The organism is Corynebacterium phocae, assembly GCF_008693075.1.
GTDB classification, from domain to species: domain Bacteria; phylum Actinomycetota; class Actinomycetes; order Mycobacteriales; family Mycobacteriaceae; genus Corynebacterium; species Corynebacterium phocae.
Map to the genome: position 1 here is coordinate 1 of NZ_VXKJ01000030.1, position 56,875 is coordinate 56,875.

Annotated in this window: 50 protein-coding genes, 2 tRNA genes, 1 rRNA gene and 2 pseudogenes (1 of these 55 cut by a window edge); 38 read left to right on the forward strand and 17 right to left on the reverse strand. The window is 58.9% G+C overall.

Features of this window, described 5'->3' with window-relative positions:
- The 3 genes from rrf to F4V58_RS02240 form a co-directional block, all read left to right on the forward strand.
- Window positions 1-74: ribosomal RNA gene (gene rrf / locus F4V58_RS13030) — 5S ribosomal RNA — on the forward strand; the annotation flags it as partial.
- 258 nt (window positions 75-332) lie between these two features.
- Window positions 333-1,061, forward strand: coding sequence for an ABC transporter ATP-binding protein (locus F4V58_RS02235; protein ID WP_075732988.1), 729 nt, complete (start codon window positions 333-335; stop codon window positions 1,059-1,061).
- A 2-nt stretch (window positions 1,062-1,063) separates the two neighbouring features.
- The gene (locus F4V58_RS02240; protein ID WP_075732990.1) at window positions 1,064-3,568 is read left to right on the forward strand and encodes an ABC transporter permease; all 2,505 of its coding nucleotides are present in this window, start codon (window positions 1,064-1,066) and stop codon (window positions 3,566-3,568) included.
- On the opposite strand, the gene F4V58_RS02245 is transcribed toward F4V58_RS02240, so the two are convergent.
- Entirely contained in the window at window positions 3,548-3,925 is a 378-nt protein-coding gene (locus tag F4V58_RS02245; RefSeq protein ID WP_245803016.1) for a fluoride efflux transporter FluC, read from the reverse strand. The genes F4V58_RS02240 and F4V58_RS02245 overlap by 21 nt on opposite strands.
- Window positions 3,922-4,245: a fluoride efflux transporter family protein gene (locus F4V58_RS02250; protein ID WP_075732992.1), complete on the reverse strand. Its 324-nt coding sequence runs from the start codon at window positions 4,243-4,245 to the stop codon at window positions 3,922-3,924. Before F4V58_RS02250 ends, F4V58_RS02245 begins: the two co-directional genes overlap by 4 nt.
- Before the next feature lie 119 nt (window positions 4,246-4,364).
- Between F4V58_RS02250 and pgm the strand changes: the two genes are divergently transcribed.
- From pgm to F4V58_RS02275, 5 genes are all read left to right on the forward strand, one after another.
- Window positions 4,365-5,984, forward strand: a complete 1,620-nt coding sequence (gene pgm, locus F4V58_RS02255) for a phosphoglucomutase (alpha-D-glucose-1,6-bisphosphate-dependent) (protein WP_075732994.1) — start codon at window positions 4,365-4,367, stop codon at window positions 5,982-5,984.
- A gap of 23 nt (window positions 5,985-6,007) precedes the next feature.
- Entirely contained in the window at window positions 6,008-6,475 is a 468-nt protein-coding gene (locus F4V58_RS02260) for a MauE/DoxX family redox-associated membrane protein (protein ID WP_075732996.1), read from the forward strand.
- A gap of 90 nt (window positions 6,476-6,565) precedes the next feature.
- On the forward strand, window positions 6,566-7,312 hold the full coding sequence (locus F4V58_RS02265; RefSeq protein ID WP_075732998.1) for a DsbA family protein: 747 nt from the start codon (window positions 6,566-6,568) through the stop codon (window positions 7,310-7,312).
- A 77-nt stretch (window positions 7,313-7,389) separates the two neighbouring features.
- Window positions 7,390-7,462: transfer RNA gene (locus F4V58_RS02270), tRNA-Ala, on the forward strand.
- A 498-nt stretch (window positions 7,463-7,960) separates the two neighbouring features.
- Complete coding sequence (locus F4V58_RS02275) at window positions 7,961-8,677, forward strand: fructosamine kinase family protein (protein WP_075733000.1); 717 nt, start codon at window positions 7,961-7,963, stop codon at window positions 8,675-8,677.
- Window positions 8,678-8,782: 105 nt separating this feature from the next.
- Here the strand turns inward: F4V58_RS02275 and nadE are convergent, their stop codons facing one another.
- Window positions 8,783-9,613, reverse strand: a complete 831-nt coding sequence (gene nadE / locus F4V58_RS02280) for an NAD(+) synthase (RefSeq protein ID WP_075733002.1) — start codon at window positions 9,611-9,613, stop codon at window positions 8,783-8,785.
- 152 nt (window positions 9,614-9,765) lie between these two features.
- On the opposite strand from nadE, the gene ykgO reads away from it, so the two are divergent.
- The 8 genes and pseudogenes from ykgO to F4V58_RS02320 all read left to right on the forward strand — a co-directional run bounded on the left by ykgO (window position 9,766) and on the right by F4V58_RS02320 (window position 17,996).
- Entirely contained in the window at window positions 9,766-9,888 is a 123-nt protein-coding gene (gene ykgO / locus F4V58_RS02285; protein ID WP_075733004.1) for a type B 50S ribosomal protein L36, read from the forward strand.
- 379 nt (window positions 9,889-10,267) lie between these two features.
- Window positions 10,268-10,498, forward strand: a complete 231-nt coding sequence (gene nrdH / locus F4V58_RS02290) for a glutaredoxin-like protein NrdH (RefSeq protein ID WP_075733006.1) — start codon at window positions 10,268-10,270, stop codon at window positions 10,496-10,498.
- 9 nt (window positions 10,499-10,507) lie between these two features.
- Window positions 10,508-10,933, forward strand: coding sequence for a class Ib ribonucleoside-diphosphate reductase assembly flavoprotein NrdI (gene nrdI / locus F4V58_RS02295; RefSeq protein WP_075733008.1), 426 nt, complete (start codon window positions 10,508-10,510; stop codon window positions 10,931-10,933).
- A 109-nt stretch (window positions 10,934-11,042) separates the two neighbouring features.
- Entirely contained in the window at window positions 11,043-13,205 is a 2,163-nt protein-coding gene (gene nrdE / locus F4V58_RS02300) for a class 1b ribonucleoside-diphosphate reductase subunit alpha (RefSeq protein WP_075733010.1), read from the forward strand.
- A gap of 112 nt (window positions 13,206-13,317) precedes the next feature.
- Window positions 13,318-14,307 (forward strand): class 1b ribonucleoside-diphosphate reductase subunit beta, encoded by a 990-nt coding sequence (gene nrdF, locus F4V58_RS02305; RefSeq protein WP_075733012.1) that lies wholly within the window; start codon window positions 13,318-13,320, stop codon window positions 14,305-14,307.
- Window positions 14,308-14,652: 345 nt separating this feature from the next.
- Window positions 14,653-16,344, forward strand: coding sequence for an aa3-type cytochrome oxidase subunit I (gene ctaD / locus F4V58_RS02310; protein ID WP_075733014.1), 1,692 nt, complete (start codon window positions 14,653-14,655; stop codon window positions 16,342-16,344).
- Window positions 16,345-16,521: 177 nt separating this feature from the next.
- Window positions 16,522-17,277, forward strand: a pseudogene (serB, locus tag F4V58_RS02315) (phosphoserine phosphatase SerB); the annotation flags it as partial.
- Window positions 17,274-17,996 (forward strand): aminoacyl-tRNA hydrolase, encoded by a 723-nt coding sequence (locus F4V58_RS02320; protein ID WP_075733018.1) that lies wholly within the window; start codon window positions 17,274-17,276, stop codon window positions 17,994-17,996. The pseudogene serB and the gene F4V58_RS02320, both read left to right, overlap by 4 nt.
- Window positions 17,997-18,009: 13 nt before the next feature.
- On the opposite strand, the gene F4V58_RS02325 is transcribed toward F4V58_RS02320, so the two are convergent.
- A complete protein-coding gene (locus F4V58_RS02325; protein ID WP_075733020.1) occupies window positions 18,010-19,950 on the reverse strand; it encodes an ATP-dependent DNA helicase in 1,941 nt (646 codons plus the stop codon).
- A 36-nt stretch (window positions 19,951-19,986) separates the two neighbouring features.
- Window positions 19,987-21,321 (reverse strand): nicotinate phosphoribosyltransferase, encoded by a 1,335-nt coding sequence (locus F4V58_RS02330; protein ID WP_281247309.1) that lies wholly within the window; start codon window positions 21,319-21,321, stop codon window positions 19,987-19,989.
- A 140-nt stretch (window positions 21,322-21,461) separates the two neighbouring features.
- Here F4V58_RS02330 and clpS point away from each other — a divergent pair, with 140 nt between their 5' ends.
- From clpS to rdgB, 8 genes are all read left to right on the forward strand, one after another.
- Complete coding sequence (gene clpS / locus F4V58_RS02335) at window positions 21,462-21,749, forward strand: ATP-dependent Clp protease adapter ClpS (protein WP_075736412.1); 288 nt, start codon at window positions 21,462-21,464, stop codon at window positions 21,747-21,749.
- A 6-nt stretch (window positions 21,750-21,755) separates the two neighbouring features.
- Complete coding sequence (locus tag F4V58_RS02340; RefSeq protein ID WP_075733022.1) at window positions 21,756-22,292, forward strand: DUF2017 domain-containing protein; 537 nt, start codon at window positions 21,756-21,758, stop codon at window positions 22,290-22,292.
- Window positions 22,292-23,200, forward strand: coding sequence for a P1 family peptidase (locus F4V58_RS02345; protein WP_075733024.1), 909 nt, complete (start codon window positions 22,292-22,294; stop codon window positions 23,198-23,200). Before F4V58_RS02340 ends, F4V58_RS02345 begins: the two co-directional genes overlap by 1 nt.
- A gap of 8 nt (window positions 23,201-23,208) precedes the next feature.
- A complete protein-coding gene (locus F4V58_RS02350; RefSeq protein ID WP_084559652.1) occupies window positions 23,209-24,012 on the forward strand; it encodes a rhomboid family intramembrane serine protease in 804 nt (267 codons plus the stop codon).
- Entirely contained in the window at window positions 24,005-24,808 is an 804-nt protein-coding gene (gene murI / locus F4V58_RS02355) for a glutamate racemase (RefSeq protein ID WP_075733028.1), read from the forward strand. Before F4V58_RS02350 ends, murI begins: the two co-directional genes overlap by 8 nt.
- Before the next feature lie 67 nt (window positions 24,809-24,875).
- Window positions 24,876-25,646 carry an MBL fold metallo-hydrolase gene (locus F4V58_RS02360; protein WP_075733030.1) on the forward strand — a complete coding sequence of 257 codons (771 nt, stop codon included), beginning with the start codon at window positions 24,876-24,878 and terminating at the stop codon, window positions 25,644-25,646.
- A 117-nt stretch (window positions 25,647-25,763) separates the two neighbouring features.
- A complete protein-coding gene (gene rph, locus F4V58_RS02365) occupies window positions 25,764-26,492 on the forward strand; it encodes a ribonuclease PH (RefSeq protein ID WP_075733032.1) in 729 nt (242 codons plus the stop codon).
- A gap of 2 nt (window positions 26,493-26,494) precedes the next feature.
- Window positions 26,495-27,109, forward strand: coding sequence for an RdgB/HAM1 family non-canonical purine NTP pyrophosphatase (rdgB, locus tag F4V58_RS02370; RefSeq protein ID WP_075733034.1), 615 nt, complete (start codon window positions 26,495-26,497; stop codon window positions 27,107-27,109).
- 112 nt (window positions 27,110-27,221) lie between these two features.
- On the opposite strand, the gene F4V58_RS02375 is transcribed toward rdgB, so the two are convergent.
- Both F4V58_RS02375 and F4V58_RS02380 read right to left on the reverse strand, forming a co-directional pair.
- Complete coding sequence (locus F4V58_RS02375; RefSeq protein WP_075733036.1) at window positions 27,222-27,617, reverse strand: DUF3817 domain-containing protein; 396 nt, start codon at window positions 27,615-27,617, stop codon at window positions 27,222-27,224.
- Window positions 27,610-28,023, reverse strand: coding sequence for a hypothetical protein (locus F4V58_RS02380; protein WP_075733038.1), 414 nt, complete (start codon window positions 28,021-28,023; stop codon window positions 27,610-27,612). Before F4V58_RS02380 ends, F4V58_RS02375 begins: the two co-directional genes overlap by 8 nt.
- A gap of 152 nt (window positions 28,024-28,175) precedes the next feature.
- On the opposite strand from F4V58_RS02380, the gene F4V58_RS02385 reads away from it, so the two are divergent.
- Window positions 28,176-28,258, forward strand: a tRNA-Leu gene (locus tag F4V58_RS02385).
- Between the two features lie 167 nt (window positions 28,259-28,425).
- On the opposite strand, the gene F4V58_RS02390 is transcribed toward F4V58_RS02385, so the two are convergent.
- Complete coding sequence (locus tag F4V58_RS02390) at window positions 28,426-29,232, reverse strand: Ltp family lipoprotein (protein WP_075733040.1); 807 nt, start codon at window positions 29,230-29,232, stop codon at window positions 28,426-28,428.
- A 544-nt stretch (window positions 29,233-29,776) separates the two neighbouring features.
- Between F4V58_RS02390 and F4V58_RS12950 the strand changes: the two are divergent.
- From F4V58_RS12950 to F4V58_RS12830, 4 genes and pseudogenes are all read left to right on the forward strand, one after another.
- Window positions 29,777-30,079: pseudogene (locus F4V58_RS12950) on the forward strand (glycine radical domain-containing protein); the annotation flags it as partial.
- A gap of 59 nt (window positions 30,080-30,138) precedes the next feature.
- Window positions 30,139-30,390 (forward strand): autonomous glycyl radical cofactor GrcA2, encoded by a 252-nt coding sequence (gene grcA2 / locus F4V58_RS12955; RefSeq protein ID WP_075733043.1) that lies wholly within the window; start codon window positions 30,139-30,141, stop codon window positions 30,388-30,390.
- Window positions 30,391-30,471: 81 nt separating this feature from the next.
- Entirely contained in the window at window positions 30,472-31,341 is an 870-nt protein-coding gene (pflA, locus tag F4V58_RS02405) for a pyruvate formate-lyase-activating protein (RefSeq protein WP_075733045.1), read from the forward strand.
- A gap of 414 nt (window positions 31,342-31,755) precedes the next feature.
- Window positions 31,756-35,412: an ExeM/NucH family extracellular endonuclease gene (locus F4V58_RS12830; RefSeq protein ID WP_150385678.1), complete on the forward strand. Its 3,657-nt coding sequence runs from the start codon at window positions 31,756-31,758 to the stop codon at window positions 35,410-35,412.
- Between the two features lie 100 nt (window positions 35,413-35,512).
- Here F4V58_RS12830 and F4V58_RS02415 read toward each other — a convergent pair whose 3' ends face one another.
- Both F4V58_RS02415 and F4V58_RS02420 read right to left on the reverse strand, forming a co-directional pair.
- Window positions 35,513-35,947, reverse strand: coding sequence for a hypothetical protein (locus F4V58_RS02415; RefSeq protein WP_075733049.1), 435 nt, complete (start codon window positions 35,945-35,947; stop codon window positions 35,513-35,515).
- 177 nt (window positions 35,948-36,124) lie between these two features.
- The gene (locus F4V58_RS02420; RefSeq protein WP_150385679.1) at window positions 36,125-37,027 is read right to left on the reverse strand and encodes a DNA adenine methylase; all 903 of its coding nucleotides are present in this window, start codon (window positions 37,025-37,027) and stop codon (window positions 36,125-36,127) included.
- Between the two features lie 212 nt (window positions 37,028-37,239).
- Here F4V58_RS02420 and F4V58_RS02425 point away from each other — a divergent pair, with 212 nt between their 5' ends.
- From F4V58_RS02425 to F4V58_RS02435, 3 genes are all read left to right on the forward strand, one after another.
- Window positions 37,240-38,505 (forward strand): alpha/beta fold hydrolase, encoded by a 1,266-nt coding sequence (locus F4V58_RS02425; protein ID WP_075733053.1) that lies wholly within the window; start codon window positions 37,240-37,242, stop codon window positions 38,503-38,505.
- Window positions 38,506-38,563: 58 nt separating this feature from the next.
- Window positions 38,564-39,649 (forward strand): SPFH domain-containing protein, encoded by a 1,086-nt coding sequence (locus F4V58_RS02430; RefSeq protein ID WP_084559654.1) that lies wholly within the window; start codon window positions 38,564-38,566, stop codon window positions 39,647-39,649.
- 203 nt (window positions 39,650-39,852) lie between these two features.
- Window positions 39,853-40,035 carry a hypothetical protein gene (locus tag F4V58_RS02435; protein WP_075733055.1) on the forward strand — a complete coding sequence of 61 codons (183 nt, stop codon included), beginning with the start codon at window positions 39,853-39,855 and terminating at the stop codon, window positions 40,033-40,035.
- Window positions 40,036-40,094: 59 nt separating this feature from the next.
- Here the strand turns inward: F4V58_RS02435 and F4V58_RS02440 are convergent, their stop codons facing one another.
- Complete coding sequence (locus F4V58_RS02440) at window positions 40,095-41,555, reverse strand: peptide MFS transporter (protein WP_075733057.1); 1,461 nt, start codon at window positions 41,553-41,555, stop codon at window positions 40,095-40,097.
- Between the two features lie 45 nt (window positions 41,556-41,600).
- Here F4V58_RS02440 and F4V58_RS02445 point away from each other — a divergent pair, with 45 nt between their 5' ends.
- Both F4V58_RS02445 and bioD read left to right on the forward strand, forming a co-directional pair.
- Window positions 41,601-42,848: an adenosylmethionine--8-amino-7-oxononanoate transaminase gene (locus F4V58_RS02445; RefSeq protein WP_075733059.1), complete on the forward strand. Its 1,248-nt coding sequence runs from the start codon at window positions 41,601-41,603 to the stop codon at window positions 42,846-42,848.
- A complete protein-coding gene (gene bioD / locus F4V58_RS02450; protein ID WP_075733061.1) occupies window positions 42,845-43,498 on the forward strand; it encodes a dethiobiotin synthase in 654 nt (217 codons plus the stop codon). Before F4V58_RS02445 ends, bioD begins: the two co-directional genes overlap by 4 nt.
- Before the next feature lie 251 nt (window positions 43,499-43,749).
- On the opposite strand, the gene F4V58_RS02455 is transcribed toward bioD, so the two are convergent.
- From F4V58_RS02455 to F4V58_RS02470, 4 genes are all read right to left on the reverse strand, one after another.
- The gene (locus F4V58_RS02455; protein WP_150385680.1) at window positions 43,750-44,028 is read right to left on the reverse strand and encodes a hypothetical protein; all 279 of its coding nucleotides are present in this window, start codon (window positions 44,026-44,028) and stop codon (window positions 43,750-43,752) included.
- Window positions 44,021-44,392 (reverse strand): hypothetical protein, encoded by a 372-nt coding sequence (locus F4V58_RS02460; protein ID WP_150385681.1) that lies wholly within the window; start codon window positions 44,390-44,392, stop codon window positions 44,021-44,023. The genes F4V58_RS02455 and F4V58_RS02460 overlap by 8 nt, the downstream gene beginning before the upstream one ends.
- Window positions 44,393-44,581: 189 nt before the next feature.
- Window positions 44,582-44,779: a hypothetical protein gene (locus tag F4V58_RS02465; protein ID WP_075733065.1), complete on the reverse strand. Its 198-nt coding sequence runs from the start codon at window positions 44,777-44,779 to the stop codon at window positions 44,582-44,584.
- A 100-nt stretch (window positions 44,780-44,879) separates the two neighbouring features.
- Window positions 44,880-45,668 (reverse strand): ATP-binding protein, encoded by a 789-nt coding sequence (locus tag F4V58_RS02470; protein ID WP_075733067.1) that lies wholly within the window; start codon window positions 45,666-45,668, stop codon window positions 44,880-44,882.
- A gap of 820 nt (window positions 45,669-46,488) precedes the next feature.
- Here F4V58_RS02470 and F4V58_RS02475 point away from each other — a divergent pair.
- The 3 genes from F4V58_RS02475 to F4V58_RS02485 are packed head-to-tail and all read left to right on the forward strand — an operon-like array spanning window position 46,489 to window position 49,269.
- A complete protein-coding gene (locus tag F4V58_RS02475; protein WP_075733069.1) occupies window positions 46,489-47,274 on the forward strand; it encodes an ATP-binding cassette domain-containing protein in 786 nt (261 codons plus the stop codon).
- Window positions 47,261-48,625, forward strand: coding sequence for a hypothetical protein (locus tag F4V58_RS02480; RefSeq protein WP_075733071.1), 1,365 nt, complete (start codon window positions 47,261-47,263; stop codon window positions 48,623-48,625). The genes F4V58_RS02475 and F4V58_RS02480 overlap by 14 nt, the downstream gene beginning before the upstream one ends.
- Window positions 48,622-49,269 carry a hypothetical protein gene (locus F4V58_RS02485; RefSeq protein WP_075733073.1) on the forward strand — a complete coding sequence of 216 codons (648 nt, stop codon included), beginning with the start codon at window positions 48,622-48,624 and terminating at the stop codon, window positions 49,267-49,269. The genes F4V58_RS02480 and F4V58_RS02485 overlap by 4 nt, the downstream gene beginning before the upstream one ends.
- A gap of 359 nt (window positions 49,270-49,628) precedes the next feature.
- On the opposite strand, the gene F4V58_RS12690 is transcribed toward F4V58_RS02485, so the two are convergent.
- Window positions 49,629-50,042: a DUF4143 domain-containing protein gene (locus F4V58_RS12690; RefSeq protein WP_211272769.1), complete on the reverse strand. Its 414-nt coding sequence runs from the start codon at window positions 50,040-50,042 to the stop codon at window positions 49,629-49,631.
- Window positions 50,015-50,764 carry an ATP-binding protein gene (locus F4V58_RS02490; protein WP_211272770.1) on the reverse strand — a complete coding sequence of 250 codons (750 nt, stop codon included), beginning with the start codon at window positions 50,762-50,764 and terminating at the stop codon, window positions 50,015-50,017. Before F4V58_RS02490 ends, F4V58_RS12690 begins: the two co-directional genes overlap by 28 nt.
- A 483-nt stretch (window positions 50,765-51,247) precedes the next feature.
- On the opposite strand from F4V58_RS02490, the gene F4V58_RS02495 reads away from it, so the two are divergent.
- On the forward strand, window positions 51,248-56,875 hold the 5' portion of the coding sequence (locus F4V58_RS02495) for a type I polyketide synthase (RefSeq protein WP_084559804.1). 3,177 nt of this gene lie beyond the right edge of the window; the window shows 5,628 of its 8,805 coding nt (coding positions 1-5,628); the start codon lies at window positions 51,248-51,250; its stop codon lies beyond the right edge, outside the window.

Consider the following 56,875-nt stretch of genomic DNA (forward strand, 5'->3'; position numbering starts at 1 on the left):
ACCCGGAAGCTAAGCCTGCCCGCGCTGATGGTACTGCACCCGGGAGGGTGTGGGAGAGTAAGTTACCGCCGACATAAAAACATAACACAACAAAATAAAGCAAACAGCAAAGAGCCTAGACAAACGTCTAGGCTCTTTCTGCGTTTTCACACCCTCCAAGCAACGCCTGGCTGGAGTGTTATCTCACAACCTAATACGGCCTTTTCCAATGCCGGTTCGCCTAATTAGTTCATTCAAGGTAGTTGATCCTAATAAATGCAGTGCAGTACTTGCCGGTACTGTGGGCAGGGTATCGTTTTTTAGTGAACTAATAAGTTGAGGAGTACCCCCAGGTGAATGGCATTGCGGCTAGAGCGGTTGATCTTTTTAAGCAATACGGTAAAGGTGACACGGCGGTGGTGGCCCTAGACCATGTGAACGTGGAGTTTAGGCGCAACCAGTTCACCGCCATCATGGGGCCTTCGGGCTCGGGAAAATCCACGCTGATGCACACCATAGCCGGGCTGGACTCCGCCACATCAGGTTCGGCCTTCATTGGGGATACGGATACCTCCCGGTTAAACGATAAAGACATTACCGCGCTACGGCGCGACCGCTTAGGGTTTATCTTCCAATCCTTTAACCTTGTCCCTACGCTCTCAGCAGCTGAGAATATTACCTTGCCCACCGACATTGCCGGCCGCAACGTGGACCAGGACTGGTTCGAGGAAATTACCACTCGGCTGGGGCTAAAAGCCAGGCTGGACCACCGCCCGGCCGAACTGTCCGGCGGCCAGCAGCAAAGGGTGGCGTGTGCGCGGGCTCTGGTGAGCCGGCCGGAGATAATCTTTGGTGATGAGCCCACCGGCAACCTTGATTCCAACGCCTCAGCGGAGGTTTTAGGAATTTTGCGGCAGGCGGTGGACCGGGATAACCAAACAGTAGTGATAGTCACGCACGACGCCAAGGCTGCCAGCTACGCGGACAGGGTGATTTTCCTCGCGGATGGCAAGGTTGTCAATGACCTGGATAACCCCACTGTTGACTCGATTTATTCCGTTATCGCAGAAGTCGAGAACTAAGCATGGCTTCTACTATGCAGCGGGTTTCACTGCGCAATGTGGTGGCGCACAAGTTGAGGCTGGCCCTTACCGTGCTCACCGTGGTTCTTGGCACGTCCTTTATTGCGGGTTCGTTCATGTTCACCAACTCCTTGTCCAATACGTTTGACCAGGTTCTCAGTACCGCTTTCACTGGGGTTGATGCGGCAGTCTCCGGCACGGTGGACGCGCCGTTGGATGAACAGATGCGCCAGCGTTTGCTGGCAGATGACAAGGTAGACCGCGTCAACGTGGCATCTAATCAGAACGTGGTGGTGGCTGATAGTCACTTGAAGGCCTTTCAAGCGCGTTCGGGTCAGTCCATGCTTATGCCTTATTACCCACCGGAGGAATCCGTGGGCCCGCCTAACGAGATAGTTGATGGCCGAGCCCCGGCCGAATCCGGGGAGGTGTTACTTAATGAAACCGCGGCGGAGCAGTTTGGGGTAAGGATTGGTGACAAACTGATTGTGGTCAACCCAGATGGCCGTGATGACGTCACAGTGGTAGGAATCATCCAACCCACGGTGGTCAACGGCGGCATCATCGTGCTTTCTGCGGCCGACGCTTTCGTGGAGCGCTATGGCACTCCCAATCAGGTCACTGTTGGCGCGGCAGACGGTACCAGCGCGGATGAGTTAGTGGCCCATATAGAACGCGCCTTTCCGGAGCTAGAAGTTGAGGCGGGGGAGAAGCTGGAAGAGAGGATTTCCGGCATCATCTCCAATGCCCTGACCTTTGTGAACTACTTCCTTATCGCCTTTGGGCTCATTGCGTTGTTGGTGGGCACTTTCATCATTGCCAACACTTTCTCCATGATTGTGGCGCAACGAACAAGGGAGTTTGCGCTGCTGCGCGCACTGGGTGCTAGCCGGGTTCAGATTACCCAGTCGGTAGTTCTGGAGGCTTTCCTGGTGGGGCTTTTTGGCTCCGCGCTGGGGGTCGTTGCCGGAATGGGCTTGGTAGTGGCTATCAAGGCGTTCCTTGGCACGCAGGGTTTGGACATGGGGCCGGGCTTGGGACTGTCCGCAAGCTCGGTCATAGCCCCACTTGTTATCGGGGTCGTTGTCACTATTATCTCCGCTTGGACTCCCGCGCGGCGTGCCGGTGCGGTGAAACCGGTGGAAGCTATGCGCAGTACTGAAGCTGCTGCGGGGAGCTCCTTGAAAGTCCGGACCGTAGCTGGTCTTACGCTGATGCTGGCAGGCGCTGCTGCCGCTGCAGCCACGCTGTTCGTAGACTTTGACACCAAGCCTGGTGCCATTGTGGTGGGCACCGGCGCATTCGGCGTTATCGTTGGTTTCTTCCTGGCCGGCCCTGCTCTAGCTTTGCCGGTTGTCCCGGCGCTGGGAAGGTTAATCGGTGCGCCCTTCGGATCTATCGGAAAGCTCGCGGCCACCAACTCTGGGCGCAACCCCCGCCGTACCGCCGCCACCGCCTTTGCCTTGACGCTGGGGGTCGCGCTGGTGACGGCAATCGGTATGCTGGGCGCGACTATGAAGGCCTCCGTGGCAGAAACTGTGGAGTCCAATATTTCTGCGGACTTCATCCTTACAGGTCCTCCCGGCGGCCAGTTTCCCACTCCCAGCGAAACCTCAGAGCGCGCGGCCGGTGTGAACGGCGTGGATCAGGTGGTGTCGTTGGAGCTGGCCCCGGTAGCAGTAGATGGGCAGTTCGCTTACTCTTACGGCCCGCAGTTCCAGGTAACCAACTTGATTGATGCGGATCCCAGCAAGATGATTGAGTTCGACATGGTGGAGGGCACCGGCAGCTTCGAGGAAGGCCTCATTGCTACTGCGGAGTATGCGGAGCAACAAGGCTGGAAGTTAGGGCAGTCACTCCCGGTCACGCAGGAGGGCAAGCTCTTGGGAGAGGCGGAGTTGAAGGGGATCTTTGCTGCCAATCACGTATTTGAGAACATGGCCCTGGTCACCGATATCGTTCCGGAGGATATCCGCAACGTAGCCATGGTGGCCGTTAATGGGTCGGGGGATTCGCTGCGCGAGGATCTAGAGAAATCCGTCGCGGACCTGGTGGTAGTACAGGTAATGTCAGGGGAGGAATACGCCGGGCAGGCGGCCAGCGCCATCAACCAGATGCTGGCCATCCTGTACGGGCTGCTGGCGCTCTCAGTCATCATCGCCGTCCTGGGCATCATTAACACGCTGACCCTGGGCGTTATTGAAAGGCGCCAGGAGGTTGGCATGCTGCGCGCGGTGGGAACCCAACGCCGGCAGATTAAGACCATGATTACCTTGGAGGCGGTGCAGATTGCCATCTTCGGCGCGCTGTCTGGCGTGCTCATTGGCTTTGGCCTGGGGTGGTCGTTCATTGACGTCCTGGCGGATTCCGGGCTGCAGCAGGCCACAGTGCCGTGGGACATCATTGGCATCATGCTGGCGGGCTCCGGGGTAGTGGGCGTTATTGCCGCACTGTGGCCGGCCAGCCGGGCAGCCAAGACGCCGCCGCTAGAGGCTATTGCTGACTAGGAGTGTGCCCACCCGTAACCCGTAGTGGAAGACCATCAGCCCTATGGTGATGGTGAAAAAGGAGTACAAGCCAGCGCGTTTGTACTCCTTTCGCTGCAACATCAGGCCCAGCTCCTTGGCCAAAGTGGACCAGGTGGACAGCCCGCCGGCCAGCCCGGTGATGACCAGCGCGGAGTAAACGTCCCCCAGCTCAGCGGCGCGGTAGAGGCCAACTGCTATGCCGATGCCCGCCGCGCCCACAATGTTGGCGGCAAAAGTCCCGGCCGGAACGCCGTCAAAGAGGCGGGAAAAGCCGTAGCGCGCCATCCCGCCCAGGAATCCGCCCACGGCGATACCAAGGATAACCAGAGCAATCATTTCTGTACCCCCACGCGGTGGCCCAGCAGGTATGCGCCCACGCAGCCAATTAGCGTGGCCAGCACGTAAGCCAGCGCCCACCCGGCGTCCAAGTCATAGGTGAGAAGGGCGAAGGCCGCGAAGGAGGTAAAGCCTCCCAGGACCCCGGTGCCCCAGAACTTGCCGGGCTTGGCGTAGCCCATCGCCGCGGAGCCGGCCACGTTGATGAGCAGGAGCGGCCACAGGGGATTGGCGCCAGCGGCGGACAATAACGCTGTCAGGGCGTACCTGGCCAGCGCGCCGAGCGCCGCGCCGGTTCCAATTGTGAGGGCTTCTTTCATGCCTTTTAGCCTACCGTGTGAACGGTTTCACCCCGAGCGGGGTTAGTTTTGCTGCAGGATTGTCAAAAAGAGAGGAAAATGGAGGAGTTACTGTCTAACCTCTACAAGGAGTTTGCCTCATGGCCCACGAGCGCGCCGGTCAACCTGCACAGCCGGAAGATTTAATTGATATTGCCAACGTGGTTTCCGCGTATTACACGCGCAAGCCAGACGTGGAAATCCCGGGCCAGGAGGTGGCTTTTGGCACCTCGGGACACCGGGGTTCCTCGTTGGACACTGCGTTTAACGAAGAGCACATTTTGGCCATCACGCAGGCCATTTGTGACTACCGCGCCACGCAAGGCACCACTGGACCACTGTTTATCGGCCGCGACACCCACGCGCTGTCCGAGCCCGCTATGATTTCCGCGCTGGAGGTACTGGTTGCCAACGGTGTCGATGTCCGCGTTGACGCCGATGGCCGCTACACGCCCACCCCGGCAGTGTCCCACGCCATTTTGAACACGGAGAATTCCGACGGCATTGTAGTCACCCCGTCCCATAACCCACCGCGCGACGGCGGCTTTAAATACAACGCCGCCAACGGCGGCCCAGCGGACACGGACGCTACTGACTGGATAGCCCACCATGCTAACCGTTACCTCAAGAAGAACCTGGACGGCGTATTCCGCACCCCGGTTACTGGCGTCCTGGATGAGCGCGTGACGCCGTATGATTTCAAGACCAACTACGTGCGGGACTTGCGCAACGTTGTGGATATGGAGGCCATCGCCAAGGCCGGCGTGCGGATTGGTGCGGACCCCATGGGCGGGGCATCGGTAGATTATTGGGGCGCAATCGCTGAGGAATACGGACTGCAACTTAGCGTGGTCAACCCGCTGGTAGACGCCACCTTCCGGTTTATGACCTTGGATACGGACGGCAAAATACGCATGGACTGCTCCAGTGCGGACGCCATGGCCTCGCTCATCCACACCCGTGACGAGTTCGACATTGCCACGGGCAATGACGCTGACGCTGACCGCCACGGGATCATCACCCCGGACGCCGGGCTGATGAACCCCAACCACTACCTGGCTGTGGCCATAGATTACCTGCTCACGCACCGCCCCAACTGGGATAAAAACGCCGGGATTGGCAAGACTTTGGTGTCTTCTTCCATGATCGACCGCGTGGTGGCCTCGCACGGGCGCCGCCTGGTAGAGGTCCCCGTGGGATTCAAGTGGTTTGTTGATGGCCTCATCTCCGGAGATATCGGCTTTGGCGGTGAGGAATCCGCAGGAGCGTCATTCCTGCGCTTCGATGGTACGGTGTGGTCAACCGACAAGGATGGGCTCATCATGGATCTTTTGGCCGCAGAGATCTTGGCAGTAACCGGCAAGACGCCCTCGCAGCGTTATGCGGAGATGGCCCAAGAATTCGGCGAGCCCGTCTACGCGCGTACCGACGCCCCGGCCAACCGCGAGCAAAAGGCAGTGCTCAAATCCCTCAGCCCGGAGCAGGTGTCTGCCAATGAACTGGCGGGGGAGAGTATAGTTGCTAAATTGACCGCAGCCCCTGGCAACGGTGCCGCTTTGGGCGGGCTTAAAGTTGTGACGGAAAACGCGTGGTTTGCCGCGCGTCCCTCCGGCACAGAGGACAAGTACAAGATCTATGCTGAGTCTTTCCAAGGGCAAAGCCATTTGGAAGAAGTCCAGGAGCAGGCCCAGCAGTTGGTCACCAAAGTCCTGGGTAATTAAGAAAACTAGAGGATATCAAAATTGTGAATAAGCCCACGCTCAACAAGGCGCTCGTGCTAGACGTCATCAGCGCCTTTGCGCGTTTCTATATGGCCTATATCTGGATCAAGGCAGGACTGGCCAAGCTCGGTGAACACCTCTCGGTAACGCAGACTATCAAGGCTTACGGGATTTTCACCCCGGAGTGGTCAGATTACCTAGCCAACCTCATTGGGCCTTTGGAAATAGCCGGCGGCGTCTTGCTGCTCCTGGGGCTTTTCCTCCGGCAGTCCGCTGTTGTGGGCACCATAGTCTTGACGTTGTTTATGATAGGTATCGCCCAAGCGTGGGGACGCGGTTTGGGGATAGACTGCGGTTGCTTTAGCGTAAACCCAGGTGATGATGCCCAAGTTATGAACTACATCAAAACCTTGTTGCGCGATGTCTTCTACGTCTTCCTCATGGTGTGGACCATCTGGCGGCCTTTCAAGAAGTTCGCCCTACACCCCTAGAACAACCTGGACCCCTGGAACTCCCTAGTTCCCTAGAACCCCCTGCACCCTTCACATACCGAATAACACTCCACAAAAGGATAATAAACAGTGAGTATCAAAGTTTCAGACCCCAACTCCAAGAGTAACTCCGGCTTCATCTGGGCCCTAGTAGTGCTTTTGGCAATAGTCGCCGCCGTCATCGGCTACATTGTGTGGAATGGTCAGAACGCAAAAACCGAACACCTGGCTGAGCGTGAGGTAGAGCAAGTTGCCATGACCATGGAATACGATCCAGAGGACCCCGCTGTAGTCCTGTCTTCCGACAAAGCGGACAAAGACACCAAGACCTTTGACCTTTATGAGGACGCGTCCTGTCCTCACTGCAGCGAGTTGGCTGAGGCCACCGACGCCGATATGAAGACCGCCATCGAGGCCGGTGAGATCAACGTGGCCATCCACCCACTGAGCTTCCTGGACGGCAAGGACTTTGAAAACCAAGACGGCCACTCCACCAAGGCAGTAGCGGCCCTCCTGGCAGCCGCTCAGGCCGGTGACGCTACCACCTACTGGAACCTGCGCAAGGTCATCTTTGAACAGCAACAGGACATCTACAACAAGTGGACCATGTCAGACTTTGCCAACGCGGCCAAGGAACTAGGTGCGGACTCCAAGACCGTGAAGGCCATTGAGGACGCGGATTTGAAAGAGGCCGGCAAGGCCGCCGGTGCCAACGCCGCCAAGCTAGAAAAGGAAACCGGGAAGCTTTCCTCCCCGCGCGTGATCTTCGAAGGCAAGGACCTCAACAGCGAAACCGAGCCGATTACCGACTGGGTTGAGCTAGCAAAGTCCAAGTAGACAGGCGATTTGGTATCTAAACCAACCGCGTATAAAATGGTGCGAGTTGAAACAAAGAGTTTCCACGAGCACCACTTGGGGCTATGGCGCAGCTGGTAGCGCACCACACTGGCAGTGTGGGGGTCACGGGTTCGAATCCCGTTAGCTCCACTTTCACTCCCCGTTAGAACACCGTTCTGACGGGGAGTTCTTCTATTTCCCGGGGCTCTTCGGAAATGGGTTCTTCGGAAATGCGTGGGGTCTGGGGGTTCCGACTCCTGCTGGAGGGGGTAAGAAAAACTGGTGGTGGGTTTCGTATAATTTCAGTCTGTGAACAAAGAAAATACTACAAAACCCACCGCCATTGACTATAGCAAAACCGTCCATGAGATGGTGGGCTTCAAGGACGTAAGAGGCGCTTCGGATATTTCCGGGGTCTAGGGGGTGCGGATGGCAGAACTCGGTGCTTAAGGTCAAAAACCGTGCCAACAGATGGTTAAGCACCGCGTTGTGCCAACCTGTGGCGCTAGCGCTGGGGCCTTTGGGGACGCGGTAAAAAATCCCAGGACCCGCCCATCTCCGAAGCGCCAAATTAGTTGCCGGGCGAGAATGGGTGAGGGGTACGTATGTGGCGATGAAACACCCGCTTCATTGGGTTAGGCTGGGGGAATGTACACCAAGCAAGTTAATCATCCTGATCAAGCCGGCGCGGAGGCCGCGGGGCTGGCGTGGCTGGCGGAGGCCGTACCGGAGGTGGTGGCAACGGTGGTGGGCACCACCTCGCACTCGATTAGCACCCAGCGCGTGCGCGAGGCCCAGCCCACGGCCAAGGCTGCGCGCGCGTTTGGGGCGCGCTTGAGGCGGGTCCATGACGCGGGCGCGCCAGCCTTTGGCAGCCCACCGGCGGGCTGGGAGGGCAAGAACTACATCGGCAGGGTGGAGCAGGATTGCAGCCCTGGGGATGATTGGGGGATCTTCTACGCCCGGCAGCGCGTCCGGTCCTTTAGCCGAGCCACGCCCTTGCCAAAGTCCACGGAATCCGCCGTGGAGGAGGCGTGTGAGCTCATCGAGATCACCGAGTGGGATGTAAGCCCCGCACGCATCCATGGGGACTTGTGGGCCGGAAACGTGATTTTCTCTGGGTCCAGCGCGGTGATGATTGACCCGGCTGCCCACGGCGGGCACCCGCACACCGACTTGGGCATGTTGGCGCTTTTCGGAGCCCCGTTTGTGGAGGAAATCTTTGCTGGCTACGGATTTAGCGAGTATGAGACCCTCCCCGTGCACCAGCTGCACCCCCTGGCAGTGCACGCCCTGACCCATGGGCCCGGCTATTACCGGGCTTTGGAGCGCGCCGCGAAAGAAACTATCGAGCTGCTCGGTTGATGGTGGCCCGCAGTCGCTCGGGGCCGGGCGGCTTAATCGGTAGCTAGGGGTCAGTAGCCTGGGTTAGCGGCCTCGATTAGAGGCCTGGGTTAGAGGTATGGCCGCTTAGCTGGTGGCCGGGCCGGTTGGCATGCGGCGCTTATGGGCACCGGCGCGCCAGAGCTGCTCGATACGGTCTTTGGCGGGCCCGGCAATCTTCTTGCCCTCCAAGTAGTCGTCGATATTGGCGTAGGTCACGCCCAGCGCGTCTTCGTCCGGCAGGAGTGGCTTGTTGTCCTCTAAGTCCGCGGTGGGGACTTTTTGCCAGGTGGAGTCCGGGGCACCCAGCTCGCGCAGTAGGGCCGCGCCCTGGCGCTTGTTGAGTCCTTCTAGCGGCAGGAGGTCGGCTGCGCCGTCACCCCACTTGGTGAAAAAGCCGGTGACGTTTTCCGCCGCGTGGTCAGTTCCCAGCACTAGACAGCCGGTTTCACCGGCAATGGCGTACTGCGCGGCCATGCGCATACGTGCCTTGAGGTTGCCGCGGTTGAAGTCACCTAGGCGCTCGTTGCCCAGGGCGCGGCCTATCTCTCCGCCCAGCGCGTAGGTGGCATCCGCGATGTTGACCGTGAGCGTGTGATGGGGCTGAATGAACTGCAGTGCTATCTGCGCGTCTTTCTCGTCGGCCTGCACGCCGTGGGGCAGGCGCACGGCGTAGAACTGCGCGCCTTCGACTTGTTCGCACGCCAGCTGGGCTAGCCGCCCGGCCAGGGTGGAGTCCTGGCCGCCGGAAATGCCCAGTACGTAGCCCTTCGCGCCGGTGCGCTTGAGGTAGTCCACCAGGTAGGCGGTGCGTTCTTGGACCTCCTGGGCGGGATCAATGGTGGGTTTAACGCCTAGGGTGGCAATGATGTCTGCCTGGATATCTGCTTGGGTGTCTGCTTGCAGTTGTTGACTCATAACACCCCAGCCTACCGTTGTTACTTGGGGCTTCGAGTTTGGTATATGGCGGTGTCTTCGGGTAAAGTTTCCCCTCGTGTCATGGCAGAAGTTTAAGCCATGCTTTTACTATTAACCCGCGCACTTTTTGCGCATATAGAAAGGAGCGCCCGATGAAGGTCCGCAAGTCGCTTCGGTCGCTGAAGAATAAGCCGGGCGCTCAGGTTGTGCGCCGCCACGGTAAAGTCTTCGTGATCAACAAGAGGGATCCGCGCTTCAAAGCTCGTCAGGGCTAAGAACTGCACTCCGGCGTCTAAACCCCGCATTCACCTTCTCTAGGTGGGGCGGGGTTTAGCTTTGCCCGCGTTACACCCGTTTATTGTGAGTTAAGTCACTTGCCTGTGGGATTTTCAGCCATTTTCTGTGGATAAGCCTGGGGAATTCCATGTGTGTAACTTGGGCGGGAGGTAGCCCGGGGCAACATGTGGGCACGGCCGGGGTAGCCAGCTGGGAATACCATGACTGTAACTACTATATGTAGTATTGGTTGCAACAATTGCCCACAAAGTATAGTGTCGAACGTGTTGAAACGAAATGAACCGCCGTCCGGTAAAAACATCTCGTATCCAGTTCAAACCCTTTTAAAATCCCCGCCGAAAAGGAAGCCTCACGCTCATGTCTATCACCGTTTACACCAAGCCAGCCTGCGTCCAGTGCACCGCAACCAAGAAAGCACTCGACCGCGCAGGACTCGACTACGAGCTCGTGGACATCTCCTTGGATGATGAAGCCCGTGACTTTGTCATGGCGCTGGGCTACACCTCCGCACCGGTAGTCATGGCTAAGGGTGAGCACTGGTCTGGCTTCCGCCCTGACCGCATCAAGAGCCTGGCCGTAGCTGCCTAAAATTTTACGATGTTGGTTGTGTATTTTTCCTCCGTGACTGAAAATACGCGCCGCTTCGTGGATAAGCTCGGCTTGCCTAGCGCGCGTATTCCGCTGCAGAAATCCTCCCCAGAACTCGTAGTAGATGAACCCTACGTCCTGGTCTGCCCGACCTACGGGGGAGGGGCTTCCATTAGCCACCAAAACTCTAAACCAGTGCCGCCGCAGGTTGTCCGGTTCCTCAACAACCAGCACAACCGCAGTCTCATTCGGGCCGTTGTGGCGGGAGGCAACTCCAACTTTGGCTCGGACTTTGGCAAGGCAGGAGATGTCATCTCCGCCAAGCTGAAGGTCCCCTACGTCTACCGCTATGAGCTCATGGGCAATGAGGAAGACGTGGAGGTCTTGCGGCTGGGCCTGGTTGATAACGCTGACGCCCTGGGGCTGGTCCCCTAAAATAATTCTTTCCCACCGCGCAAAGCTGGCTGGCATACCTCATACTTAACGCAGGTAAGCGCACGCGCGGTGCTTTATATTTTCACACCCTTGAAAGGCAAGACCAACGATGAGCAACTTCCTTGGAAAAACGGTCCCGGAGCCGGTTAAACCTTCTGAAAAGATGGACTACCACGCCCTAAACGCACTGCTAAACCTCTATGATGACCAGGGTAATATCCAGTTTGACATGGACCGGGAAGCAGCCAACCAGTTCTTCTTACAGCACGTTAACCAAAACACCGTCTACTTCCACGATCTGGAAGAAAAGATGCGCTACCTGGTGGAAAATAAATATTACGACCCAGCAGTGCTAGACGCTTATGATTTTGACTTCATCAAGGCCCTGTTCAAGCGCGCCTATGCCTTCAAGTTCCGCTTCAAATCCTTCCTGGGTGCCTACAAGTATTACACCTCCTACACGCTGAAGACTTTTGACGGCAGCCGCTACCTGGAGCGCTTTGAAGACCGCGTTGCTATGACTGCGCTCTTTCTAGCCGGCGGGGACACCGCCACGGCAGAAGCCATCGTGGATGAGATTATGACCGGCCGCTTTCAGCCGGCCACCCCAACGTTCCTCAACGCGGGCAAGGCCCAGCGCGGTGAGCTGGTCTCTTGTTTCTTGTTGCGCATTGAAGACAACATGGAATCCATCGGGCGTTCCATCAACTCCGCGCTGCAGCTGTCCAAGCGCGGTGGCGGCGTGGCCTTGCTGCTGAGCAATATCCGCGAAATCGGCGCGCCGATCAAGCACATTGAAAACCAGTCTTCGGGCGTTATCCCCGTGATGAAGCTTTTGGAGGACTCTTTCTCCTACGCCAACCAGCTGGGTGCCCGCCAGGGCGCGGGCGCGGTCTACCTGAACGCGCACCACCCGGACATCATGAGCTTCTTGGACACCAAGCGTGAGAACGCGGATGAAAAGATCCGCATCAAGACGCTGTCTTTGGGCGTGGTTATTCCGGACATCACGTTTGAGCTGGCCAAGAAAAACGAGGACATGTACCTGTTTTCCCCGTATGACGTGCAACGCGTCTACGGCAAGGCCTTTGGTGATATCTCCGTCACGGAGCATTACGCGGAAATGGTCGAAGACCCCCGGATCCGCAAGAAGAAAATCAACGCCCGCCACTTCTTCCAGACGCTGGCAGAAATCCAGTTTGAGTCCGGCTACCCGTACATCATGTTTGAAGACACGGTGAATAAGGCCAACCCGGTCAAGACTTCCTGGATTAATATGTCCAACCTGTGTTCGGAAATCCTGCAGGTCAACTCTGAATCCACCTTCAATGATGACTTGTCCTATGACAAGATGGGGGAGGATATCTCCTGCAACTTAGGCTCGCTCAACATCGCAGGTGCTATGGATTCCCCGGATTTTGCCAAGACGGTGGAAACCGCTATTCGTGGCCTTACTGCCGTGTCAGATTTCACGGCTATTGACTCCGTGCCTTCCATCCGCAAGGGCAACGATAACTCCCACTCCATTGGTCTGGGGCAGATGAACCTGCACGGCTACCTGGGGCGCGAGCACATCAAGTACGGCTCCGAGGAAGCACTTGATTTCACCAACGCTTACTTCGCTGCCGTGATGTACGCGGCGCTTCGGGCCTCGCACAAGATTGCGGTGGAGCGTGGAGAGAAGTTCGCTGACTTTGACAAGTCCGAATACGCCACGGGTGAGTTCTTTGACCGGTATGACCCGGAGGAGTTCAAGCCCCAGACCGCGCGCGTGCAAGAACTTTTCGATGCCGCCTCCATCCACACTCCCACCGCCGCAGAGTGGGCAGAGCTCAAGGAAGCAGTTGCCAAAGACGGTATCTATAACCGCTACCTGCAGGCCGTGCCGCCCACCGGGTCAATTTCCTACATCAACAACTCCACCTCTTCTATTCATCCGATTGCCTCCAAGATTGAGATCCGCAAAGAGGGCAAGATTGGGCGCGTGTATTACCCTGCGCCACACATGGACAATGAGAACTTGGAATACTTCCAGGACTCTTATGAAGTCGGATTTGAAAAGATCATTGATACCTACGCGGTGGCCACCAAGTACGTGGACCAAGGTTTGTCGCTGACGCTGTTTTTCAAAGACACCGCCACCACCCGGGAGATTAACCGTGCGCAAATCTACGCCTGGCGCAAGGGTATTAAGACCTTGTACTACATCCGCCTGCGCCAGATGGCGCTGGAAGGCACTGAAGTAGAGGGCTGCGTTTCCTGCATGCTCTAAAGGTTGAAGTCACCAAAGGTTGAAGCCACTGCCCCCTTATCTGCGCTTGGCGGGGGAGGGGCTTGTTCACCAAAATTTTCCTGTCATACATCACCACCGAAAGGAGCGCGCCGTGCCCCATGATTACGACGCCTATCTAGAAAGCCATCACGAGCCAGTGAAGGCCGTTAACTGGAATTCGATTCCAGATGAAAAAGACACGGAGGTCTGGGACCGGCTCACAGGCAACTTCTGGTTGCCGGAGAAAATCCCGGTGTCCAACGATATTCCGTCGTGGAACACGCTAACGGAAAAAGAGCAGGAAACCACCATGCGGGTCTTTACTGGTCTGACCTTGCTGGACACCATCCAGGGTACGGTGGGCGCGGTTTCTTTGTTGGCTGATGCCGTCACCCCACACGAGGAAGCGGTGCTGACTAACATCGCCTTCATGGAGTCGGTGCACGCTAAGTCTTACTCCAATATCTTTATGACGCTGTCTAGTACCTCCCAGATCAATGACGCGTTCCGGTGGTCGGAGGAAAATGAAAACCTCCAGACCAAGGCCAAGATAATCAAGGCGTATTACCGTGGTGATGACCCGCTGCGCAAGAAGGTGGCCTCCACCTTGCTGGAGTCCTTCCTTTTCTACTCCGGTTTCTACCTTCCTATGTACTGGTCTTCGCGGGCCAAGCTGACAAACACCGCAGATATCATCCGTCTGATTATTCGTGATGAAGCCGTGCATGGCTACTACATTGGCTACAAGTACCAGCAGGCGGTCCGGAAAGAAAGTGCGGCCGTGCAGGATGAGCTGAAGGAGTCCACCTTCGAGCTGCTCTATGATCTCTATGAAAACGAGATCTCATACACCGAGGATCTGTATGACGATTTGGGCTGGACCGAAGACGTTAAGCGCTTCCTGCGCTACAACGCCAATAAGGCTCTCAATAACTTGGGTTACGAAGGCCTGTTCCCGGTAGATGAGACGCGCGTTTCCCCCGCCATCTTGTCTTCGCTGTCGCCTAACGCGGATGAAAACCACGACTTCTTCTCCGGGTCGGGTTCCTCCTACGTGATTGGTAAGGCGGAAGACACTACCGACGAAGACTGGGATTTCTAGGCCCTACGAGTCTCCGACACGCACACCCCCGTCCGGATCAATCTAACGGTTGATAACGGTCGGGGGTGTGTTTTCGCTGGTTTTAGAGTGACGATTGAAAACGCGTGTGGTTTACCTCACTTAAAAACCCGATCAAATTCGGCTCCTGCGTGAGTAGCAGCTGGCTCGGCGGCGTTCTTGCAGCGTGAACGGCATATCGGGTTTTACTAAGGCCCGGCACCCGCCAGAGCGGTTTGTTTTTAGTTAGCTGGTAATTAGATGTGAATGTGGCCTATTATGATTGGGTAAACCCTAGACTCGTTTCTCGAACCAAGTGTGAGCGTGTCTGACATTCAGGAGGAAATTATGACCGCAGTGGCGCCACGGTTGGACACTTACGTCCAACCAGCTCGCCCAGAGCCCCAAGGAAACGGCAAAACCGGTTCCAAGGCTTGGGTAATGCTTACCACCACCGACCACAAGCAGCTGGGCATCATGTACATGATCATGGCCTTCAGCTTCTTCTTCCTCGGTGGTTTCATGGCACTGCTAATCCGCGCGGAGCTTTTCGTTCCGGGCCTGCAGTTCCTGTCCAATGAGCAATTCAACCAGCTGTTTACCATGCACGGCACAGTCATGCTGCTGCTGTTTGCAACCCCTATTGTCTGGGGCTTTGGTAACTACGTCCTACCGCTACAAATTGGCGCACCGGACGTAGCCTTTCCGCGTTTGAACGCCTTTGGCTTCTGGATCACCTTCCTGGGTGGTCTGGTTATGCTGATGGGCTTTGCTACCCCAGGTGGTGCAGCTGACTTTGGCTGGACCATGTACGTCCCGCTTTCGGACTCCGTCCATACCCCAGGTATTGGCGCGGACTTCTGGATTGTGGGCGTTGGCGCTACCGGCGTTGGTACCTTGGGCTCCGCAATCAACATGGTGACCACCATCTTGACCATGCGCGCGCCGGGTATGACCATGTTCCGTATGCCAGTGTTTACCTGGTGCGTGTTCACCGCTTCCATCCTGGCCCTGATGATCTTCCCGCTGCTAACCGCAGCCGCCCTTGGCGTTCTCTATGACCGCAAGCTGGGCGCGCACATCTATGACTCCGCCAACGGCGGTGCCATCCTGTGGCAGCACCTGTTCTGGTTCTTCGGCCACCCCGAGGTCTACGTCTTGGCCCTGCCATTCTTCGGCGTTATCTCTGAGATTGTCCCGGTATTTTCCCGCAAGCCGGTCTTTGGCTACATCGGCCTGGTATTCGCCGTGCTTGCCATCGGCGCGCTTTCCATGGCTGTGTGGGCACACCACATGTTTGTCACCGGCGCGGTCTTGCTGCCGTTCTTCTCCTTTATGACGTTCCTCATCGCGGTTCCTACCGGCGTGAAGTTCTTCAACTGGGTAGGCACCATGTGGAAGGGCCACATCACCTGGGATACCCCAATGATCTGGGCCATGGGCTTTATGTCGACCTTCCTCTTCGGCGGTATGACCGGCGTTATGCTGGCCTCCCCAGCACTGGACTTCCACTTGGCTGAGTCCTACTTCTTGATTGCTCACTTCCACTACACCTTGTTCGGTACCGTGGTGTTCTCCGCCTTCGGCGGCCTGTACTTCTGGTTCCCCAAGATCACCGGCCGTATGCTGGATGAGCGTATTGGCAAGATTCACTTCTGGCTGACCTTCATCGGTTTCCACGGCACCTTCCTGGTCCAGCACTGGGTTGGCAACATGGGTATGCCACGCCGCTACGCTGATTACCTGCAGTCTGACGGATTCACGGTCTACAACCAGATTTCCACCATCTTCTCCTTCGTTCTGGGTGCCTCGGTCATCCCGTGTGTATGGAACGTATTCAAGTCCTGGCGCTACGGTGAGGTTGTTACCGTGGATGACCCTTGGGGCTACGGCAACTCCCTGGAGTGGGCAACTACCTGCCCGCCTCCACGCCACAACTTCGCTGCACTGCCACGCATCCGCTCCGAGCGCCCCGCGTTCGAGCTGCACTACCCGCACATGGTCAAGCGCATGCGCGAAGAAGCGCACCTGGGCCACTAGTTTATAAGCTCCACTCCTGAAGCTTGTTTAAAAAGCCGCTACCTGTAAGGGTGGCGGCTTTTGCCGTGGCAGCTTAAATGAACCATAATCAATAGCATGATAGAAAACCGCGTTACTGTCCTTGCCGCCCCACACCTAGACCCCGGCTTCCTGAACGAATTGGAAAGCTCCAGCGCCGTTACCGGTATCCGGGAGCTTTCCCAAGTCCCGGTTTCGGTCGTGGAGGTCAGGCACAGTGGCACTATCGAAGTGCCGCCGGAGCTGGGAATTGATAAGGCCACGTTGCCAGAGCAACGCCCACGGCGCGGTATCATCTGCTTTGATTGTGACTCCACGCTCATTACCGGTGAGGTCATTGACATGTTGGCCGCCCACGCGGGCAGGGCCGCGGAGGTAGCGGAGGTTACCGAAAGGGCCATGCGGGGGGAGCTAGACTTCGCGGAGTCCTTGCGTGAAAGGGTGGCAGCGCTGGCGGGGCTTAACGCCAGCATCTTGGAAGAAACCGCCGCCGCTCTAGAGCTATCCCCGGGGGTGGAGGAAACCATTCGGGTACTTAAAGCTGAGGGTTTTACCGTGGCAATTGTCTCCGGCGGCTTTATCCAAGTTTTGGACCCCCTGGCTGCCAAGTTGGGCGCAGATTACGTCAGCGCTAATACTCTGGAAATCAAGGATGGAAAGCTCACTGGCAAGGTAACCGGCCAGATTATCGACCGCGCGGTCAAAGAAGAATTTCTCCGCGAGGTAGCGCAGAAAGTGGGCGTAGGGATGGAGCACACCGTGGCCGTGGGTGACGGTGCCAATGACATAGACATGGTGCGCGCAGCGGGGCTGGGGGTTGCCTACAAGGCCAAACCGGCTTTGAAGGAGTTCGCGGACGCGGAAGTAAACTTCCACATGACCCAGGTCCTCCACCTCCTTGGGGTCCGGCGGTGACACTAGAGGTTGCACATCTCCGGCTGAGCCGGGCGTGTGCGCAACGCAGCTGGCGGGCAGACCCAGAAGACCCCAACCGGCCGGAGACTATCCAGGCCATGAATATTGTGCTGCACCTGCCCAAGGAAAACCCCGCACCGCGAACTGCCCTGCTGGAAGCAGCTGCCCGCGCAGTCGTGGCCGCTTGCCTGGATCCCCGCGCGGGCGCTGCCACCACCACGGCCTACGTACGAGGCTTTGATGAGTGGTACGGCCACCGCATTCGGAAGGTGGCCAGGCGGGCCCGTAACAAGGCGTGGGAGGATGTGCAAGCCATTCCCGGGGTCACAGTAGCCGGGCTGGCGCGGGCCTTTGTGCCCTCGCCCGTGGACGCCGTCCACCCGCTTATTGCCAAACTACAAATCAATGGCACCGATGTACCCTCAGATTGTCCGCCACCGCCCCCGGACGGCAATCCGGTTATCTATGTGGATTCCTCCTTGAACATGACGGCCGGCAAAGCCGCCGCCCAGGTGGGGCATGGGTCAATGCTGCTGGCGGCCCGAATGCCGTGGCCGTGGGTTAAACGGTGGGCTGAGCAAGAATTTCCGTTGAGCGTGCGGGAGGTGGAGCACGCGGTGTTTGCACAGGCCTGCGGCCACCCGGATGCAGTGGTGGTGCGCGACGCCGGTTTCACTGAGGTGGCTCCTGATAGCGTCACGGTTGTGGCGGTGCCTTAGCTGCGGTGGGGATCTACAGAGCTGCGACTAGACGTTTCAAGGCCCCGCGGGCAACATCCGGGTCGGTGGTCTGCCAGAACGGGGGCATGGAGCGCCGGAGGAAAGAGCCGTAGCGTTTGGTAGTCAAACGGTTGTCCAGGACCGCGACTACGCCCTTGTCCTCGACTGAGCGGAGTAGCCGGCCAGCACCCTGGGCCATGAGCAGCGCCGCGTGGGTGGCAGAAACCTCCATAAAGCCGCTGCGGCGCGCCGCGTTGGCGGCTTCCGTACGCGCCTGCATCAGCGGGTTGTCCGGCCGGGGGAAGGGGATCCTGTCGATGAGCACCAGGGAGCAGGACGGCCCGGGAACATCCACACCCTGCCACAGCGTGAGCGTGCCAAACAAGCAGGAGGTTTCGTCGGCGGAGAACTTATCCACCAGCGCGCCCATGGTGTCCTCACCCTGGACGTAGAGCTTGCCAGGGACCTTGTCACGGAGGGCATCGGCAGCCTGGGTGGCTGCGCGGCGGGAAGAAAACAGCCCCAGCGTACGGCCCCCGGCGGCCGTGATGAGTTCTTCTATTTCCTCCAGCGTCTCCGGTGCCAAACCGTCGCGTCCAGGCGCGGGCAAATGTTGCGCGGTGTAGAGGATCCCGGCCTTTGCAGGGTTGAAGGGGGTACCGGCATCAAGGGTGTCATAAGTGCCAGAGGGCAGCCCCCACTGCGCCGCCATGGCGTCAAACCTGCCGCCCAGGGCCAAGGTAGCGGAGGTAAGAACCACGGTCTGGTTGCCAAAGAGTTTATCGCGCAGCATATCCGCCACGGATAGGGGCGCTACCGCCAAGATGGCCTTATCATCCCGGTTTCGTTCCAGCCACACGACGTCCTCATGCGCGGAAGGGTCCCTGGTGGCAAAGACTGCCAGGATCCGGTCCACGGCCTCAGCCATGGTTCCTAGATGGTTGGCCAGATTCTTGCGCTCAGCGTTGCGCTCGGGGTCGTCGGTGGCCTCACCCGTGGGGGCATCGGCAATCCTGGTGCGCACATGCCTAAGTTCGTTGGCCAAGCCCTCCAAGTGTCCCTTTGCCACCTCGGGCATGTCCGTCCACCGCCCGGGGGTTTCCAGATCCATGAGCGTGTTGAACTCATCAGCCAGATCCGCCAACTGCCCGGCATCAGATAGTGCCTTGGCGCGGTTGGCGGCCATCTTTATGGCCCGCGCGGTAATTTCCTCGGTGGACACGGAGGTAATCCGCCCGTCCAGTTCGTGCGCCTCATCCACAATGACCACCTCGTGTGGGGGCAAGATTTCCGCGTCGTGGATGGCATCAATGGCAAGCAGGGCGTGGTTGGTGATGACCACATCTACCGCCGCAGCCCGGTGCTTGGCGGACTCCGCGAAGCAATCCGGGCCGTGCGGGCAGGCCCCGGCACCCACGCATTCAGCCGAGGTGACAGAGACGGTGCGCCACACTAGATCTGGTACGCCGGGCTGCAAGTCATCACGGTCCCCGGTTTCGGTTTCTTCGGCCCATTCGTGGAGGCGTTTGACCGCGCGGCCGCGCCCGGAGATTTCCTCCTCACCCAAGATGTCCTCCGGGGCCTCCGGCTGATCCATCTTGTTCCGGCACAGGTAGTTGGCCCGGCCTTTTAAAATGGCAAAGGTGGGCTTGCGGTCCAGGTGCGGTTCCAGCGCGTCCGCCAAGCGGGGAAGATCCCGCTCCACCAGCTGGCGCTGTAGAGCCAGGGTAGCGGTGGAGATGATGACCGCGGTGTCCGTGTTCATGGCGTGCCTGATGGCGGGAACCAGGTAAGCCAGGGACTTGCCGGTGCCGGTCCCGGCTTGAACGGCCAGGTGGCGCTGTGACTCCAGGGCTTTTGTCACCGCCTGGGCCATACGCACCTGGCCCTCGCGGCGGGTGCCGCCTAGGGCTGCAACGGCTGCTTCAAGGAGTTCTGGGGTATTCACCCGCATTATTCTAGCGGGTTTTTATCAGACCTCCCGGCGGTTTTAAAAGCCCACCAACCGGGTGGGGATGGCAACCTCACCGCGAGAGAGCGCCAGGCCCTCCCACGGCAGGGTGCGCCGCACCGTCTCAAGGTGCTCGCGGGACTCTTCCAAAGTGGGGATATCTTCTACCAGCTGGCCGTCACGCATGAAGGGCCGGGTGAGCTCACGCACACCCAGGTGCGCTGGAATCTCTGGTTGCGCGGAGTTGAAGGGGTAGACAATTTCTTCCAGCGCCACGCCGGTAGAGCGGTGCGTGCGCACAGCACGCTTGGCACCGCCAATGGACTTCTTGGAGGAGGAGCGCTTAGCCACGGGGTGGGCGTCTACTTCCACGACCTTGTAGACCATGCCGGCGGTGGGGGCGCCGGAACCGGTTACTACGGAGGTGCCCACGCCGTAGCCGTCCACTGGGTCACCGCGCAGGCCGGCAATGGCAAACTCATCCAAGTCAGAAGACACGATAATCCGGGTGTTGTGCGCGCCTAAGTCATCTAGTTGCTTGCGCACCCGGCGGGTCACCGCGCCTAAGTCACCGGAGTCAATGCGGACGGCACCTAGCCGGGGGCCGGCCACCTTGATGGCGGTTTCCACGCCCTTGGTGATGTCAAAGGTGTCTACCAGCAGGGTGGTGTCCACGCCGGCGTCTGCTATCTGGGCGCGGAAGGCAGCTTCCTCATCAGGCTTGCCTTCTTCATCAATGTGCAGGAGCGTCCACGCGTGGGCGGCGGTGCCGGAGGCCGGGATCCCGTAGCGGTGGGAGGCCTCCAAGTTGGAGGTGGCGTTAAAGCCCGCCAGGTAGGCCGCGCGGGCGGCAGTGACCGCCGCGTATTCGTGGGCGCGCCGGGAGCCCATCTCAATGATGGTGCGGCCATCAGCTGCGGTCACCATGCGGGATGCCGCCGAGGCCACGGCGGAGTCGGAGTTCAAAATGCTCAAGATGACGGTTTCGAGGATAACGCACTCACCAAAGGTTCCGCGCACAGTGAGCAGTGGGGAGTTGGGGAAGAAGATTTCCCCCTCCCGGTAGCCGTCCACCTGGCCGGAGAAGCGGTAGTCCCGCAGGTAGTCAATGGTGTCCTCATCCAGAAAGTCCAGGGTTTCTAATTGCGCCGGGGTGAAGTGGAAGTCTTTGATAGCGCGCAGGACGCGGGCGGTGCCGGCCACCACGCCGTAGCGGCGCTCGTTTGGCAGGCGCCGGGCGAATACTTCAAAAGCGCACTGGCGGTGCGCGGTTCCGTCCTTGATCGCGGCCTGCAACATGGTCAGTTCGTACATGTCAGTGAGGAGGCCAGTGGAGCGGCCTTCGGGAATGGCAGAAGATTGCGTATATTTCACCACACTGATACTACCTGTTTGTATCAAGAGATAGACGTATAACTTTTTCGTGGCCTTGCCCGCCCTTTTTTCGATAGGCTGTAGCCATGATGAAAAGTGCGGCTTTAAAAGTGGGTAACACCGGCACCGTGTTTTGCGGGATGGCCTCGCCCGAATTAGACGAAGACGTGGAAATTGACGTTGCCACCAGTGAGAACCTGCCCTGGATGTGTATTGTCTGGGATGATCCGGTCAACCTCATGTCCTATGTTTCCTACGTGTTTCAGACCGTTTTGGGGTATGACAAGAAGCGCGCCAATGAGTTGATGATGCAGGTGCATACGGAAGGAAAGGCTGCCGTGAGCACCGGGGAGCGCGATAAAGTTGAGGCAGATGTCAAGAAGCTCCAGGTGGCAGGCCTGTGGGCAACTATGCAGCAGGCAGGTTAAAAAGATATGCAACCGTGGAAGAAAAAGAAGTCCCTCATGCGGCCGGTGAAGTTTGTTACCCGGTTTGAACCCATTGAGCGGGAGGTCATTGGGGATCTGACCGCTACCGTCAGTGAGGCCATTATCCAGCGCGCGCAGTCCGCGCCCAAAGATGAGCTGGCGGAGATGATGGGCATGGCCGCAGGCCATAAACATGCCCCGGAGGACCCGTCCCTAGCGCGGCTGTTTCCGGATTTTGAGAAACCAGGTGATGAAGAGTTTGAGGGGGATAACTCCCTGCTGCGCTCCTTGCATGAGCAAGACATTGCCCGCGCTAAGCTGGCCAACCTGCAAGTGCTGGGAACCGCGCTGGGGCCCACCGGCGGGGTGGAGGTCTCCCTCGATGAGCAGGAGGCCCAGGCCGTTATCGCCGCCCTTAACGACGTACGGCTCTACATCGCGGCCGCAGAGACGTTGCATGAGGGCCTGATGGCGGACAAAGACGCTGTGCTGGAATGGCTGGCTTTTGCCCAGGATTCTCTGCTGCAAGCCCTGGTTGACTGATGTTTCAGGTAGGGCACTGCGATCTCGCGGACACCGGCGTAACCGTTATCTATTGCGGGCCGCAGGGGGCGCTGGCCGCCGTTGACGTGCGCGGCGGCGGCCCCGGCACGCGGGAGACAGATTTGTTGGAACCGCACAACACCGTCGAGCGCGTCCATGCGGTGGTCTTATCGGGCGGCTCCGCCTTTGGCCTGGCGGCCGCGGACGGCGCCATGCGGGAACTAGCTCGCCACGACATCGGCTTTGCCGTGCTGGGGGAGGACAAACCCGGTCCCCGCGTGCCCATTGTGCCGGCGGCGGTGATCTTTGACCTCCTGGTGGGGCAGGCCCGTTACCCCTCTGCGGAGGACGGCGCTGCGGCGTTGCGGGCGGCCATGGCGGCCGATGACACCTCGCAGGGCAGCGTGGGTGCCGGTATTGGCGCCACGGCCGGCCGGCTGCGCGGGGGCCTGGGGCGTGCGCAGTTTAAGGCAGGGAAATACCAGATAAGTGCGGTGGTGGTGGCCAATCCGGTGGGGGAGGTAGTAGGCCTAGATGGCAAGCTTTTTGCCGCCCCGGAAAAGCGGGTGGACCCCACGTTGTTGAAAGAGCGTACGCGCCCCAAGCTCAACACCACTATTGGTGCCATTATGACCGACGCCCCCGTGACCAAGGCCCAAGCCAAGCGCCTGGCCATGATGGCCCATGACGGGATTGCCCACGCGGTGCGTCCTGCGCACACCCCGTTGGACGGGGACACCATCTTCGCGCTCTCCTCCGCCTCCAGGCCCACCGGCGTGGACGCCATGGAACTGCTGGAGCTGGGGCAGGCCGCCGCCCAGGCGGTGGCTACCGCCATCGTCTCCGCCGTGACCCAGGCCGAAGCAGGCATTGGCGCCACGGCTTTCCGCGAGATTGCAGTAAAGTAGTCCCCATTATGACTGGCCCCTTTAACCCTCCTTCTGGTAAGCCTCCCCGGCCTTACTCGCAGCCCGCGCCTAGGCCTTCCTCGCAGTACGTGCCTGCGCCCGGGCCCCGGCCGGCCCCCCAGCCGTCCTGGCCTTCCGTGGCTCCCAACCCTTCGCTCAACAAGGGGGTTTCCGCTAACTACAACCGTTCCGGACGGTTGCGCGCCGGGGGCACACTGGCCGCCGCCTATCTGGTGCTTGAGTGGGCGGTCCATCTGCTGAACACGCTGATCTTTGGCGGCAACCTGGTGGTATTTGGCATCAGGCCGCTGGATTTCTCCGGCATCTGGGGGATCTTCGCGGCCCCGCTGCTCCACGCCAACTTTGAACACCTGTTAGGAAACTCCATCCCTGGTGCCATCTTCTGTTTCCTCGTGGGGCTATCCGGCCGGCGGGCTTTTTGGGAAGTGACCATCATTGTCACGCTGGTGGCGGGCATAGGCACCTGGCTCCTGGGCGGGCCAGGAACCTTACACATTGGGGCCTCGTGCTTGGTCTATGGATGGCTGGCCTACCTCATTGTCCGCGGGATTTTCAACCGCTCACTCATCCAAACCTTCCTGGGGCTATCGCTGGGGTTTGCCTACTCCGGGCTGATCTGGGGCGTGCTACCCATCTACGCGGGGGTTTCCTGGCAAGGCCACTTATTTGGCGCTATTGGCGGCGTGCTAGCCGGGATGGCCATTACTTCCGATGACCCGGTGCGGGCTTTAAAGCGATCCCCCGTCACCGGGCAGCCGGCGCTACCGGAAAAACCGAGGCTTTATGGGTAACCACAACACCGCTCCCATTGGGATCTTTGACTCCGGCGTAGGCGGGCTCACCGTGGCGCGCACCATCATGGACCAGCTTCCCCACGAGTCAATCTTCTACATCGGGGACACCGCCAACGGCCCCTACGGACCGCGCCCCATTGCGCAGGTGCGCCAGCTCTCCGAGAAAATCGCGGATGAGCTAGTAGACCGCGGTTGCAAGATGATAGTCATAGCATGCAACACCGCCACGGCGGCCTTTCTGCACGACGCCCGGGAGCGCTACGACGTGCCCGTGGTGGAAGTCATCCGGCCTGCCGTGCGCCGCGCCCTGTCTTCCACCCGCAACGGCAAGGTGGGGGTGATTGGCACGCAGGGCACCGTCAACTCCGGCGCTTATCAGGACTTGTTTGCCATCAACCCGGATGTGCAGGCCTATGCGGTTGCTTGCCCGGACTTTGTGCCCTTTGTGGAACGGGGGATTACCTCCGGGCGTCAGGTCCTGGGGCTGGCACAGCACTATCTTGCCCCTTTGCAGGCCGCGGACGTAGACACTCTAGTCCTGGGGTGTACTCACTACCCCTTGCTCTCCGGCGTTATCCAGTTGGCTATAGGTGACAACGTAACTCTGGTGTCCTCAGCGGAAGAAACAGCCAAAGATGTATTGCGAATTCTCACCGAAACGGACATGCTTGCGCCCCCGGACAACCAGCCCACCTTGGTTTTTGAGTCCACTGGGCAGGGGGAAAAGTTTGAACAACTAGCCGCGCGCTTCCTGGGCCGCAGCCCGGGTGAGTTCAACCACATTCGCTCTTAAAGACCTACTAGCTCGCAACTTGGGAAAAATTACGGCATTTTTCCTTCATCCGTGCAACGATGGTGGCATGAAGTTGACCATCCTCGGTTGTTCCGGAAGCGTACCCGTGCCGGGCAACGCCGCCTCCGGCTACCTGGTGTCTTTTCCTGACGCTACCTCCATCATCGTGGACATGGGGCCTGGAACCCTGGCCCAGCTGCAGAAATACCAAGACCCGGTCAACGCCCACGTGCTTTTTAGCCACCTTCACGCGGACCATTGCCTGGATTTTCCTTCCCTGCTGGTGTGGCGGCGCTACCACCCGTATGCCCCGGCGCGGGAACGCAACTTCTGCTTTGCGCCCAGCTACGCACCCACGCACTTGGGCAGGCTTTCTTCCGATGACGTAGATGGCGTGGATGATATGGCTGACACCTTTATCTTTAGCCCCTGGGAGCACGGCAAACCAGAAAAACTGGGAGAGGTGCTCATCACCCCCTACCGCGCCTTTCACCCCGTGGAAACCTACGCCCTGCGCTTCGAAGACCCGCGCTCCGGGAAGGTTATTGCCTATTCCGGGGACACCGCCTTTACTACCGATCTTATCCCCGCGGTCAAGCACGCGGACTACTTCTTGTGCGAGGCCGCCTGGGGACAAAGCAGCGACGGCAAACCCGGCGGTATGCACATGTCCGGCGGGGAAGCCGGCCGCCTGGCCCGGCTGGCGGAGGTGAAGACCTTGGTTTTGACCCATTTGCAACCTTGGGGTGACGCGGAGGCCACCGTAGCCGCCGCCCGAGCGGAATTTGCCGGGGAGATTATCCTAGCCCGCCCGGACATGCAGCTAGAGTTCCGCTAACCCCGCACCCTGCCCGTCTTCAACCTCCCCGCATCCTGCCGCACCCTGCTGCAGCGGGTCGATGCAGGCCGTTGCGTGCTTGGGGTGGTGCCACCCGGCTCGGGTAGGCTAGGGGATATGTCTGATTTCACTCGCGCGGATGGCCGCGCCCTGGACGAGCTCCGTCCCATCAAAATTACCCGCAATTTCACCACCAACCCGGCCGGATCGGTCTTGGTTGAGTTTGGCAACACCCGCGTGATGTGTACCGCGTCCGTGGAGTTTGGTGTGCCCCGTTTCAAGCGTGACTCCGGGGAGGGCTGGCTGACCGCAGAATACTCCATGCTCCCGGCCGCTACCCATGACCGCATGCCGCGCGAATCCATGCGCGGGAAGGTCAAGGGCCGCACGCATGAAATCTCCCGCCTAGTAGGGCGTTCGTTGCGCGCCGCCGTGGATCTCTCTGAGCTTGGGGAAAACACCATCCAGCTGGACTGCGACGTGTTGCAGGCTGACGGTGGCACTCGCACTGCCTCCATCACCGGCGCCTACGTGGCCTTGGCGGACGCCATCTCTTTCCTGGAAAATGAAGGCGTGGTGCCCGGCCGCCCGTTGCTAGAGCCCATTGCGGCTATCTCTGTGGGCATAGTGGACGGCCGCGTGAGCTTGGATCTTCCCTATGAGGAGGACTCCCGCGCGGAGGTAGATCTCAACGTGGTCATGGCAGAGTCCGGCAAGTTCGTGGAAATCCAGGGCACCGGTGAGGAAGGCCTCTTTGACCGTGATGAGCTCAACGCTATGTTGGACGTCGCGGAGAAGGGCTGCCACCAGCTTATTGCCGCTCAGAAAGCCGCCTTGGGCTGGTAGAGATGAAACTTCTGGTCGCTTCCAATAACGCGAAGAAACTAGCTGAGTTAGAACGCATCTTGCATGACGCTGGGATAAGCGGCGTGGAGCTGGTGGCTCTCAAAGACGCCCCGGCTTATGAGGAGCCCATTGAAGATGGCCGCACCTTCGCCGATAACGCCCTTATCAAAGCCCGCGCCGGTGTGAAAAACACCGGTTTGCCCACGGTGGCCGATGACTCCGGTTTAGCGGTTGCAGAACTAGGCGGCATGCCGGGAGTGTTATCCGCGCGCTGGTCCGGCCGCCACGGTGATGACGCGGCCAATAATGAGTTGTTGCTAGCCCAGATGGAGCACGTTCCCGCTGACCGCCGCGCGGCCGCTTTTGTCTCCGTGTGCGCACTTGTTACCCCGGACGGGCAAGAACACGTGGTAGAGGGCCGTTGGCCGGGCACTCTGCTACGCGAGCCGCAGGGGGAAAATGGCTTTGGCTATGACCCGCTGTTCCAGCCGGAGGGGGAGGACCGGTCTTCCGCCCAGATGTCACCTGCTGAAAAGAACGCGGTTTCCCACCGCGGCCGGGCCCTTAGCCAGCTAATTCCCGTTATTGCCGCGCTGGCAGGGGCTTGCCCGGCCTAGCTCTCAACCGGCCAACCTTCTACCGCTGCCCGGCCAGTTCCGGCCCGTGGCATAGCACTGGGCACCCTGCCTTTTTGTAGACGGGGTGCCCAGTGTTGTGGAATCTTACCAGCTAGAGCAGCGCGAACTCCCGCTGTACCTCGCGGCGGCGCTTGGATTCCATGAAGAAGGAGAAAAACGGCACCACGCCGGCCAGGGCGGTGAGGATAATTTTGCCAAAGGGCCAGAGGGCCTTCATGCCTAGGTTCATCACGGAGGCTACGTAGGCAATGTAGACCCACCCGTGCACAATGGCTATGTATTTTGCCCAGTCCGGGATTTCCATGTTCAGCACGTATTGGCACACCATGCGTACTACTAGCGCGATGAGGAACATGCCGGTAATCCACGCCATGACGGAAAAGAGGCTAAGGGCGCTGGCCACGCGGGACTGGCGGTCCGGGTGGACGTGGCTAGGAAGCGGGTTGCTGGTTGACGCGTTGACGGAGGGGACGGAGGGATCAGTCATTGTTGTCATCACTTTCTGGTTTACGGCGACGCTGAACGTTGCGTGCGTTGAATTCTTCTACATTCACATGAGGGCGTTCCGGAAGGAAACTCTCATCGATCCGCGTGGCGCGAACCGTTTCATACTCAAAGTCCAGCCGGCCCTCTGCAATGGCCTGGTTTTCTGCCTCAATGCGTTGGTTTTCGTATTTCAGGGCCGCCCGGTAGGCGTAGACCACAAAGACGGCAAACAGTGGCCATTGCAGGGCGTAGCCCAGGTTCTGGAAAGAGCCAGTGCCGGACTGGAAACGTGTCCACTGCCAATAGGCCAAGCCCAGGAAGCACACGACCAAAACGGCGATGAGCACCACGTGCCACCACCGAACTTTGAGACTGCGCCGCTGCTTTGGAGTCTTTGGGGTTTCCACGTTTCCCAGCCTACTGCGTAGCGCTTAAAAAGTGTAAGTGCCTGGCGGTTTACTGTTTTGCCCGAGCTGTTGCTAAGATGATTCTTCGTTGCTTGAAAAGGTCACCTTTAGTGGTTTACCCGACAAGCGGCACGCAACTTCATCAAAGACATGCGCCCGTGGCGGAATTGGCAGACGCGCTAGATTTAGGTTCTAGTGTCCGAAGGACGTGAGAGTTCAAGTCTCTCCGGGCGCACAACGTGTGAAAATCTCTTCAGCTTATAGCTGGAGAGATTTTTCTTTTGCCCGCACTTTGTTCGGCGTAGGGTGCGCTGCCTAGCCCCGCTAACCCACTAGCCTCAGCTTCCTGGGGGCGGGTAAGGGGTTAGGCGTAGGAGGGCGGAGCGGGATGTTCGCGGCGTACTAGAGGTTGTCTACCGCAAATTGGGCTTCTTCTGCGGTGAACTGCTCACCATATTCGCTGACCAGCTGTTCGTATACGGCGGCAGGGGACATGGCCATGTCGTTTTGGTAGGACCGCGCCTTTTCTAGCGCATTCTGCTTCCAGTCGGTGCGGAGATTATCCACGGCGTACTGAGCTTGCTCGACGGTGAACTGCTCACCGTATTCGGAGGTGAGCTGGTCAAAGACACCCAACTTCGACATGTGCATTTCCTCACTGTAGGTTTCAGCTTTCTTGAGGGCGTTTTCGTTCCAGTTGGCTTTGACGTTGTCCACAGCGTACTGAGCGGCCTCGGGGCTAAACTGCTCACCGTATTCGGAGGTCAGCTGGTCGTAGAGACCTAACTTGGACATGTGCATCAACTCTGAATACGTGGTGGCCTTTTTCAACGCGGACTTGAATTCCGTGGGCACGTTTGCGTCGTTGCCCGCGTCAGCTTCGGCGTTATCTTTGGATTGGCCTTCCGCGTCAGAGTCCTGGTCCACAGGTGCTTTGGGTTCGTCCTCATCTGGGGAACCGGCAGTAGCGCCGGGATCTTCCTCTAGCGTGGATGAGTCAGTGGCGGTGGACGAAAGTGTAGCGTTGGGTGACTCTGCAGGTTCATCGTCGCTGAAGATTGCGCCTAAGACTAGTAGCGCGAATATGATTCCGACGGCGATGAGACCCCACTTCAGGCAGCCTCCTTTCTTTTTAGTTGGCTCTACGGGGACGGCAGGGGCGCCGGTTGGGGTACCGGGGTGAGAGTCGGGTTGATATGGGTTGGTCATTGGTTTTCTTTCCTGTGATAAGGACCGTGGTTGGGACCACGGTGCGGGCGAAGGTGGAAACCAGAGCGGTGAACACCAAGAGGAGATAGCAAGAATTGGGCTGCCTGCGGCAAAAAATCGTTGCGTGGAAAAATTTATGCGGTGGGGTAGACATTACCGCGCAGATATTGGTACAAATATTCGAATACGCCTCACCTGCCCGCAAGGTGCGTTCTTAGCACTTCATCACTGGGTCGGGCGGATGTTAGGGGACGCGGTTATATTAATGGTGGCTACCGTCGTGTGGCATTCTACAGCGTGGATGAGCCCATCGCAGGGGAAAGGAAGCCGCCAGGCTTGCTCCTAGGGAACTGGGTTTTCCGGGTATGGAGCCGCTTCCGTGGGGAACGCTGCAAGCAGAGCAACGCGTTAAGAAAAGGGAATGCGGGCAAAACCTTGGGGGATTTTGCCCGGAAAGATTATTTGCACTGATAAGCAGCGCCGTGAGGCGCTGAAGGTGTTTGGCAAGATGTCAAGCGACATTTAAAACGTTCCAGTCAGCGACATCCCTACCCAGTCCGTGCTGACCATTACCTCGAACGTGGTCTATGGCAAGGCCACCGGTTCCTTCCCTTCGGGCCACAAGGCCGGCACCCCGTTTGCGCCCGGTGCCAACCCGGAAAACGGTTCCGATTCCCACGGCATGGTGGCTTCCATGCTGTCGGTGGGCAAGCTGGATTACAACGACGCGCTGGATGGCATCTCGCTGACCAACACGATCACCCCGTCCGGCCTGGGCCGCACGCCCGAGGAGCGCATCACCAACCTGGTGGGCGTCCTCGATGCCGGCTTCATCATGGAACAGTAGATTTTCCCTAACCCGACCCCAACCCCAACCAACCCCAACTACAAAGGAGAATTCCCCACATGGCAACCCATACCTTCGAAGAGCGCTTGGCCAATATGAAAGCAAAGCGCGACGAGCACAACATGAACTCCGGCCTCTACCACGCCAACATCAACGTGCTGGACAAGGCCACCCTGGAGGACGCCGTTGAGCACCCAGAGAAGTACCCCAACCTGACTGTTCGCGTCTCCGGCTACGCAGTGAACTTTGTCAAGCTGACCAAAGAACAGCAGCTGGACGTGATTTCCCGGACCTTCCACCAGGGTTCTTAACACTCGACCCCTGTGCCGCCGCCACCGGGGAATACCTGGTGGCGGTAGCTTCATTTCACAGACTTGTAAAGGCAATAATTCATGGCAGATGGCGTAACTGGCGTAGTCAAGCTTTCCCCCGAGGTAGGCGAGCGGATTCGCGGCGCGGCGGCCGGCCTGGGCACTGATAACAACCTTGATCTCATGTCCCGCCCGGAGCTGATGGAGGCCCGCCGCAAGGGCGATGTCGGCCTGGTGCACTCCTGGGAGCTGGTCACGGCCGTGGACGGCCCCGGTACGCGCATGACCATGTTTTTATCTGGCTGTCCGCTACGTTGTGCCTATTGCCATAACCCGGACACCATGGAGATGAAGACCGGCACGCTGGAGACCGTGGAGGACGTGGTAAAGCGCATCAAACGTTATAAGCCGGTGTTCAACGCCTCCGGCGGCGGGTTGACCATCTCCGGCGGTGAGCCACTGTTCCAGTTGCCCTTTACCCGGCGCGTGCTCAAGGAAGTCCACGACGCCGGCATCCACACCGCCGTAGACACCTCCGGGTACCTGGGCGCGCGGCTCAAGGACGAGGACATAGCCAACATTGATCTCTTCTTGTTGGATGTGAAATCCGGGGATGCGGAAACCTACAAACGCGTCACCGCGCGCGAGCTGCAGCCCACCATTGACTTCGGTGATCGTCTCACCAAGCTGGGCAAGCGCATCTGGGTGCGCTTTGTGATGGTCCCGGACCTGACCGACTCCCTGGATAACGTAGAAAAAGTCCTGAAAATTGTCTCGCGCTGGAAGTCCAGCGTCGAGCGCATTGAGGTACTACCTTTCCACAACATGGGCAAAGACAAGTGGGAGGAGCTGGACTTGGAGTACACGCTGGAGGATACCAAGCCACCAGCGCCCGAGGACGTGGAGCGCGTGCGCAACACCTTCCGTGAGGCCGGCTTCACCGTCTACTAAGGAAGCGGCGCACCGAAGCCGCCAACCAACGAAAGCTGCCAACCAACGAAGCCGCCGGTGCGCCCAGGTACAACACCTTGGCGCATTCGCAGGTGAATGCATCAGCTTGGAAGATGTGAGAACCCAGCCCGGTTTTCCTGCGTGAGGCTCTTTTCGGTTGCGCAGATAAAGCCCGGTGCTGTGGCGGATTGGGGGACAACGATAGCCGTTGCCGGTGGAGTGGGCCGGCCAAACGCTGTTACTGCCAAGCAGTGTTGACTACCTTGAGCAGGGGGTGAGCTGGGAGTTAAGCAGAACTAAAACATAGGTGAACTCTTAAAGCGATCCCTGGGGATACGTCCATTTAGGGTTACGGGCACAGCTAAAAGGCGTTAACTTCTTAGTGTTCCACTTCCCCCACTCAAGGATCTCTCCATGAACAACAAACGCTTTGGCGCGGTTGCTATCGCTGCGCTGCTTTCTTCTCTCGTTGCCGTTCCTTCTGCCTCTGCCTCCCCGGCTGGTGACAACTTGGTTATCAGTGAAGTTCACGGTGGCGGCGGTAATTCCGGCGCTACCTACTCGAATGATTTTATCGAGTTATATAACCCAACCTCCGCGCCAATATCACTTGAGGGCAAGACGCTGTCTTACCTGTCAAAATCGGGTGCTGAAAAACCTTATACTTTTGCCACTTGCGAGGTGCCAGCCGGTGGCTATTTCCTAGTCAAGGGCGCTGCCGGTCGCACTCCGGCTCAGGATCTTCCAGAAGCGGACGTGGACGCTAGTGACATATTTTCCATGTCCAGCTCCACCGGGTCCATTGTGCTGAAAGACGCCAGCGGTGACATCGACGTCGTGGGCTACGGCTCGGGCCCATTTAAGGTCGAGACAGCTGCAGCTCGTGGCCACAGCAACAGCGATTCCATCTCACGGACAGCAGATACTGATGACAACTCCGCCGATTTCCAGGCAGGTGCTCCTAGACCGGAAAATTCCGCGGGCCGGGCTAACTGCAACCCCACTGCGGGAACTACAACGATTGCTGAGATTCAAGGCCCGGGCGCAACCTCTCCACTGAAGGATCAGACCGTAACCACCTTGGGCGTTGTTACTGGAGTCTGGGAGGAGGGTGGTCGCCAGGGCTACACCATTCAAACCCCTGGTAGTGGGAGCGCGCAGAATCCTGGTGAGGCTTCGCACGGCATTTTCATCTTTGTTCCTTCTGGTGGGGACTATCCTCAGCTTGGGAAGACGGTGCAGGTAACAGGTGTGGTGTCTGAGAAGTACGGTCTGACGCGGCTTACTGCGTCAAAGTTCACGGAAATTGAGCAGATTGCGCCGGTAGAACCCGTCGAGCTACTTGAACTTCCTGATGGCGATGAAGCACGTGAGCCGTATGAATCCATGCTTATTAAGCTCACTGGGCCGCACGCGGTGGCTGATCATTACCACCTGCACAATTTTGGCAGGATTGGCCTTAATGGTGGTACCGAGCCGCTGTATCAGCCCACCGAAATATTCCCGCCTTCAGCCGATCCCACTTCTGAGACTCAGCAGCTGGCCGCCCGCAATGAAGCCCGTCTGGTCGTTCTCGATGATGGTCGGTCGAGCGACTATGCGGGTAAGGACAGCAATATCCCGGTGCCTTATCTTGCGCAGGATTGGGCGAACTCTCAGACCATCAAACCTCTTCGTATCGCGGATGCTGTTCGGTTCCAGCACCCCGTGGTGGTTGACTTCGCTTATGGCGATTGGGCGCTTCAACCTCAGCTTCCCATTACTGGTGAAACCACGGCCGAAGTCCTTCCCATCACGTGGGAAGTCTCCCGTCAGGCTGCGCTTGACGCGCTGACTGTTGACGGTGACTACACCATGGCAACCTTTAACGTTCTCAACTACTTCACTTCTCTTGGTGAGGTTTACGGTTCCACCTCTTACGATGACCGCGAGGGCAATCCGCTCACCGTCAAGAAGGGTAAAACTCGCGGTGCCTGGACTGCCGCGTCGTTGGCTCGGCAGCAGGGAAAAATTGTCAAGGCCATCAATGGGTTGAACGCCGATGTTGTTGGGCTTACCGAAATCGAAAATGGGTATGCGGTTACGGGGGACATCAGCAAACGCGACAACGCGCTCAAGACTCTTGTTGAAGCACTTAATGCAGACGGGGGCAATTGGGCTTACGTCGCTTCCCCGTCTCATATTCCAATTAAGGGCGACGTCATCCGCACTGCGTTTATCTACAATCCGGGGAAACTTGCCCCGGTGGGTGAGTCGAAGATTTTCAGCCACCCCGATTTCACCGGAACGGCTCGCGAACCAATGGGGCAGGAGTTCAAGTCCGTTACGGACGAGAACGCCGAGCACTTTGTAGCCGTGGTTAACCACTTCAAATCTAAAGGCAGTGTGGTGCGCGGTGATGCCAGTTCCGGGGATGGTCAGGCCAACAACCCCAACGTGCGTGCCGCGCAGGCTCAGGGAGTGGTCGATTTCGTCGCGGGTGAATCCGAGTGGGCTAACAAACCGGTATTCCTCATGGGAGACTTCAATTCCAACACCATGGAAACACCGCTAGCGGTGTTTAAAGACAACGGCTATACCCTGAAAAAGCCCGCAAACGGGGACACGTCTTACCTGTTCAAAAACCAGTTGGGCACCTTAGATCACATCCTGGCTAATGGCGAGGGCGTGGACAATCTGGAAGAAGCCCAGGTGTGGAATATCAACGCCGATGAACCCGTTGCTTTTGAATACACCCGGTTTAACAACAACGTGGTGAATTTCTTTGATGCCAACTCCCCGTTCCGCGCCTCCGACCATGATCCGGTGAAAGTCTCTTTCCACCTTGATGCAAAGCAGTTCCACCCGGTGGAAAAGACCGTGGACGCTGCGGAAACCGAGGTGGTGTCTGTAGCCATTCCGCAGGAGGTTATTGATGCGCTGGATCCGTCGCTGGGCTCGGCGGATTACACCCCCATTGACCAGATTGATGGCCTTTCTTACAGTGTTGATCCCGCAAGCGTGAGTATTCAGCCGCTGGGCTACAAAAATGGCGAGTTCCATTTCAAGGTGCTTGATGTGGCTCCAGAAGGAGAGCAGCTTAGCATCAACATTGTCCAAAATTCCGGTACACCCCAGTCCCGCGACGTTTCCATCCTTACGGTCAACGCTGCCGACGCCCCTCTTGTAATTGATCACTTCGCTATTACTGACCCAGAGGGTCACTTGGTGGTTTACTACACGAACGGCAGCTCTACGGACCTTGGAAAGGTTGTCGGAGAAGACGGCCAGGATGGTGCCGATGGCAAGGACGGTAAAGACGGCAAAGATGGCGTGGACGGTGCCGATGGCCAGGATGGCGCGGACGGCCAGGACGGTGCGGACGGCCAGGACGGCGCGGACGGCGCGGACGGCCAGGACGGTGCGGATGGCCAGGATGGCGCGGACGGTAAAGACGGTCGCGGTATTCAAGATATCCGGGTCAACGGCGCGGGTGAACTCGAAATCTTGTTTACCGGTGACACCGAGTATCGCAGTCTTGGGAACATCAAGGGCCAAGACGGCACGAATGGCCAGGATGGCCGGGATGGCGAGGATGGTGCAGACGGTCGAGACGGTGTGGACGGTGCTGATGGTCAGAACGGTACCAACGGCCAGAACGGTACAGATGGCCAAGACGGTCAAGATGGTGCTGACGGCCGGGGTATTGAATCCGCTCAAATCAATGAAAAAGGAGAGCTGGTTCTCAAGTTTAGCGATGGCACCGCGATCAACTTGGGTGATATCAAGGGTGCTGGAGGTCAGACTGGTGCAGACGGGCGTGGGATTGCTTCCGTGAGCCTTGGTGATGATGGCCAGTGGGTTCTCAAATACACTGACGGTACAAGCCAGGTCTTGCCGCAGCCGAATCCGTCGGGAGTGCCGGCTAAGGAGGATGGCTCAGCAACTGGAAGTTCTACCGATAATGTCTGGTGGATCCTTCCAGTGATTGTGGCCATTCCGCTGGCGGTGCTGGGAATGTTCCATAGCTTGATTCCTGGATTGGGGAGCATTGATCGCGAACTGAAGCGTCTGCTTAGCCAGTTCTTCTAACTTTAAATCCCGGCTCTTTAAGGAGTCGGGATTTTTTTGCGGTGGTGATTGACCAGTATGAGTCCGAGCGTATCTTCGGTTCTCCCGGGGGAGGGACGTGTTAGCCTTCGCGCGCTAGTCTTTCGGTCATCTGCTTGGTTTCGCTCCACGCGTCCCGGACTTCGGTGGTGTCCATGCCTGGCTGCCAGGACTTGAGCGCCACAACCTCTATCAGGGCCGCCACCCCGGCAACGGCCGCGCAGGCAAGGGCCGCCGCGCCCGTTGGCAGCAGCGCCATCCCCGCGACCCCGTAGGTCGCCGCTAGTATTACCACCCTGCCACCAGCCACCGTCAGCCCGCCGGGGCTGGGGTGCTGGTGCACCTTTGACTGCCACTGGTCCAACGTGGTGGACAGTGTCTCCGCAGCAAGCCAGCCGATGAACGCTATGGCCACGAGTGTCGACAGCGTGGCCGCCGGAGCGATCTCTTTGGCAAGCACCAGAAGAAGCACAGCAAGCGCAACGAAAATCCCTGCGCCGGTGATAGCCCCGGTCATTAAATGACCTACCCAGGCGGTTGAGAACGGGACTGGAGTCCAGCGTGGATTTTGGTGAGCCATCGGTTTTCCTCCTGTGCTGTGGGTAGGGTTTGTGTGTTTTCAGAGCCTACCGGGGGGGAGCCGGACGTCAACGGGGCTCCGAAGCCTGCGCCGCAGCGGCTGTTGCTCATATTCTTAGGCAGGTACCGCCAGATTTTCCGGCGCGAATTTACTGCTGACTGATTCTTGCCCGCCTAGTCTATCCACTAACGCGGGTGTGAGGTACAGGGTTTCGTGGGCCTGCTGCATTCGGCCCAGCAGCGTGGCTTGGGAGCTGACACCGGTGACCACGTCGATGGGTAAGAGGTCAAGGTCGTGGTGCAGGGGAGTCCCGTAGGAAACGGGGCCCTGAACTGCGTCGTAGGAGATGAGGGCGGACGCGCCCGCACGGATTAGCTGGTGGACACCCTCGCGGAAGGACTCATAAGCTAATCCCTCGATGTAGCGCTTGTCCGCCGTGTCCGTGGTCCCCTGATAAGGGGGATCGAGGTAGATGAAGGCGCTGGCGTCCGCCCCCGCCACACAGTCGAGCCAGTCCAGGGACGTCACCTGAGCGCGCTGCATTAAGCGGCTGGATTCCATGATGCGCTGCGCGGTTGCGTCCGGGCGGGCACCGCGCCTGCGCCCGTCTGCGGACTGGTTTACCTCACCTTTTTGGTTGTAGCGCAACGAGGCTTTGACAATCCGGTTGAGGATGAACAAGAAATCGGCTGGGCGGCGTTCCCCAGCGGCGTTGAAACGGCTTCTTACCAGGCTAAAGTATTCGCGCGGGGACAACTCTCCGTAATCCCCCGTGAACTGGGCGAGCCAAATGTCCTTGTATTCGGCGGCCAACTCTTCCGGGTGTGAGATGATTTTCTCCCACAAGGCCGCGATATCCCCGTTCTTGTCATTAATGTGAACTGGCCCGGAAAATCCGGAGGCCAGAAGGTGGAGAGAGACGGCAGCGCTTCCGCAGAAGGGTTCGATGACTTCGCTAACGCGGGTGGGGAAGAGCCGTTCGATAATCGGGGCCTGCCGGCGTTTGCTTCCCTGCATGGGAAAGGGCTGTACGGTTTTCGCCGGCGGGAAGTCCTTGACAAAGACCGTCTGCGGCACGGAGGCACCGTGGGCAAGCCGCGTGCTAGTCAGGTTGATGGCCGGTACCTCCTTCGAAGCTCTGAATTAAAACCCGTTCTGTGCTGGGTAGTTTTTCCTAAGATTACCACCCCGGTGGGAGGCCCTTACCACCGAAAAGGTAGCTCGCTAGAATGGCCACCATGACTGTTGAATCCGTGAAACGTTTTGGACATACCATCAAAGAGCACACCATCAGCGTCCCCTGGGATTACGACAACCCGGGGGAGACTTTTGAGCTGTTCGCCCGGGAGGTTATCGCGCCGGGCGGGGAGGACAAGCCCGCGCTGGTGTACTTCCAGGGCGGCCCGGGGTTCCCGGCGCCGCGGCCGGTGGGCACGCCGGGGTTGCTGGGCAAGGCTTTGGAGCGCTACCGCCTCATCTTGCTGGACCAGCGCGGTACGGGGCGTTCGCACCGGATTGACTCCGCCAGCCCCGCAGCGGATCTGGAGAAGCTGAAGTTCCTGCGCCAGGACAACATTGCCCGCGACGCGGAGCGGCTGCGCGAGCACCTGGGGGAGGACAAATGGAGTATGTTTGGCCAGAGCTTCGGCGGGTTCTGCATCACCTCCTACCTGTCTTTATTCCCGGAGTCGGTGGAGCGCGCGTATTTCACCGGTGGGCTGCCCACGCTGGACAAGGGGGCGGATGAGCTCTACCGTTCTACCTACCGTGCGCTGCACGCCCGGCAGGAGAAGTTCTACCGGGAAATCCCCTGGGCTAAGGGCCGGGTGGAGGAGATCATTCACCACCTGGATAACGCGGAGGAGCTACTACCTACGGGGGAGCGGCTGAGCTCCCGGCGTTTCCGTACCGTGGGCATTGAGCTGGGGCGCGGCACCGGCTTTGACACGCTTGCCTATCTACTCGAGGATCCTTTTCGCGAGGTCAAAGGTGAAAAGCGCCTGCGGACCGACTTCCTGGCGGACGTGGGCGCGCGCGTGAGCTTTTACGGCGCGCCGTTGTATGCGGCCATCCACGAATCCATCTACGGTGCCGTGGGCGGGCAAAAGGTCACCGGCTGGTCCGCGCACCGGGTCCGCGAGGAATTTGAGGACTTCGCGGAGTCCGGAACGTGGCTGACCGGTGAGCACATCTACCCCTGGCAGTTCGATGAGGACCCGGCGCTGCGCCCGCTGAAAGAAGCCGCCTTTGCCTTGGCGGAGCACGAGTGGGAGTCCTCGCCTTACGACGCCGAAGCTCTTGGGAAGGCGGACGCCGTGGCGGCGGCCGCCGTGTACCTGGATGACATCTTCGTGCCCTTCGAGGAGTCCATGGACACTGCGGCAGCGTACAAAGATTTGCGCCCGCACGTGACCAACAAGTTCCAGCACAACGGCATTGCTGAGGACGGGGCCGGCATCTTTGGCGAGCTCCTGCGCTTGGCCGATGACCACTGAGAAACAGCAGTTAAAAGGGTGTAACCTGGGTTTTAAGAGTTCGTAGAAAGGAACAAATATGTCCGGAGCTTTGATAAGTCTGATTGTTTTTGCCATCGTTGGCATCCTTATTCTTTTGACCATTTTTGATGGCTTTGTCATTGTGCGCACCCGGGAGGCCGCCATCATCGAGCGCCTGGGTAAGTTCCAACGCGTAGCCCATGCGGGCTTAAACTTTAAGCTGCCCTACGCGGACCGCGTACGCGACCGTATCTCCCTCCAAGTCCAGCAGCTGGACGTGATGGTGGAGACCAAGACGCGGGATAACGTGTTCGTGCAGATCCCGGTGGCGGTCCAGTACCAGGTGGTTGAAGGACGCGAGCGTGAGGCCTTCTACATGTTGAGCAACCACGAGCAGCAGATTGTGGCCTATGTGCAAGATAACGTGCGTTCCTCCGTGGCCAATATGGGCCTGGATGAGTCCTTCTCTTCCAAGGACACCATTGCGCACAACGTGGCGGAATCCTTGCGTGACAACATGGCTGAATACGGCTGGAACTTTGTCAACACCCTGGTCACGGACATCCGCCCCGATGGTCGCGTGCGCGACTCGATGAACTCCATTAACGCCGCGCAGCGCGAGCGTGAGGCCGCCATCGCGCAGGCTGAGGCTGAGAAAATCCGCGTGGTCAAGGAAGCCGAGGGTGCCGCTGAGGCCCGTAAGCTCCAGGGCCGCGGCGTGGCTGAGCAGCGTAAGGAGATCGTGGAAGGTATTGCCGCCCAGTACGAGATTCTGCGCCAGGCCGGCGTGAAGGAAAATCCAGAAACCCTCATGCTGGTGTCCCAGTACCTTGACGCCATGGTGGACGTGGCTTCCAAGTCACGTACCAACGTGATGTACATGCCGTCCAACCCGCAGGGTATGCAGGACCTCTTTGGCGGTATGCGTGATGCCTTGCTATCTACCAACGCCATGAACCAGAGCATTGACTACGGGGATGACTATGGGGATGACTACGGGGATAAGGAAGACAGTAAACCTCGCCCAGCGCAGCCCCGTCAACAGCAGCCTGAACACCGTGAACTTCCCACCTATCCCAGCGAAGATGAGCAGCCGGAGCAGGGGATTGCGCAGTTGGTACGCAAGGCGCTCAAAGAGAAGTAAACAGAGTTATCTCCGTGCGATGAGTCGAAACTGCGTTTGCAATCTCCGCTAGCCCGGGTAACCGTCCTACAGTTAATTACTGGCCAGCCCTTTCATATGGAGGGGCTGGCCAGTATTGTGAAGAAGAGTTGGTTGATTGGTGGCTAGATTTTTAGAAGCGGCTTTAAAGTACAACTCTTTTTCAAAAGAATGGAAGTAGAGCGATGACACGAAACAGTTCAAAACGCCCGGAGAACCCGGCAGCTGAGCCGCAGCACAGGCGCTATCCCGAAACGCAAGAAGAGAAGTACGAGCAATTGATGGAGCTCCTGGCGGAGAAGTATCCCAACGGCCGCCCGGTGAGCTTCTGGGAATGGCTGGCCCGGGCTCTCCGCATTATTAAGTGAGGGTTGTTAGATTGAGGCGGTCTTCCTGGTGCAGCTTGTGGTTGCGCTAGACGGGGAAATTAGGCTTCGATAATCGAGCCTTTCTTTAGTCCCCACGCGGCCAGGGCGGCGCCGAAGAGCATGGGTATTACTGCAATTCCGGTGATGTACGCGCCTTCGTGTTCGGGGGAGTAGAACACGGAGACGGACCCGGCCAGGGAGCTGCCAATGGCTAGGGTGAGGAACCACAGCGCGGAAAACCGGGTGGCAAAGGCGCGGGGAGCGTGGGTGGCGCTGGCGGCCATGCCCACGGGGCCAATGAATATCTCACCCAGGCTGAGCAGGAGGATACACAGTGCTAGAGCCAGGAATGGGGTGGAGTTATCGCTGCCGCCGGTGAAGGGCAGCAGGACTAACATTCCGGAGCCGGCTACTATCAGTCCGCCGCCCATGAGCACCGGGCGCGCGGGCATATTGCGGGTTGCCATCCAGGCGGCCACCGGAACAATGAGGAGCAACGTGTAGAACGGGTTGAGCGACTGCGTCCAGGCGGCGGGAATTTCAAAGCTGCCCACAAGGCGGTTCAGGCGTTGGTCGGAGTAGACGGCCAGAACGCCGTAGACCTGGAATTGGAGGACCCAGAAGCAGGTGGTGGCCAGGAATAGGGGGATGAAGGTCAGCACGCGAGTGCGTTCGATGGAGGTAACCAACGGGGAGCGGAGCAGCGTGGCAAAGAGGATGATGGCCACGGCCACGGTGCTCACCAATAGGACTAACGCCAGGGTGTCCGGGTTGAGCCAGCCGGTAGCCACGGCCACTATGGCCAGGAGAAGAACCGCTGCACCGCCGCCAACGGCAAGTGCCACCACGCGGGGTGGGGCGGGATTAGCGGGAGTGGAGATGGTCTCCCGAATGTCGGGTGTCATCTGCTTCAGCATGGGACGGCGCAGGATGGGGTAGAGGATACAGCCGATTGCCATGAGAATGGCGGCTGCGGCAAAACCTGCGTGGTAGCCGTACTTTTGGGAAAGGTAACCGGTGAGCAGGGGACCACAGAGCCCGCCGATGTTGATACCAAAGTAGAAGATTTCAAAGGCGCTATCCCGTTTGCCGGCCGCTGGTGGGAAGGCGGCACCAAGAATGGTGATGGCGGCGGTCTTGAGCAGTGCGGAGCCTAGGGCGATGGGGATGAGTCCCAGGAATAGCCCGGCGAACTCGGGGACAAGGGACATGGAGAGGTGGCCAACTATGAGCATGCTCGCGCCGGTGATGAGGGTTTTCTCCGCGCCTAGGACCCTGTCGGAAATCCACCCGCCGGCAAAAGTGAGCAGATAGAGCATGGAGCCATAGGCCCCCACTAGGGCGGTGGCTTGGGTGGTCTCCATCTTCAGACCCGTTGCTTGGTCATAAAGGTAGTAAGCCAGGATGGCTTGCATGCCGTAGAAGCTGAAACGCTCCCACATTTCAATTCCGGCAATGGCGGGAATGGCCGCTGGGAAGTTTTGGTTCCGCGTTGTTGAACGTTGTTCAATTATGGTCATAGAAATTGATTATGCACCACCCGGTGGTGTGGTACATATGAATGCATGAAAAAGTTGAACAGCGTTCAGGTTGCGGAGATTGATGCTCAACACATCTGGCACCCCTATGCCGCGCCGGGAGCCCCCGCTATTCAGGTTGTGGCAGCTGAGGGAAACTACCTGACGCTGGCGGACGGCCGCACCGTGATTGACGGCATGAGCTCCTGGTGGGCGGTATGTCACGGTCATTCACATCCGCGACTGGTTAACGCCGCCAAACAACAGATTGAGGCCTTCTCCCACGTCATGTTTGGTGGACTAACGCATGAGCCGGCGGCACGGCTTACCGCCAATTTGATGGAGCTAACCCGCGGTGATTTTTCCCAGGTATTTTATTCAGATTCCGGGTCAGTTGCTGTTGAGGTGGCGGTGAAGATGGCGCTGCAATATAGCAGGGGCATCGGCAAGCCGGAGCGCACCAAGCTGCTTACCTGGCGCTCGGGATACCACGGGGACACCTTTGCCGCCATGAGCGTGTGTGACCCGGAAGGCGGAATGCATTCCCTCTGGCAAGGGGTGCTGGCGCAACAAATCTTTGCCCCAGCACCGCCGGTAGCGGGAACCGGCGGACACGCCGAATACCTGGCGCAGCTTGACGCGCTGGTCAGCGATGAGGTGGCGGCCATCATCATCGAACCCGGCGTCCAAGGCGCCGGCGGTATGCGCTTCCATGACCTGGAACTGGTGGCAGGCCTGCGGGAGATATGCGACCGCCACGGGATTTTGCTCATCGCGGATGAGATTGCCACCGGTTTTGGGCGCGCCGGGGAGCTGTTTATGACCCAGGCTGCCGGCATCACCGCGGACATCCTTTGCGTGGGCAAGGCCCTGACAGGCGGGTTCATGTCGCTTGCCGCAACACTGGCCACCGAGAAAGTAGCCACCGGCATGCAACCGGCCGCGCTCATGCACGGGCCCACCTTCATGGCCAACCCGCTGGCCTGCGCGGTGGCAGCCGAGTCCACGGAGATTATCAAGGAAGGCCACTGGCGCACCCAGGTTGCCAACATTGAGTCCTGGCTCAAAGCCGGCCTGGCCAACGCCCCGGGGCTTAGCCGCGTGCGCGGCGCAATTGGAGTAATGGAGATGGACCACCCCGTGGATATGGCCGCTACCACCGCCGCCGCTTTGGATGAGGGCGTGTGGCTGCGGCCCTTCGGCCGGCTCATCTACGCCATGCCCTCATATATCAGTACTGAAGAGGAAGTAGCCCGGATTTGCCGGGCCATGATTAAGGCAGGTGAGTGCGCATGATTGTGTGCGTTACTGGAACAAATACGGGCGTTGGCAAAACCATCGCGTGCGCGGCTCTGGCAGCGCAGACGCGGGAACGCGGGCAGTCGGTAGTAGTGCTCAAACCCGTCCAGACTGGTGAGCCCGCAGGGCAGGGTGATGTGTTTACCGTGGCTCGCCTGGCCGGGGTACCCGCGCACGAGTACGTGCGTTTCCCAGAGCCGCTAGCGCCCAACCTTTCCGCGCGCCGGGCGGGGCTGCCCCAGCCCACCCTGGAGGAAGTGGCCGCTTGGGTTCGCAGTTTTACTGCCGATGTCGTCTTAGTCGAAGGCGCCGGCGGCCTGCTGGTTCGCCTGGCTGACAGCTTCACCTTGGTGGACCTAGCTGTTGAGTTATCCGCGCCCTTGGTGGTGGTCACCAGCCTTAATCTAGGCAGCCTGAACCTGGCGGAGCTCACCGTCCGTGAGGCCCAACGCCACGGGCTTGAGGTCCTAGGCCTAGTTGGTGGGAGCTTGCCCGCCCAACCCGACCTGGCAACGCGGCTCAGCGTGGAAGAAATGCCTGCGGTCACCGGGGTTGACCTATGGGGCTGCCTTCCCGACGGCGCGGGCGAGCTTAGCCCGGCGGAGTTCCTTGCGGCCACGGCCGGCGTGCAACCACGCTGGTCCTAAGAACAGGCCTTTGTCAGATTCATCTTTGAGGCGGATGTTTCGGGTTGCTTATCGTCGAACAAAGTGGCAAAGCTCACTCGGTGCCACCTGTCACTCGTCAACGAGCCGGGGCGTAGGGCCGTTTAAAAGTGAAGTGCCCCGGGTTGTGTGCCTAATTAACTCCCCTGTGAGAACGCTCCGTTCTAACGCGGTATTTTTACGAACAGTGAGTTCCCTGCCCAGTAGCCGGGAACCACACCTTGCTTAAAACGCTACACATTTTTGGGATGCGTAATTGCGTAACCGATACCGGTAAACAAAAGACCCAGCAAAGCCGGAGCAATCGCGAGTTTGTCCCTCTCGCAGATAAGTAAAAAGAACGAAAAAATATACAGGCTAGCTGCTCCGGCGAACACCCACGCCCCAGTTTTAGATGGAGCGCTTACTAGTGGATGCTCGGAGTATTTTCCAGTAGAAGACACGAAAGCGGCACTACCAACTAGTATCGCTGATGCAATGACGACAATAATCGGAAACCAATTATTACCCAAAGTTCCTCACCTTAAGTACCGCAGCTACAGCTGCTGCCGCAACAGCAGGCAAAACCCTTGGTTGCGGCCCTACAACCTCATAATTGATATCAACATATTCAAGAGCCGCTACGAGTTCGGGATCAATAGTCCCATCGGCTATCAAATCCTCAGCAGACTCAATAGCTGCATACGGAATTTGAATTGGTTCACCTTCGTTTGTGGCGACGCAACTGTGGGCAGAGGTAGAAAATGATTCTTGTGCTAACGCCCCAGGTGCACTCGTCACAGACAACGCCAATGCCATAACAAGAGTTCCAGCAATTGATTTCACATGAGATAACTTCTTCAACGCAGCCTCCGTCAACGCAACCTCCGTCATCACTATCTTGCTTGCATCCTACTTTTATGCCCGATCGTGGGCAATCTCTCGTGAATTTTGGGGGGTCGTCGGGGGTGTTGTCTCTTTGTTGATTTAGGCCATTCTGACGTCGATTTCGTGTTGGTCTGACGTGTCGTCGGGGGTGTTTGAAGTGGCCTTTGGCTTGTTCCTAGTAATTTACCCTGGTTTCTATTATTTCAAGAAGCTGGTTTTGGCTGCAATATTCGGCCTCAACTTCCAGTGGAGTGCGGTAGCCCAATGTCTCATGAATGCGAACTTCATTCCATCATGACCCCACTGGGGCGTTGCAACCTCTACCTCAAATTCACCCTCCCATTCCTTATTTTTAATAGCTTCATTTTTGTAACCCCCGTTGATATTTTCGGCCATCGCATTGTCATAGGAATCTCCTACCGTCGAAGTGGAAGAAGAATTCCATGCTTAGCCAAGGTACCTTTCGTACACGACGCTGACATACTGACTACCGTGGTCAGCGTGATGCACAAGCTGCGAAGTCCCGGGGCCATGTGTCCTGTCGCTCAACCACGAAGAGCCGCTGGAGTCTTTCCACGTATTTGGCAACGGTCTCCAGTTTGATAGAGGGGGCTACTTGGGCGACGTCTGCGCGAAGGGACGTTAGTGTTGCCTCTGAGGCTGTGGCTCGAGCCAAGGCTTTTAGAAGGCGTCCGATGACGACTGGATCGTGTCGCAGGTCTCCTAAACGTTTCACATCTGTGTGAGCGATCTCTTCGAGATATCCGCGGAGCAACCTGGCTGATGCTTGAGGTGGGAGGGTGGACATGGCTGGGAACCCGGGGGTGGTCAACGCAGTACACGCCTTTGATAGGGTCATTTTTGAGTCAGATGTTTCGGGTTTTTCGCCGTTGAATAAAGCGGCCAAGCTCACTCCGGTTGGTTCTCCATGCAGCTCCCACCAGGAGAGGGTGCGCTGCCGGAGGCGTAAGAATCGCCCGGTGCCGGTATGCCTGGCGTCATCGTCTTTAGGGACAGCAGAACCGGTCAGTATGAAAAGGCCTGGGTGGCCGGCCTTGTCGACCCGGCGGCGAACGCGGTTCCACATACCCGGTGCTACCTGCCACTCGTCAACGAGCCGGGGCGTAGGGCCGTCTAAAAGTGAGTCTGGGGCAACTGACAGCCTCTCACGGGAAACGTCATCGTCTAGGAAAACGTAGGAAGCTGCTGCATTCAGAGCTGTCATAGTTTTGCCACATGCGCGCGGCCCCTCGATCACCACAGCACCCGCAGTATCCAGCGCCATGGTTAGGGTTCTGTCAAGCACCCGGAGTCGGTATCCGGTTGTGTCCGATAAGCCGTGCGATATTGCGCTGCTTGCGTCCTGTCGCTTGATCCGGTGGGATCTATGCGCCGGTGGGTGGAGTTGTAAATAAGAGCTTCTGGCCGCAGCCTAGTCTCTTCAAAAATAACTCCGTTCACATTATTTTAGGGTGGCCATAACTAATTAGCTATGTCAAACTATTTTCATACCCCCGGTTACCCCCTGATGCCTGGGTTCGGTGATTTCATGCTGTGCCGCCTTGGTGGAGTGGCCGGGGGGGCACCGGGATTCAGGGTTTTGTTGGTTAAAATTTTTCCCGCACGAGTGGGGTAGGTGGTGGTCAAAGCCGCTTATTGGGTTTCGTTTTAGGTTTATGCCTATTTTCGACTCTGGCGGTGGCTATTGGAATGGATGGGGTTAGGTGAAAGAAATTTATGTGACTATGCAAATGGAATCTGAGCTTAAATCATCGCCTATGCCTAATGGGTCACTAATTTTGGTCATAGGCCGGTAGCCTGGACCGTAGGGGACGTTGCCAAAGAGATTTCTGGTGACGTTCGTGCTCAATGGCAAGCTTTGCCTGCTTGGGCGCATGGTTTAGTTGTTGTAGCGTTAATAGACCATTCCTTTCATTTGTGAGTATTTAAACCTAGGAAGGATTTAATGCATATAAAAAATGCAGTTTTTGCTTATATTTTCGATGGTCAGCGTTAGTCCGTGTGCAACTAAGCGCTAGAATTTGAAATTTTTCCGGCGGCTTCTTAAGGAGGCGCCGGATAATTTTACGATAGGAGTTTGTTCCATGTTGAAGTTGGATGATGTAAGCAAGGTATTCCGAAAGCGGGGTGAGTCGCTGAGGGCGCTTGATCATGTGAGTATTGAGTTTGATAAAGGTTTTCATGCGTTGATTGGCCCTAACGGTGGTGGTAAGTCCACGTTGATGGGTGTTGCTACTACGTTGGTCACTCCGACTGAGGGCAGGGTGGTCTACAACGGGTCAGTGCTCAACCGGCGCACCCGTGATAAATACCGCCGGACAGTTGGATATGTTCCGCAGCATATTTCCTTTATTAAGAGCATGAGTGTGATGGATACGCTGGTGTACGTGGCGTGGACTTCCGGGATTTCCCGTTCTGCCGCGCGTCAGCGTGGTCGCGATCTTCTTGTGGATTTTGGTTTGCAAGAAAAAGAAAATGCTAAGACGGGTTCTTTGTCTGGCGGTCAGTTGCGGCGTTTGGGGTTGGTAGCGGCAATGATCAATACTCCAAGTATTGTCTTCCTGGATGAGCCTACGGTTGGTCTTGACCCTGAAGCTCGTGTTCAGGTGCGCCAGATTATCGGCCAAATTGCGCAGGACTCTACTGTCATCATGTCAACGCACTTGGTCGAGGATATTCGCTTTTTGCCTGGTGCTTTGCATGTTCTCTCCAGTGGCAAGTTAGCTTATTCGGGAACATGGAAGGATTTATCAGCGCGGGTTCCGCAGGTTTCGGAAGCTGCGGGTTCGTCTTTCGAGATGGCTTATGGAGAAATTGTCCGTGGCATTAAGTCCCCGGGTCAGGAAGGTCTGGGACATGGTGTGGCGTAAATTTGGTTGCCCGGTGTCACCGGTGTTGGGGATGTTAACTGCAGTAGCTGTTGCGGCTATCGGGGTTGTGTTCTCACGCGGTTTCTTCGACACGCTGTATCCAGTGTGGAATGAGACTATCGCTAGATGGATTGCCGGTTTACCTTTTGCTTTGATTTTGGTATCTGGCGTATCTGCTTTTACCATGTCGCAGCTTTTTCATGAAGACTCTGTTCTCAATATTGGTTTGGGGACTCGCGGTAATTCCGCGATAGTCGGATCGATTATTTTTACCATGTCGGTCATTTCCTCTGGTGCGTTTTTCCTCGGGTTTCTTCCGCTGACTTTCCATACTTTAATCAGCGGTCCAGATATTCCCGGTGTGGTGGTAAAAGTTGCGTTGCCAGCGGTGTTGTCTGTGATGGCGCAGATCTCTGCCGCAGTTGCGGTGGGGGCGGTGTGTGGTTTGGCCACCCGTAAACGGGCAGCTATATTCTCTGCGCTGCTTCCTATTGGTATTTACGGTGTTCTCGTTCTTCTATCTTCCTGGTTTAGTAATTCGTTTTGGGCGTTTTTCCCCAACGAGGAATTGGATAAGTCGGGGGTGTCTTTTGTTTACTCCAACGCAGTCCGCTACTTAGGTCTATCTTTGAGCGCTGCGGTGGTGCTGGGCATAAGTTGGTTGTTGATTAAGGGCCTGTCTGAACGTCCGGCCGAAGTTCCGAAGAAACTACAGGTGGCAGCGCCGGTAACCGTAGCTACGTTGCTGGCTTTAAGTATAGTAACCGGCACGCAGCAGTCTTTGTTTCTTAGTGAGAGGACGGGGAACTGCGAGGCAGTTGCCGGCACTGAGACTCAATTGTGTTTGGCTGATTTTAACGAACCTCGTAGGGAAGAACTGTCATTGATGATAGCTGCACTTATTAATCGGTTGGGACACCCAGGTCCGATCAGGGAGGTTGCGGATTCTAGCTTGCCGGGCACGCCGGATGAGGGGGTTTTGACTGTCAGCATCGATAGGGATGGAAATAATTCCGAATTCTTGCTGATCGCTGATGTGTTGGCTGGACGCTTTGCATGTGGCAACGACACTACGCGAGAAAGCTTTGAAACCACCGGGAGTATTGCTGAATGGCTAAAAGCGGCGCCACTGCCTGAAGGGGTTAGAGTCGAGTCGGTGGTCGCTGGTGATAGTCAGCAAAACCAGGGAGTTGTAGCAGGCGATGATGACAATATCTATAAACATCAGTATTCGCAGATTTCAGGTGAAACCCCGGAATCGGTGGCAACCATGCAGCAGTATTTGCGTGATCATGAAGCAGCGATTGCCTCTTGTACGCCACCACCTTTGCCTCCTGGAGTGATTTTATGAGGAAACGCCTCTATCTCTTTTTAGTGCCTGCTTTCCTTGTGATGGCAGCATTGTGCGCTGCCCTACATAAGGCACCAGCCGGACTGGCTATCAATATCAACCCGCAGGTGCCAGGAGGGCGTGGTCAGGTTCTCTTAAGCTTTGATGAGATGATTCCGGTATTTTTCATTACTTTGGCTACCGTTGTCACCTTTCCCACCTTGAGTGAATGGGAATTAAGGCGCCGCCGTCCCAGGGTGGGTAAACTCCTGGACTCTTGCTTTATTGTGCTGGCAGTATGTGTCTCGGTCGGTATCGACGTTTTTCTATTTTGGCGTAATTGGCATGGCGGACCCTTCTTTCAGTATGAAATATTGTTTAATAATACCTTGCTATACGCGGGAATTGCCTTCCTGGCGGTGACCTATTTAGGTAGAACCAAGGGTGCTGTGGTCTGTTTGGCTACCTACGCTTTTTTGATCTTGGTTCTGGCTTACCGGCCCGTGGAAATGGACTTCTATTGGCCATACGCTAGTTTCAATGGCCCCGGTCCATGGTATTCCCCAGTGCATTACACCGTCACAACTATCGTGTTGCTTGCCGGCTTGTGGGCCCGCTATCACTGGGCGGGTGCTGCTAATAGTGCCTTAAACAAAGACACCTGATGGACCGCGTCAAGGTGGTGGGGCGGTAGTAATCCAGGTTTCCGGTATGGGCCCGAAAGGTTGACCAGCCGGAGTCGTTGCCGCCAGTGCAATCGGAACTAGCCTAGCTGTGGTACAGCCGGTGAACTTCCGTGTTAGCGGTTCAATGCTCTACTCGTTGCGCAGCAGTGAGGCCACGTCCATGGGGGGCGTGGCCTTTGCGCTGCGCAGCCCGCGCTGTGCTGAAGGGGGTGCGGGGGATGGCGTGGTGTGAGGCGCACTTGGCCCGGCGGAGTTTCTTGCTGCCCCGGCCGGCGCGCAACCACGTCGGTGCTAAAACCGGGTGTGGATTTTATGGACTGCCTTTGGGGGTACCGTTTTTACGGGCACAGTGCAGATAGCGGGCAAGTGATAGCGCCGTCGGCCAGCGTAAATGTGCCGCCGAGGGCCGTGACGATGAGCCTAAAGGCGGGTTCACCGTCTATCTGGTGCACTGCGTTGTTCAAGGACTTAGCCCCTGCGACAATTTGGCCCTCGCCGAGCTTAACTTCCACGGCGCCCCAGCGCCCGTCGGGGAGAACGACCACGGCGTCAAGTTCATGCCCATTAGAGTCGCGGTAATGGTAGACGCGGCCCTCAAGGGGTTCAACTAGAACCGAAAGGTCGTGGACTACGGCGCTTTCAAATAGGACTCCGGCGGTTGACAGGTCTTTCTCCAACGCAGCTGCGTCCGCACCCAGTGCGGCGGCAGCCAGCGCTGGATCTGCTAGATGCCATCGCGGAGATACTCGCAACCTGGCCCGGGTGCGAAGTCCCGGGGCCATGTGTCCTGTCGCTCAACCACGAAGAGTCGCTCGAGTCTTTCCACGTATTCGGCAACAGTATCCAGTTTGATAGAGGGGGCTACTTGGGCGACGTCTGCGCAGAGCGTCTTAAATGTCGTCTCCGAGGCTGTGGCCCGCGCCAAGGCTTTTAGAAGGCACCCGATGACGACTGGATCGTGTCGCAGGTCTCCTAAACGTTTCACATCTGTGTGAGCGATCTCTTCGAGATATCCGCGAAGCAACCGGGCGGATGCTTGAGGTGGGAGGGTGGCCATGGCTGGGAACCCGGGGGTGGTCAACGCAGTACACGCCTTTGATAGGGTCATTTTTGAGTCAGATGTTTCGGGTTTTTCGCCGTTGAATAAAGCGGCCAAGCTCACTCCGGTTGGTTCTCCACGCAGCTCCCACCAGGAGAGGGTGCGCTGCCGGAGGCGTAAGAATCGCCCGGTGCCGGTATGCCTGGCGTCATCGTCTTTAGGGACAGCAGAACCGGTCAGTATGAAAAGGCCTGGGTGGCCGGCCTTGTCGACCCGGCGGCGAACGCGGTTCCACATACCCGGTGCTACCTGCCACTCGTCAACGAGCCGGGGCGTAGGGCCGTCTAAAAGTGAGTCTGGGGCAACTGACAGCCTCTCACGGGCGCCATCATCGTCTAGGAAAACGTAGGAAGCTGCTGCATTCAGAGCTGTCATAGTTTTGCCACTTGCGCGTGGCCCCTCGATCACCACGGCACCCGCAGTATCCAGCGCCGTGGTTAGGGTGCTATCGAGGACCCGAGGTCGGTAGTCCTGTCCTAACACTTCTGCTGCATTTATGCAGTAAGGCTACTGCTAATGGGCCTTCCTCAAAACCCTAGGGGGAATTTTGCAGGACTCCTAGGGGGATCTTTGCAGGACTCCTAGGGGGATCTTTGCAGGACTCTTAGGGGGAATTTTGCAGGACTGCTAGGGGGAACTTTGCAGAATTGGCGGCTGTGGGGGAATTTACCGCAATTCTTGGTCGGCTGGCCGGTAAAAGATGATGGTTCTCTCATGTTCGTGTGGCATGCTGGTGTATTGACTTTCATAGCTAAAACTTCCGTGCCCCCGCCCCGGGGCACACCAGGAACCTAGTACCTAAAGGAGCGGGCTTAAACCGTGAATCACAAACTCACTTTTGCAGCTGGAAAACCCCTGGTGGAAAGGTTCGCTACCGAGCCTTTCGCCCTGACTTTTGCGGGGCAGGGCTATCCGTGGCTGGAGACTTTAGCGCAGCACCACACAGTGCACGCGCAGGTAGAAGACCACGTGGACAAAGCCGCAGAGCTTCTAACACCGCTGGCTGATGAGCTGGCGCCGTTTTTCCCGCAGGGATTTGCGCCTATCCAGTGGGCGCATGGGGAGCGGCCGGCGGGGCTATCTGAGGCGGCGGTGTCCACGCCGGGCATCGTGGTGGCCCAGGTGGCAGTACTAGAAGCGCTCAAGGCGCAGGGTCTGGATCTCACCCGGGCGGTGGCGTGCGAGGGCCACTCCCAAGGCGCGTTGGGCGCGGTCGTGGCGGCCGGCCGGGCACCGGCCAGTGAGGTCATAGCTTTGGCCCAGCTCATTGGTGCCGCAGCGGCTTCTACCGCCCGCCAGCACGGGCTCATCCGCACCACCCGGGGCTGCCCCATGGTGTTGGTGCGGGGCGTAAGCCTAGAGCGGCTGGAAAAAGCTGGCGCCACGGTGGGGCTGCGTAACGGCCGGGACGCGTTTGTCATTGTGGGTACGCCAACGGAGGTGGCCCGGGTGTGCGCGGAGCTGGAATCCCAGGCGGCGCGCGAGGCCAAGGAGCGGGAGAACCACACCCGCGGCGGGGCCGTGTTTGCCCCTAGCTTCACGGACTTAGATATCCAGGTGGCCTTCCACCACCCGCTCATGGAGGCGGCCGTGGAGCAGGTTAAGCGGTGGGGTGCCCAGGTGGGCCTTGACGCCCAGCTGGTTGAAGACGGTGCCCGTGCGGTGCTTACGGCACAGGTGGATTGGCCACAGCAGGTCAACCAGGCGGTGGAGCGCGGTGCGAAGTGGATCCTTGACTGCGGGCCAGGCAGTGGGGTGCAGGCGCTGACGGCAAAGGTTGTGCAGGGCCGCGGCGTGGGCACGGTCTTGGTTAGCAAAGAGCGCGGGCAAGCCCAGCTCTTTGACGCAGGCCAGGCCCCGGAGCTTCCCGCACCGTATTCCCAGTTCGCGCCCACCAAGCGCGGGCAGCACGTAATAACGAAGTTCACGGAGCTTACCGGCTACAGCCCGGTCATGCTACCCGGCATGACGCCCACCACCGTGGATCCGGCAATCGTGGCCGCAGCGGCCAACGCCGGGCACTGGGCGGAGCTAGCCGGCGGCGGCCAGGCCACCGCAGAGATCTTGCACGAGAACTTAAACAAGCTGCGCGCGCTGGTCAACCCGGGCGTGAACGCGCAGTTCAACGCCATGTACTTGTCACCCAAGGCCTGGCGTCAGCAGATTATCGGCGAGCGCCTGGTGCCCAAGGCCCGCGCGGGCGGGGCACCGATTAACGGCGTGGTGGTATCCGCAGGAATCCCGCCGGTGGAGGAGGCCGTGGAGCTAATTTCCTCCCTGCGCGCGGACAACATCCCGTGGGTGGCGTTCAAACCCGGCACGGTGGCGCAGATTTCACAGGTCTTAGACATTGCTGATGCTGCCTGTGATACCCCCATCATCATCCAGGTCGAAGGCGGCCACGCCGGTGGCCACCACTCCTGGGAGGACTTGGATGAGTTGCTCGTGGAAACGTACGCCGCTATCCGGGAGCGCTCGAACGTGGTGCTGGCAGTTGGAGGGGGGATTGGCACGCCAGAGCGCGGTGCTGATTACCTGGACGGCACGTGGGCTAAGGCCTATGACCTGCCTGCCATGCCAGTGGACGCCATCATGGTGGGAACCGCAGCCATGGCGGCTAAGGAATCCACGGCCTCGGAAGGAGTGAAGCAGGCCCTGGTGGCTGCGCGTGCCACCGACGCCAACGGTGGCTGGGCACCCAGCGGCCAGGCCAACGGGGCCATTGCCTCCGGGCGCTCCCAGCTGGGAGCCGATATCCACGAGATTGATAACGCCTTCGCCCGCGCCGGCCGGCTGCTAGATGAGGTAGCCGGTGACGCCGGTGCCGTTGCCGCCCGCCGCGCGGAAATCATTGAGGCTATAAACGCCACCTGCAAGCCTTACTTCGGTGACGTGAGCCAGATGACCTACGGGCAGTGGCTGCACCGCTACGTGGAGCTGGCTTTTAGGGGCCAGTGGAAAGATAAGTCCTGGGCTAGCCGCTTTGTTTCCATGGTAGCGCGCGCCGAGGCCCGCTTAAACCCCACCGACCACGGGGAATTTACCCCGCGCGTGGAGGTAGATACCGAAAAGCCCACCGACGCGATTGATTCGCTGCTGGCCTACTACGGGGACGCCCCCGTGCACGTGGCGGACGCAGACTGGTTCTTAGAGTTGCTCGAAGGCCCCGGCAAACCGGCCAACTTTGTGCCCGTCATCAACGCGGAGGTCCGCCGCCTGTGGCGCCAGGACTCCCTGTGGCAAGCGCACGATGACAACTACGACGCCGACGGCGTGTGCATTATCCCTGGGCCCCGTGCCGTGGCCGGAATTGAGCGCGCCAATGAGCCGGTAGCGGATATCCTGGCCCGTTTTGAGGCGGCCGCCGCCGCGCGGATCTCCGCCACCGCGCCTACGGCCACCCCAGCCCAGCTCATCGAGTCCGCGCCCACCATCAACTGGGCGGGCTTTGAACAACCCAACCCGCTGCACCTGGTAGCAGACGCACGCTACGTTGACGGCCAGCTCATCATCCCGCTGCCCGGTGCCATGGGCCCCGGTGGTTCCTCCGCAGCGGTGGACATTCGCGTAAGCGTAGAGCCCCCGGCCGTGCCCGGTGCCTCCCCGGTTGTTACCGAGTCCGCCGCCGCAGAGTCCATGACCGCGCTGGCTAAGGTGGCCGCAGGTGGAGATTTCCGAGGTATTGCCCCCGCCAGCGCCGGTAGCGCCGCCCACTACGAAAACGTTACCGCCGGCTGCGCGCCGGGGCTAAGTGGCGTGGCCGCGGACTACCTGGTGGGCAAGGCATGGCCGGAGATTTTCGCGGCTATCGCAGGCGCGCACACCCCGGGGGGCACGCCGGTGGTCGAGGGACTGCTGAATTTGGTGCACCTGCGCCACCGCTTGCGTTTGACCGGTGAGGGGAGCTTTGCGGATGCTGTTGTGGGCGGCACTGTGGGCGGCGCTGTGGACGGCACTGTGGACGGTTCAACCTGCCGGGTGGACGCCAGCCTGCGAGGCGTGGCGGACACCCAGCTAGGGCGCGTGGTAACCGTGGAAGCCCGCGTGCAGGTAGGTGAGGTCACGGCCGTTTTGGAAGAGCAGTTTGCCATCCGCGGCCGCACCGGTAGCCAGCCGGTGCCGGAGCTAGACCCGGTAGATTTCGTGGAAAAACCGCGCTCTTACCGGCACACCCTGGTGGCCACCGCGCCGGGGTCCATGCGCGGCTTTGCCCGCGTGACGGGAGATTTCAACCCCATCCATACCTCCGCCGCCGCGGCGGCGCTGGCGGGATTTGATAGCGGCGTGATCGTCCACGGCATGTGGACCTCCGCGCTGGGCCAGCTGGCCGCAGCCTTTGACGGCCAGCAGGTGGTCTCCTGGGACGCGCAGATGCTAAGCCCCGTCCTGCCCGGTGCCAGCGTGGAATACGTGGTGGAGCGCAGTGGGGTGAGCGCGCGTGACGGCGAGGGTGAGGTCCGCACGGTCACCGCCAGCGTGGAGGGCCGCCCGGTGCTGCAGGCCACGGCCGTTATGTCCGCGCCGGTGACGTTCTACGGCTTCCCCGGCCAGGGTATCCAGAGCCCCGGCATGGGCATGGAGGCTTTTGCTGCCAGCCCGGCCGCGCGCGCGGTGTGGGAGCGCGCGGACCGCCACACCAGGCAGAAGCTGGGCTTTTCCATCCTGGAGATAGTCCGCACCAACCCGCCCGCCGTAGTGGTGGCAGGGGAGCGCTTCTCCCACCCGGAGGGCGTGTTGTACTTAACCCAGTTCACCCAGGTGGCCATGGCCACGCTGGGCTGCGCGCAGGTGGCGGAGATGCAAGAGGCCGGCGTGTTAGAAAAGGGCGCCTATTTTGCGGGGCACTCCGTGGGCGAATACAACGCCCTGGCGGCTTATGCCCAGGTGCTTTCCTTGGAGGCCGTGGTGGAGATTGTCTACGCCCGCGGGCTGACCATGCACCGCCTGGTAGACCGCGATGAGCGCGGGGTGTCTAACTACGGCCTGGCCGCACTGCGCCCCAACAAGATGGGGCTGTCGGAGCAAGACGTGTTCCCGTTTATCACCGCCCTTGCCGAAACCACTGGTGAGTTCCTAGAGATTGTCAACTACAACATTGCCGGCGTGCAGTACGCCGTGGCCGGCACCCGCGCGGGGCTTGAGGCGTTGGCACAGCACGCGGAGCAGCGCGCGCCGGGCCAGCGGGCGTTTATCCAGATCCCGGGTATTGACGTGCCCTTCCATTCCTCGCACCTGTTGGACGGCGTGCCGGCCTTCCGGGCGCACTTGGATCAGCTCATCCCGGCCAAGATTGACCTGGACGTGCTGGTGGGCCGCTATATCCCGAACCTGGTGGCCCGGCCATTCGCGCTGGACCGGGAGTTCGTAGAAGCCGTGGCTGAGGTTGTGGATTCGCCCGTTATCGCCGAGGTGTTGGCCAACTTTGCGGATTATGACCGTAATGAGTTGGGCCGCACGCTGCTCATTGAGCTACTGGCGTGGCAATTTGCCTCCCCCGTGCGCTGGATTGAGACTCAGGACTTGCTGCTTGGTGTTGCGGATCGCTTCGTGGAAATTGGCGTGGGTTCTTCACCAACGTTGGCCAATATGCTGGGCCAGACACTGCGCCTGCCACAGTATGCGGGCTGCGAAATTGAGGTGCTCAATATTGAGCGCGACCGGCCAACGGTCTTTGCAGAAGACGCGGTGGAGGCTCCGCAGGAGGCGGTGCCGGAGGATAAGGCAGCAGCAGCGGAAGCGGAAGTCCGGGAGGCGGCGGCACCTGCCGTGGCCCCGGCACCAGAGCTAATTCCGCAGTCCCAACCGGGGGCGGAACCGCCCGCAGATAAGGCCTTTACCGCTGCCGACGCCACCGAGATGCTCGTGGCCATCTGGACCAAGGTCCGCACCGATCAGATGGGTGCCACCGACACCATTGAGGCTCTCGTGGAGGGCGTGTCTTCCCGCCGCAACCAGTTGTTGTTGGATTTGGGCGTGGAGTTTGGTCTGGGTGCCATTGACGGCGCGGCGGAGGCCCCCATGGAGGATTTGAAAGCCAACGTAGCTGGCCAGGCGCGCGGGTACAAGGCCTTTGGCCCCGTCCTTTCTGAACAAGTAGGCGAGTCACTGCGCCGCCTGACCGGCCCGGCGGGTAAGAAGCCTGCTTACGTGGCAGAGCGCGTGGCAAGCACGTGGGCACTGGGCCCCGGTTGGGTGGACAGGGTTACCGCCCAGCTGGTGCTAGATACCCGCGAGGGCGCTTCCTTGCGCGGCGGGCAGCTGGCAACGCTTGATAGCCCCACCACCCAGGCTGAGCTAGATGCGGTCATCGACCAGGCAGTCCAGGCCGCCGGTCAGGCCGTGGGCGTGAGCATATCCAAGCCACACGCCGGCGGCAGCACCACCGGCGGGGTAGTGGACTCCGCAGCGTTGGACGCTTACGCCGAAAAGCTGGAGGGCGCGCTGGAGACTTCCGCGCGGACCCTGCTGGCGGCGCTGGGCAAGACG

What these genes read in the sequence shown, in the direction of transcription:
- F4V58_RS02275 (WP_075733000.1), top strand. Translation starts at nt 7,961, where the DNA reads ATGTACACCAAGCAAGTTAATCATCCTGATCAAGCCGGCGCGGAGGCC.
- F4V58_RS02415 (WP_075733049.1), bottom strand. Translation starts at nt 35,947, where the DNA reads ATGACCGGGGCTATCACCGGCGCAGGGATTTTCGTTGCGCTTGCTGTG.
- rdgB (WP_075733034.1), top strand. Translation starts at nt 26,495, where the DNA reads ATGAAACTTCTGGTCGCTTCCAATAACGCGAAGAAACTAGCTGAGTTA.
- pflA (WP_075733045.1), top strand. Translation starts at nt 30,472, where the DNA reads ATGGCAGATGGCGTAACTGGCGTAGTCAAGCTTTCCCCCGAGGTAGGC.
- F4V58_RS02325 (WP_075733020.1), bottom strand. Translation starts at nt 19,950, where the DNA reads ATGCGGGTGAATACCCCAGAACTCCTTGAAGCAGCCGTTGCAGCCCTA.
- F4V58_RS02490 (WP_211272770.1), bottom strand. Translation starts at nt 50,764, where the DNA reads ATGACAGCTCTGAATGCAGCAGCTTCCTACGTTTTCCTAGACGATGAT.
- clpS (WP_075736412.1), top strand. Translation starts at nt 21,462, where the DNA reads ATGGCCTCGCCCGAATTAGACGAAGACGTGGAAATTGACGTTGCCACC.
- ctaD (WP_075733014.1), top strand. Translation starts at nt 14,653, where the DNA reads ATGACCGCAGTGGCGCCACGGTTGGACACTTACGTCCAACCAGCTCGC.
- F4V58_RS12830 (WP_150385678.1), top strand. Translation starts at nt 31,756, where the DNA reads ATGAACAACAAACGCTTTGGCGCGGTTGCTATCGCTGCGCTGCTTTCT.
- F4V58_RS02435 (WP_075733055.1), top strand. Translation starts at nt 39,853, where the DNA reads ATGACACGAAACAGTTCAAAACGCCCGGAGAACCCGGCAGCTGAGCCG.
- F4V58_RS02445 (WP_075733059.1), top strand. Translation starts at nt 41,601, where the DNA reads ATGAAAAAGTTGAACAGCGTTCAGGTTGCGGAGATTGATGCTCAACAC.
- rph (WP_075733032.1), top strand. Translation starts at nt 25,764, where the DNA reads ATGTCTGATTTCACTCGCGCGGATGGCCGCGCCCTGGACGAGCTCCGT.
- grcA2 (WP_075733043.1), top strand. Translation starts at nt 30,139, where the DNA reads ATGGCAACCCATACCTTCGAAGAGCGCTTGGCCAATATGAAAGCAAAG.
- F4V58_RS02240 (WP_075732990.1), top strand. Translation starts at nt 1,064, where the DNA reads ATGGCTTCTACTATGCAGCGGGTTTCACTGCGCAATGTGGTGGCGCAC.
- F4V58_RS02250 (WP_075732992.1), bottom strand. Translation starts at nt 4,245, where the DNA reads ATGAAAGAAGCCCTCACAATTGGAACCGGCGCGGCGCTCGGCGCGCTG.
- F4V58_RS02470 (WP_075733067.1), bottom strand. Translation starts at nt 45,668, where the DNA reads ATGGCGCTGGATACTGCGGGTGCTGTGGTGATCGAGGGGCCGCGCGCA.
- F4V58_RS02390 (WP_075733040.1), bottom strand. Translation starts at nt 29,232, where the DNA reads ATGACCAACCCATATCAACCCGACTCTCACCCCGGTACCCCAACCGGC.
- F4V58_RS02425 (WP_075733053.1), top strand. Translation starts at nt 37,240, where the DNA reads ATGGCCACCATGACTGTTGAATCCGTGAAACGTTTTGGACATACCATC.
- F4V58_RS02375 (WP_075733036.1), bottom strand. Translation starts at nt 27,617, where the DNA reads ATGACTGATCCCTCCGTCCCCTCCGTCAACGCGTCAACCAGCAACCCG.
- F4V58_RS02475 (WP_075733069.1), top strand. Translation starts at nt 46,489, where the DNA reads ATGTTGAAGTTGGATGATGTAAGCAAGGTATTCCGAAAGCGGGGTGAG.
- murI (WP_075733028.1), top strand. Translation starts at nt 24,005, where the DNA reads ATGGGTAACCACAACACCGCTCCCATTGGGATCTTTGACTCCGGCGTA.
- F4V58_RS02465 (WP_075733065.1), bottom strand. Translation starts at nt 44,779, where the DNA reads ATGGCCGAAAATATCAACGGGGGTTACAAAAATGAAGCTATTAAAAAT.
- F4V58_RS02340 (WP_075733022.1), top strand. Translation starts at nt 21,756, where the DNA reads ATGCAACCGTGGAAGAAAAAGAAGTCCCTCATGCGGCCGGTGAAGTTT.
- F4V58_RS02430 (WP_084559654.1), top strand. Translation starts at nt 38,564, where the DNA reads ATGTCCGGAGCTTTGATAAGTCTGATTGTTTTTGCCATCGTTGGCATC.
- F4V58_RS02245 (WP_245803016.1), bottom strand. Translation starts at nt 3,925, where the DNA reads ATGATTGCTCTGGTTATCCTTGGTATCGCCGTGGGCGGATTCCTGGGC.
- bioD (WP_075733061.1), top strand. Translation starts at nt 42,845, where the DNA reads ATGATTGTGTGCGTTACTGGAACAAATACGGGCGTTGGCAAAACCATC.
- F4V58_RS02480 (WP_075733071.1), top strand. Translation starts at nt 47,261, where the DNA reads ATGGTGTGGCGTAAATTTGGTTGCCCGGTGTCACCGGTGTTGGGGATG.
- F4V58_RS02485 (WP_075733073.1), top strand. Translation starts at nt 48,622, where the DNA reads ATGAGGAAACGCCTCTATCTCTTTTTAGTGCCTGCTTTCCTTGTGATG.
- F4V58_RS02345 (WP_075733024.1), top strand. Translation starts at nt 22,292, where the DNA reads ATGTTTCAGGTAGGGCACTGCGATCTCGCGGACACCGGCGTAACCGTT.
- F4V58_RS02350 (WP_084559652.1), top strand. Translation starts at nt 23,209, where the DNA reads ATGACTGGCCCCTTTAACCCTCCTTCTGGTAAGCCTCCCCGGCCTTAC.
- F4V58_RS02360 (WP_075733030.1), top strand. Translation starts at nt 24,876, where the DNA reads ATGAAGTTGACCATCCTCGGTTGTTCCGGAAGCGTACCCGTGCCGGGC.
- nrdI (WP_075733008.1), top strand. Translation starts at nt 10,508, where the DNA reads ATGTTGGTTGTGTATTTTTCCTCCGTGACTGAAAATACGCGCCGCTTC.
- F4V58_RS02420 (WP_150385679.1), bottom strand. Translation starts at nt 37,027, where the DNA reads ATGCAGGGAAGCAAACGCCGGCAGGCCCCGATTATCGAACGGCTCTTC.
- nrdH (WP_075733006.1), top strand. Translation starts at nt 10,268, where the DNA reads ATGTCTATCACCGTTTACACCAAGCCAGCCTGCGTCCAGTGCACCGCA.
- ykgO (WP_075733004.1), top strand. Translation starts at nt 9,766, where the DNA reads ATGAAGGTCCGCAAGTCGCTTCGGTCGCTGAAGAATAAGCCGGGCGCT.
- F4V58_RS02440 (WP_075733057.1), bottom strand. Translation starts at nt 41,555, where the DNA reads ATGACCATAATTGAACAACGTTCAACAACGCGGAACCAAAACTTCCCA.
- nadE (WP_075733002.1), bottom strand. Translation starts at nt 9,613, where the DNA reads ATGAGTCAACAACTGCAAGCAGACACCCAAGCAGATATCCAGGCAGAC.
- pgm (WP_075732994.1), top strand. Translation starts at nt 4,365, where the DNA reads ATGGCCCACGAGCGCGCCGGTCAACCTGCACAGCCGGAAGATTTAATT.
- nrdE (WP_075733010.1), top strand. Translation starts at nt 11,043, where the DNA reads ATGAGCAACTTCCTTGGAAAAACGGTCCCGGAGCCGGTTAAACCTTCT.